Consider the following 57553-nt stretch of genomic DNA (forward strand, 5'->3'; position numbering starts at 1 on the left):
GGCCGGTACCGTGCGCTTCCACCCGGCCTGGGTGGAGTTCTGCCGGGACTGGGACGTCACCCCCAAGGCATGCGGGCCGTACCGCGCGCGCACCAAGGGCAAGACGGAGTCGGGCGTCAAATACGTCAAGCGCAACGCGCTGGCGGGCAGGGGCTTCGACTCCTTCGGCGCGATGGAGAGGCACCTGGAGGAGTGGATGGCCGAAGCGGATGCACGCGTGCACGGCACCACGCACGAGCGCCCCCTCGACAGGTTTGAGCGCGAGGAGAAGGCCGCGCTGCGCCCGCTGCCCTCGCGTCCGTTGCCACGCCGCCAGCAGAGGCTCAAGCGCAAGGTGGCCAATGACGCGCTCGTGGACGTAGACACGGTGCGCTACAGCGTGCCGCACCGGCTGGTGCGCGAGAGCGTCGAGGTGCAGGTGGGCGAGCAGCAGGTGCGCATCTTCCACGCCGGCAAGTTGGTGGCCACCCACGCACGCGGCAAGGAGCCGCACGCCCGTGTTGTCGACGAGGCGCACTGGGAGGGCCTGTGGCGGCCGCGCACTGTGGAGCCCGTTGAGGGGAGCTCCAAGCTGGCCGTGCACGGGCGCTCGTTGGAGGACTACGCCGCCGTGGTGGAGCATGCCGGGAAGCGAGGTGCTGCATGAGCCACGAGCTCATCCACGCGCGCGTGCTCGAGCACCTGGAGCGGCTGCGCCTTGGACACCTGGTCGAGCGGCTGGACGCGCTGCTGGCGGAGGCGGCGCGCACCGAGCCCACCTACCTGGACTTCCTCGACGCGCTGTTGCGCGAGGAGATGGGGGCCAAGCAGCGCAAGCGAATCAGCATGGGAATCACCATCGCGCACTTCCCGGCGGTGAAGACGCTGGAGGACTTCGACTTCAAGGCGCAACCCTCGGTGGACCAGCGGCTGGTGCGGGAGCTGGCCACGGGGCGTTTCATCGCCCAGGCGGAGAACGTGCTGCTCTTCGGCCCGCCGGGAGTGGGCAAGACGCACCTGGCGATTGGACTGGGCCGCGCGGCGGTGGAGACCGGGCACTCCGTCCTCTTCACCAACGCCACGGCGCTGCTGGCGGCGCTGGCCAAGGCCGAGAGCGAGGGGGCGCTCAAGGACAAGCTCAACTACTTCGCCAAGCCGAAGCTGCTGGTGGTGGACGAGCTGGGCTATCTGCCCTTCGAGAAGCGCAGCGCCCACCTCTTCTTCCAACTGGTGGCGCGTCGCTACGAGAAGGGCAGCATGCTGCTAACCACCAACCAGATGGTGGGCCAGTGGGGCAGCGTCTTTGGCGATGACGTGCTGGCCGCGGCCATCCTCGACCGGCTGCTGCACCACAGCCACACGCTGCTCATCCAGGGCGAGAGCTACCGGCTGCGGCAGAAGAAGAAGGCCGGACTGCTGAGCCGAGGCGTGCCGCAGGCCACCAACAGCACAGCTGAACCCGAGCGCTGAGCCTCGGCAGTCGCCTACGCTCGCCCTCGCTCAAGAAGCAGCGAGGGCGAGCTCCGGCGGACGCACGCAGCAGAACGACGTAGCATCTCGACGTAGGACACCGGGCCCTGGGAGGGGGTCAGTTTTAGTGACGTAAGGGGGTCAAAAATTCCTGTCGCCTGACAGGGCCCACCCGTCCACGAGCCCCCACACCGCGTCCAACCCGAGCCATGCAACCAGAAGCACCGTCAGGCTCGCAGCCAGTGCTTTCGTGAACGGCTCGGGCACCAGCCAAAGCGCGAGGTACAACCCGGCCGCCCACACCAGAGAGGAGAGCACCGCCTGGGGACTCAACTCCCGCCCCAGGGCCTCCCGCGTCTCGTCCAGCACGGTGCCAAATGCCAGGGCGAGCGCCAGCGTGCGCCGGTCGTCCGTGCGCAGATAGGGCCCGTCCCAGAAGAGCCCCAGACAGTCCCCACCACCGCGCCCCTCACACCAGCGCAGGTATTTCGCCCGCAGGGCCGCCTCCGCCTCGGGGACAAGAGGACTTTTGTCATCCAGGGGAACCAGGCTGAGAACGCGACCGCGATACACCTCGGCGAGCAGTTCCTCCTCCGGCATGGATTGGAAGAGCCGCTGTGCTGTCTCCTGAGGAGTCCCCTGCATCTGGAAGCCGCGGCCGAGTTACTGCACCGCCCGCTGGAACTCCGCTCTCGTGACGACCACCACGCGGGTGGAACCGCGAGGCTCGACCATCTCCACCTGGACAGCGAGCACGGGCTCGAACTGCGGTGGCGCCGGGCGAAACTCTTGCTGCACCATTGTCGTTCGAGAGTGGCGGCTCCCCGCGAGTTGACCGCCCACGGGCGTATGCGTGAGGCACGCCGCCTGAAGCATGAGAACCATCAGCGAGAAGGATCCAGACAGAGTCCACAGAGAGGAGCCCCGCGATATCTCTCGCCGAGCAGCACCTTGTGCATTCGTGTTATCCCGCTCGCCAGGACTGCGGTGCTTCTTCTCCATGTGAGACATTCACCCCTCCATCAGAACCGACTCAGGGCTGACGGGCGGCAGTGCGCTGGAGCTCCTCCAAGATGGCTGGAAGCTGCGCGTGATCGCTGTAGGGAATGACCCGGACGTTGTACTCGCGCTCGTAGCGGTCCCGGTCGTTGTCGCTCGGGTCCTTCAGGAGCGCGTAGTGCCGGCGGGCCGCGGACTTGAATGCCTCCGCGTTCCACTTCAGCACGAGATCCAGGTCGAGTGGGTCATTCATCCCGTAGCCGATGAACAAGAACGTGTAGCCCTGGAGCAGATAGCCCAGAACGGCTCGGTAGGATGGGTTGGAACGAACATCCCTGTACTCGCTCTCGGTCATGACCACGGTGTCGTGGCGCTCCGCCGTCCCGTGGACCTTGAGCAGGACATGGCGCCCAGACTCCAGGTCATTGAGCGCCAGCTCCGATTCCTTCCACGTGTAGGGCTGCCTGTGCTGCGCCTCCTGGAGCCGTTCGAGGAGCGGGTCGTAGTTCGTGGTCAGGATCGCGCGAACACCGAGCCGGGCCACGGCCTGATGCGCCGCGCCCGGGGCCGCGTCCGAGGGGCGGAAGACGTCATTGAGCGCCGTCTGGTAGTCGCGGTCGAGGGCTGCGCGCAGGGAACCAAGATCCGCGAGCATGACTTCGAGGCGCATGCGCCCCGTGAACAAACCGCGCCGGGCCTGGATGACCTGAGCGTCGAGCGAGCCAAGACGCTCACAGACATCGAGCAACCGGTGGGGAAGCTGCGACCACGTGGGGAAGTTGCCCTTGACGTCGCGGCCAAGAGAGAGGCCGGAGCCAATGAACAAGGCGAGCGCGTTGGAGCGGTAGGCCTCGAGAACGGGCTTCGGGAAGGGAATGCTCATGGTCGGTCCAGGTGCTGACGTATTGATGAGAGCCGGGCCCGCCCTGGCAACAGCCGGCTCCATTTCGAGAATCCAGACATTTCCAAGCACGTCGCCCGCACAAACGACATCGGATGTGGCCGCGACTGAGAGAAAGGCACCCGTTCCGAAAAGCGTGGAGAGGCACTGCCCCGAGCCGATATCCCACACCTTCAAGGTCTTATCGTAGGACGCCGACACCACGCGCCGCCCATCCGGCGTCACCGTGCAGCCGCTCACCCACCCCTCGTGTCCCCTCAGGGTTGCCAGCTCGCGCCATGTCTCCACATCCCACACCTTCAGGGACTTGTCCTCCGATGCGGACACCACGCGCCGCCCATCCGGCGTCACTACACAGCCCATCACCCATCCCCCATGCCCCTTCAAGGTAGAGACTTCCCGTCCCGTCTCCACGTCCCAGATCTTCAGCGTCTTGTCGTTCGACGCCGACACCACGTGCCGCCCATCTCGCGTCACCGCACAACTCCGAACCCCACCCTGATGGCCCTTCAGGGTTGCCAGTTTCCGACCCGATTCCACATCCCAGACCCGCAGCGTCCGATTTGCGGATGCAGCGACAACACGGTCTCCACGCGACCCCCCCGCGCAGCCCATCTGCCAATCCCCATCGCCCTCGAAGTTGAACAATTCGCGACCTGTTTCCACCTCCCAGATCTTCAGCGTCCCGTCATCGGACGCGGACACCACGCGCTGCCCGTCCGGCATCATCGCGCAGCAACTCACCACTCCACTGTGACCTTCCAGCGTCCTCAACGCCTGCCCCGTCTTCAGGTCCCATACCTTCAGCGTCTTGTCGTTGGAGGCGGACACCACACGCTGTCCATCCGGCATCATCGCGCAGCTATTCACCCACCCCGAATGACCCCTGGGGGTGGACAGCTCCTGGACTGACTCCACCTCCCAGATCTTCAGCGTCCCGTCATCGGACGCGGACACCACGCGCTGCCCATCCGGCGTCACCGTGCAGCCCCCAACCCCATCCCCATGACCTTTCAGGGTGGCCAGTTCTCGACGTGTCTCCACGTCCCAGATCTTCAGCGTCCCATCATCGGATGCTGACACCACCCGCTGCCCATCTGACAGCACCGAGCAGCACCGCACCCAGCCCTCGTGACCATTCAAGGTCGCCAGTTCCCGGCTCGTCTCCACGTCCCAGATTTTGAGCGTGCCATCGTTGGACGCCGACACCACACACCGCCCGTCCGGCAGCACAGCGCAACTGCGGACCCCGCCTCTGTGGCCCTCCCAGGAGGCCATTTCCTTCCCCGTTACCCAGTCCCACACCTTCAACGTCATATCGTAGGAAGAGGACACCACACGCCGCCCATCTGGCATCACCGCGCAGCCACTCACTCCTCCTCGGTGGCCCCGCAGAGTTACCAACTCCCTCCCCGTATCTACTTCCCAGACTTTCAGTGTCTCGTCGTCAGACGCAGACACCATGTGCCGCCCGTCTGGCGTCACCGCGCAGCCGTTGACCGCGGCCTCGTGCCCCGCCAGTGTCACCCACTCCTTCCCGGTCTCCGCGTCCCACACCTTCAGCGTCTTGTCGTCCGACGCCGACACCACGCGCCGCCCATCCGGCGTCACCGCGCAGCCCAACACCCACCCCTCGTGGCCTCTCAGGGTTGCCAGGTCCTGTCCCGTCTCCACATCCCAGATCTTCAGCGTCTTGTCGTTGGACGCCGACACCACGCGCCGCCCATCTGGCGTCACCGCGCACCCTCTCACCCAACCGTGGTGTCCGTCCAAGGTGCGTTCACTGCTCCCGGCCGCCACAGGATGCCGCAAACGAAGCGCAGGCAGCCCCTCTGGAAAGTGCAGCGTCTCTTCGACCCTCGCAGCCGTCCACCCGAAGGAGCGCAGCCGGTTGTAGACAACCAGTGCCAGTGCCTCCGGGACCTTCCTCAAACCATGGGACTCGGCCTGGATGGCCCGAAGAAGAGCCACCGGGCACTCCACCTCCTCAGGGCGTCCCCATTCCGCGCCACCGCGTAGGTCTTCCTCGACGGCGAATACACCCGCGAGCCGACACTTCGCCTCGAGATAGCCCAGGTCCGTGTAGAGCCTGCGTGCCCGCCCCCACTCCTCCGCCTTCAACCAGTGCGTCACGCCATGGCGCAAGGCATAGCGCCGACGGAAGCCCCGGTCAGCAGTCTCCACCGGCCACCGGCACAAGCGCTCCGCCAATCGCTGGTGCTCCGCCCGCTCCCGCTCGTGACCGAGCTTCGACAGGATGAAGCTCCGGAAGGACTCATGGAAGGGCCGCCAGACCTTCTCGCACCCCTCATGCCCCGGCTCCTCGAGGAGGAACGCGCGTGCCCCGCGCAGGAATCTCTCGCCGTCCTCCAACTCCTTCCAGGAGGCCACTGCCGCCAGGACCGACAACGGCAGCGCCTCACGGGCCACGGCCACCACGCCGAGCCCTTCGAGAACCACCTTACGAAGCTCCTGGGGCAACTCCTGGATTCGGTTCCAGTTCTCCTCGAGCAGCGCTTCCAGTCCGCGAGGTAGCGACTCAGCCCGCCGCTTCTCCACCGGCTGCCCGTGCAACCACTCCTCCAACTTCACCGCGTAGAGCACGTTGCCTTCGGCCCGCTGCACGACCTCTCTCACGAAGGCGGGGGTCAGCGGCGGCACGAACCGGGGTGCCACGTATTCCCAGTACTGACGCACCACGTTCCTGTTCGAGCCCGCCCACTGCACGCCATCCAGGTCGATGGCGCGAAAACCCTCCCGGGCCTCCAGCCAACTCAGGTACGGGTACGTAGGCCGCGAGGCACACAGCACCTTCACCCCGGGCGGCAGCACGTGCGGCAGGAAGCGCGGCAGCGGGTTGGAGCCGTCCGGCTCGCCCTCGACCTCGTCGAGGCCATCCACCACCAGCAACAGCCGCTCATTGCGCGGCTTCAACTCCTTGTCCGAGACCCGTTGCAACAGCTCGCGCAGGCGCGACTCGGGGCGTGCATTTGAATCCACCAGCTCGGGGTACAGCCGCTCCACCTGCGCCGCCAGGTTGCGCTTGACCGCCTCGGGCCGGTCCCAGTCCTCCACGCCGCGTCGCAGGAAATGGTGCGGCGGCACCGGCAGCCCCGCACCCTCGCGCCGCTTCAACCACTCGGTCAGCAGCGCGCTCTTGCCCATCCCCGGCCCGCCCTTGACCAGTACCCACCCGCGCGAGGGTCCGCCCAGCAGGAGAGCCTCCAGCTCGGCCATCACGTCCTCACGCCCGATTAGTTCCTCGTGGCGTCCCCGCTCCAACTGGAAGTCGATGATGTCGCTTGCCATGCTTGCCCGGCATGCTACCAGAGCGCCCCCCCTCAACTTCGTGGGATACCCTTGATGATGCCCCTCCACATGCGGGCAGGTGCCTGCATGCTCCTGCCCCTCCTCCTCCTGGCATGTAGTACTCCGCGTTCTGTCCCCTCCGAGCGTCTCGTACCTCCACAGGACCGGCTCCTGGTCATTCGCGATACCTCGGATGAGGCGCAGGCGGTGACTTGGCAGGAAGCATCAGATTTCGACCGGGCCCTGCTGGCTCAAGCGCTCGTCCGGGCAAGGGAGTCAGGGCCGATAGCGCTCACCGCGCGCCGCGCCAGGGACTGCGACAAAGAGCAGATCGAGTGCTTCCGACGCTGCTGGAAGAGGAAGCCTCCCGATCTCATCGAGCGTGGGAGCCCAGGCCATTATTCGTACTGCCAGAACACGTGCCGTGAGGCGTATGAGGACTGCCTCAAGCTGAAAGAGCTTCATGCCATGGAGTTCACCGCCATGGATGAAGCCATTGACTGGCTGAAGCGCCATCGCCAGGAGGTGCTGGTGGGCACCATCGTCACCGCGGCTGGAGCAACATTCATCGTCGTCTCCGCCGGTGCTGGAGTCCTGGTCCTCGCCCCGCTGGTACTGATGACTCAATCGGAAAGCACACCGGAAGGCGCCGTCTGTGGGGAACGGAAATGAACTCCAAGCTGGAAGACCTCCTGAAATCCCTCGGAGCGCTAGCAGGGCAGCACTCCAGTGAGCCGGAATCCGTGGCCACCATCGAAACCGCCGCCAAGGCGCTCCTCTTCCTGCAACACGTTGGCCGGCTGAGGGACTTCTGGGAGTACGCCAGGGTCTTCAACACAGAAGAGGCCTGGCCGAAGCCCCTGCGCTCCTTCGGCACCCGGGACGAGGCACTCGCATGGCTGCGAGCCCAGGCGACTGTTCCCTACGAGGCGGTCATCGAGGTGGCAGGCGCTCGCCATAACGTCACACGCATGCGCGACGGTGAGTGGGTCTTCATCCGCTTTCCCACGATCGAGGAACTGGAGGCGATGGACGAAGAATCCGAGGGGTGAGCCTGCCTCCGAGACATCAGGGCCCGGAGGCGGGCCTCGACCCGGGCGCCCAGAGCCGCCCCAGGTCCAGTGGCTCGGCGTCGAATGGCTCGGCGTGGACCACGTCCCCTCCTCCGTACCGGGCGAACCGCCAGCCTTGCGCTCCTCGCCGGTAGACCTCCAGCGTGCGCGCCCGCGGGTCCACCAACCACGCGTGGCTCACGCCCTCTTGATGGTAGAGCCGCAGCTTGTGTTCCCGGTCCAACGCCTCCGTGGATGGGGAGAGCACCTCGCAGACCCAATCGGGCGTCAGGTCGAAGAAGGGCGCATCCTGCTCGAACAACCTGGGAGCCCGTTCGTAACGCCAGCCCGCCAGATCCGGCACCAGCACCTGCCGGCCGAAGTGCCACTCCGGCTCCCTCACGAGCCACCAGCCTCCCCGCCCGCCCTGCCCAACACCAAAGGTGCGCCCCAGTCGTGCACCGAGCACCGACATCGCCCACAGGTTCCATGTCGATGGGCGGGGAAAGGCATACAGCTCGTCGTCGATGATCTCCCCCACCCAACCCGGTGGTAACGCCTCGATGTCCTCGTAGGTGGCTGGACGCTTTCCCTTCGCCATCGCTCCTCCCGCAGGCCTTCCCGCCTGACTGCTCACATCCTACAGGAAGGCCTGACGGGAGAGGTAGGGTCCCGCGCCCTTTCAGCGTGCCGCTCGGGCCAGTCCCGCCACGCCCAGCACCACGCCGCCCAGCAGCGCGGCGAGGCCCGCCGTCGCCGACAACCGCTTCCACAGCGGCGTCGGTGGCACCGGCCCGTACGGGCCCACGCCCTGCGCCATCGGCCGGAAGAGATTGCCCTCGGGCCGATGCAGGGGTTCATCCTTCATCTGCATCCGCGCGCCGAACCGGCCCATCAACGCCTTGCCCATCCTCGGGAAGAGCGCGTTCACCCACAACAGCAGCCGCCCGCCGAGGAACACCGGCACCACCGTCCTCCCCGGCCACGTCGCGCACCGCACCACCGCACGCGCCGCCACGTCCGGGTCATACGTCGGCGGCACCGGCTTCGGCGCCAGGCCGAACATCGTCGGCGCGTGCGCGAACATGTTCGTCGCCACCGAGGGCACCAGCACGTTCGACACCTGTATCCCCGTGCCCACCAACTCCATCTCCAGGCACTTCGCCCACCCCAATGTCGCGTGCTTGCTCGCGCTGTACGCCGCCAGCAGCGGCGCCGAGCCCTTCGACAGCATCGACTGCACGTTGAGGATGTGGCCGCTGCCCTGCGCCTTGAAATGCGGCAGCACCGCCCGCGCGAAGCGCATGAAGCCAAACACGTTGATGTCGAAGGTGCGCGTGAGGTGCTCCCACGGCAGCTCGTCGAAGAAGCCGTACGACTGCACCGCCGCGTCGTTCACCAGGAGGTCCACCCGGCCGTAGTGCGTCAGGCACTCGCGCACCACCTGCTCCACGTCCGCCTGCACCGTCACGTCTCCGGGCACTGAAATACATTCCACACCCTTCGACTCCAATTCGTGGCGCAGCTTCTCCAGCGCCTCCACCCGGCGCGCGGTGATGCACAGCTTCACCCCCGCCTCGCCCAGGCGCACCGCCGCCTGCCAGCCCACTCCGCTCGACGCCCCCGTCACGATGGCGACCTTGCCCTTCAGGTCCTGGCGAGCCATGTCCTCTCCCCTGTCTCCCGGGCCCCGCACCGGGCCTCGCTCGAGCCGCACTTCCACCCCGAAGGATGGGAATTCCCGCCCCCTCCGCGCACCTCGCGCCCCCTCGGCCCCCGCCTGCCCGCCCGGGTGCCGTGGTGCCGGACGACCTCGGACGTCCACTGGTGAACGCCATCCGGTGGCATTTCCTCCTGTCCCCATCAGGTCGGGTGAAGCTTCACAACCTATGAGCTCGATGCTCGATGCCGTCGTGGTGGGCGCCGGTCCCAACGGGCTCGCCGCCGCCATCTCCCTGGCGCGCGCGGGCCGCTCCGTGCGTGTCTTCGAGGCCGGCCCCACGCCCGGCGGTGGCGCCCGCTCGGCCGAGCTCACCCTCCCCGGCTTCGTCCACGACATCTGCTCCGCCATCCACCCGCTCGCCGCCGCCTCGCCCTTCTTCCGCCAGTTGCCCCTCGCCGCCCATGGCCTCGAATGGGTCCACCCCGAGGCCGCCCTCGCCCACCCGCTCGACAACGGCACCGCCGCCGTCCTCGAGCGCTCCCTCGAGGCCACCGCCCAGGGGCTCGGCCCCGACGCCGAGCGCTATGTGAAGTGGATGCGCCCCATGGTGCGTGCCTTCGACGACGTCATGGCCCAGCTCGGCGACCCGCTGCGCATCCCCCGCCGCCCCTTCCGCCTCGCCCGCTTCGGCCTGCGCGCCCTGCGCCCCGCGCACTCGCTCGCCTCGCATGCCTTCCACGGGCCTCTGGCGCGCGCCCTCTTCGCCGGCTCCGCCGCCCACTCCTTCTCCGCCCTGGAGAAGCCCTTCACCTCCGCCTTCGGGATTCTCCTGCTCGCCTCCGGCCACGCCGTGGGCTGGCCCTTTCCCCGCGGTGGCACGCAGAAGCTCGTGGACGCGCTCGTCAGCTACCTGCGCGCGCTCGGCGGCGAGGTGGAGACGGGCCACCGCGTGCTCAACGTGGACGAGCTGCCCCGCTCGCGCGCCGTGCTGCTCGACGTGACGCCCCGGCAGCTCGTGAAGCTCGCCGGCCACCGGCTGCCTCCGTCCTACGTGGAGAAGCTCCAGCGCTTCCGCTACGGGCCCGGTGTCTTCAAGGTGGACTGGGCCCTCTCCGGCCCCATTCCCTGGCGCGCCCCCGCGTGTGCCCGCGCCGGCACCGTGCACCTCGGCGGCACCCTGGAGGAGATCTCCGCCAGCGAGGCCGCCGTCTCTCGCGGGGAGATTCCCGAGCGCCCCTACGTGCTGCTCGCCCAGCACACGCTCTTCGACCCGAGCCGCGCCCCCTCGGGCCAGCACACCGGCTGGGCGTACTGCCACGTCCCCAACGGCTGCACCGAGGACATGACGGAGCGCATCGAAGCCCAGGTGGAGCGCAGCGCTCCCGGCTTCCGCGCACGCATCCTCGCCCGGCACACGCGCTCGCCCGCGCAGTACGAGGCCTACAACCCCAACTTCATCGGCGGTGACATCTCCGGCGGCGCCATGGAGGGCGCACAGCTCTTCGCCCGGCCCGTGGCCCGGCTCGTCCCCTACGCCACGCCGGATCCGCGCCTCTATCTGTGCTCGGCCTCCACGCCTCCGGGGCCCGGCGTGCACGGGCTGTGTGGCTTCCTCGCCGCCCGCGCGCTGCTCGCCAGCGAGGTGTGGCGCAAGGGCTGAGGGCCGACCGATTCGAGAGGGCCGACCGATTTGAAGGACGTCAGAACCAACCGCAGGCCGTACACCACCTCCGGCTCATTGCATGAGTCACGTGGTTAGCGCTCCGCCCTGTCTCGACCAGAAAGTCGTGTGACCGGAAAATTGACGGTCCTGCACACCTTGGTACATCGGACAGAGCATCAGCAGGCAACGAGCCTGTAGCACCAGAAGCGACGAGACAAAAAAGCTCGTGATTTCAGGTAGTTGGCTGAAAGCCATCATGAGCGCCACCGGCTTGACAATGTCGACTTGAAATCTGCTCGCCAGATCATTAGATCTGACTTTGTCGAAAGGGCTCGGTGGAGCCATATCCCTCAGGAGGGAGCCATGCCGGACCGGGACATCTTCACGACCCTGTCACCGCCCCTGCGCGGAGCGGCACAAAGCCTCGTGCGTACAGCGTGCGGCAAGGAGCCTGAACTCCTCCCCATTGCTGAAGGGCTCAACCACCTCCTTGACGGAGGTGTTGCATCCCTTCACATGACGCTGAGGTGTCTCGCATCCCAAGCTGGTGACGAGCGCCAAGCGTGGTTCGAGGACTTCGCCCACATCCACCGGTCCGCTTTGAGCCGCGTGCGCGAGCAATACGGCAAGGACTGGAAGGACGAACTCCTCTGCCAGGAAGCCATCCGTGCCTGTGGATTGGGGATCCGAGACGAGCAGTACGTCCTCCGTTGCTTCGTCATGAGCGCCATCAACTCCGCGATCATTGAAGCTCGGGGAGGAGTGGCTGAGCGGCTCAATAAGAGAGGCATCCAGCTTGACGTGCAGGAGCTTGAGAGTCACCTAGCGCAACTGATCGATACCACTGCGGCCCTGATGGTGCGGAATCCAAACTTCAAGCGGCTGGGCCTCGCCTCGAAGTTCCGGAGCGAAGTGGACCTGTACGGCGAAAATCTCCTGTGAGGTCCAGCATGAGCACCTTCCGATATACCGTAGGCAGCTTCGGCGAAGTCCTCATGCATCCATCGGAAGGAAAGCCTCGCCGGTTGGGACGGATACGGCTGGAGCATGAGCCGCTCACTTGGTTGGGACAGCTCCGCCCCATAGCGCGCGACCTTCTTCATGTAGCAACCGCCGTCCACCACGTCGATCGGATCGCTCCACGCAGCGTTGATGGAGACCAGGCGTCACAGCACCACGGCCGGCCTCGGAGAATCGAGCTGGAGGTGGGCGTTGCAGAACCAGGGCATTTGAACGGGGTACGTCCTGCCTTGGAGAAGTTCCTCCATTGGTTGACCGATGACCAGTGGACTCTGACGTTGACTCGCTCCCAGATATGCGCTCCGCAGCAACTCGACTGGAGCATTGAGCGCCTGGACGGAGCAGAAGAGGTCGCGCTGTTCAGCGGTGGATTGGACTCTGTCGCAGGCGCCTATACTCGCCTCCAGGAACGAGGCCGCCCGCTCTACTTGCTGTCTTCCCTCGGCACCTCTGTGCGCGAGCATTTCCTGAAGGAGACCCTTTCGGTTCTGAAGCTGCGGAATTTGCAGCATCGATGGATTGGCTTCCGTCACCAACTGCGCACCGGGCAAGGCCCGTTGAAGCTTGAAACTCCCAATCGGACCCGTGGCTTTCTGTTTCTGAGTGCCGCAGCAGTTGCTGCCGACGCGCTGGGGATCAACACAGTAGCTACATACGAGTGCGGCGTGGGGGCACTCAATCTTCCAATGAATGCGGCGCAAACTGGCGCCCAGAATACGCATGCGATGCATCCCTACACGCTGATACAACTTGAGAGCATCCTGGAGAGCTTGCTCGAGAAGCACCTAAGGTTGGAAGCACCCTTCCTCCTGAGTACCAAAGGTGCATTGTGTCGCCGGGTCGGCGCTGATCTGACGCGCCTGGCTCGCATATCGAACTCGTGCGATGAAACGGAGCGAAACAAGCGCGACCTCAACGAGCATTGCGGAGTATGCACTTCCTGCCTGTTGCGACGTGCATCGCTCTATTCCGTCTTGGGGCAATCAGACCCCACCTACTATCGGTGTCGATCTACGCGAAGAAGTGGGCAGTACCAGGTAAGTGCCTTCGAAGCGCAGGCACGGCGCTTCGCCAAGATGACCCGTTACGAGGACTTGGTCGGCAATGCGCGAACTGTCGACCACGCAGTGGAGTACCTCCGGCGAGAGACTCCGCAATTATCCCGCGAAGAGGCACAAGAACAGGTTCTATCCCTTTTCCAGCGCCACGCCGCCGAGGTGCTTTCGTTCTACGAGCAGCAGCGTCCGCGTAGCCTCCCCAGGCGACCACGCCAGCACATCACCAAGCAGGCCAACCATGATCTCTTCCGAGCTACTTGGTGAGCGAATCGCCCAGGCGCGCAAACGACTGAACCAGACGCAAGAGCAACTGGCGAAGAGCATCGGCGTTGCACGCACAACGTTGGTGGCCATGGAAAAGGGGGAGAGGCGTCCCACCAACGCGGAGCTACTCAAGCTCGCGCAGGAACTCTCCATTTCCGTGAACGAACTGCTCCGTGAGCACACGGTCGTTGCGGACGCATCCCCCAGGTTCAGGATGGCGCCGCGTCAAGCACGAAGCGACGCGGTGGAAGAAGCCGTCGAGCGCCTCAAAGCGCTCGGAAGGAAGTACGTTGAGTTGGAGCAGGTACTCTCCGTCACCCGAACCCCGGCACCTCTCGAGGCCATCACCGCATATCGCGCCTCCCAATCACCCACTGGGTTGGAGCCTCGTCTTGCAGCGCAGGATGCCGCTGCGTTCCTGCGCAGGCACCTTGATCTCGGTGATGGGCCCGTGCTCGCACTCGAGTCCCTCCTGGAGTTGGAAGCAGGTCTGCGCATCTTCCAGCTTCCGCTCCCCTCGGAAGTCGCCGCCATCTTCCTTTGGAGTGACACGCTGGGCGCTTGCGTCGCGCTCAACCGACTTCAACTCCGGGAGCGCAGACGGTGGTCCCTAGTCCATGAGTTGGGGCATTTCCTACGCGACCGCGAAGCTGGGGATGTGCTGCCCGCGAAGTTCGAGGGTCGGCTCGATCCTTCCGAAATATTCAGTGAGACCCTAGCCGCCGAGTTCCTCATGCCCGCTACTGGAGTGAGGCGCCGCTTCGCCGAGCATTTGAGGGACAAGGGAGCCCACTTCTCCGCCGCAGACCTCATCGCTATGGCCCGCTTCTACGCCGTGTCCTTTCAGGCCATGACACTGCGTTTGGAGGAACTGCAACTTCTGTCGGCAGGAACGTACCGGAAATTGGTTCAGCGAAATTTCCGCCCGCAGGCCGCTCAGAAACAAATGGGATTGAAGCCTGCCCGGGAGAACGCCGAGCGATGGCTTCCCCAACGTTACGAAAGGCTGGCCCTGGAGGCCTATGCGCAGGAGCTGCTCTCCGAAGGAGAACTCGCGAACTACCTGCATTGTGATCGGATCACGGCGCGCGAGCTGTACCTCGCACGCCAAGTGGAGGCTACCGAGGGCGGAGAGCTCGTTCTGGACCTCGGCGAAGACGTCCTCAACGCCCGGAACGCGGGGTAGGCGATGCCGACGAAACACGTCGTCATCGATGCGTGCTCGGCCATCAACCTGCTGGCAACGGGGCGAGCCATCGATTTCCTCCGCGCGATGGATTGGACGCTGTTCGTCCTCCCCGAGGTAAGGCAGGAGGCTCAGCGTCTCCGCGGTCCGCTGGACGAGGAGGGGCAGCCCACTTGGGTGCCCGCCGATTGGAGCCCACTAGAGCAGGCAGGGCTCTGCACCTTGCATCCCTCGGAACTCATGGGGGATGCGTTCGTTGATGCCTTTGTCGACGCGGCAGCCCACCTCACCGATGTTGATGCACGCGCCGTAGCCATGGCCGGAACACTCGGGCTACCGCTGCTTTCAGATGACGGGAAGGTGCGCAGGATCTTCCAAATGCTGTACCCGTCCCTTGAACTCCACGCCACGCTGGGAGTGATACGCTCGGCATCAGGCCAGCTCGGTCTGGACCCGGGAACGGTGAAGGACGTGCTACGTGCTCTCCGCTGGAAGGCAAGGTTCGCGCCCCCCAAGAGCGACACCGATCGAGAGTGGTACCTGTCATATCTGACCGACTGACTCGGGACCTCCTCCACGCCTCCGGGGCCCGGCGTGCACGGGCTGTGTGGCTTCCTCGCCGCCCGCGCGCTGCTCGCCAGCGAGGTGTGGCGCAAGGGCTGAGCGGCGTCTCCCTCACGCCTCCGAGCGCCGGGTGCCCTCCACCGTCGGCGCGCGCTTCAGCATGTAGAGCGCCGACAGCACGGGGTACAGGAACACGAGCGACCACAGCACCACGTCCATCGGGCCGAACTGGAAGCCCGCCCCCGTCAGCCGCACCCCCGCCGCCAGGGCCTTGAGGGGAAGCAGCAGGGCCGCGGCGATCAACCCCACTCCCGGGGCGCGCAGCGTGACGAGCCCGGCGAGCCCGATGGCCCCGCTCAGCACGAAGGGGAACACCCCCCGCTCCGCTCCCGTCTCCTCCGCCGCCACCCGCAGCAACACGTCATCCCGCAGCAGGTGGACGAAGCACGCCAGCAGCAGGCTGTAGGCCGCGCCCCTCACCCACGTCATGGGGTTCCCCTGCGAGCCCGGCACCGGCCGTCCCTCGTGCTCGACGAGCAGCAGCTGCAACCCGCCCTGGTGCAGCCTCACCCCGAGCCGGCTCCCATCCGGGAGGCCCCAGAGCTCACCGTGACGCAGGGCACTCTTCCCCAGGCTCTGGCCCACCTGCACGCCGTCCACCGTGGCCCGCAGCTCCTCGTAGTGGCCTCGCCAGGAGAGCTCGAGCCGCTTCGGTCCGCCCTCCTCCAGTCGGAAACGTCTCGTGTGCATGGGGCTCCTGAATTTCCCCTGAATTATCACGGCCCGCCCTTCCCCCTCCCCCTCTCCCCGGCGCGTAACCCCCTGGAATCCGGCCTCATTCACTTCCAGTGACTTCCGTTTTACCTGGATTTTTCACTTTTTTGGGATGCGCGAGGCTTCAGGGCCTCTTCCAGATAAGGACCCATGACTCCAGAATCCCCCCATCGCTCCGCGTCCCTCCCGGTGAATGACACGGCCCGCCGCGGCCCGAAGATCGCGATCGCGCTCGGTGCAGTGGCCCTGCTGGCGGCGGTGGCGCTCCTCTCCCGTGGCTCGTCCGCGGAGGGCGGCCAGCCCGAGTCCTCCCAGGCCGAGGCCCCCCCGCCCTCGTCCAACGGCCCCGCCGCCTCGAAGGCCGGGAACGCGCAGGGCGGACCCGCGCAGGCCGAGTCCAAGCCCAAGCAGTTCAACAGCACCGTCTGCTGGGAGGACCTGGAGCGCTTCAACGAGTCGGTGACGCTGGAGACGTTCCGCGACTGGGCCGGGCCGCTGCTGGCCGTGAAGGATCCGCTCGTCCTCGACTATCTCAAGGGCCGCCTGGCCGAGCTCATCGGCGATGACGCGGGCCGGGCCGGTGAAGTGCTCGACTGGGCGCTCGACGCCTCGCCCGCGGAGTTCAAGCTGTTCATGGGCGGCCTGCGGGGCTCCAAGGCCCTGCCCAAGATGGCCTCGCGGCTCACCGAGCTCGGGCTCGACGAGAAGCTGGACCTGGGGCGGCGCGCGGGCTTCCTGGACGAGCTGCAGCGCATGCCCCGGCTGGAGCCGGCGGCGCTCGACAAGCTGGCCACCTTCGCGCAGGACGCCGCCTCGGGCGAGGCCGGCTGGGTCACCACGCGCGCCATCGGCCGGGTGATGAAGGAGGACTACAAGAAGTCCGGCAACTTCAAGCCCTACCTCGACAAGCTCCTCACCATCAGCAGCCAGTCGGCGGACGAGCAGGTGCGCTACCTCGCGGCCGAGATGGGGATGGACGCCGATGCGCCGCTCGACACGAAGGCCACGGAGCGGCTCGGCAAGCTGCTGGCCACCGAGGGCAGCGAGGACGTCCGCATGATGGCCGCGCACGAGCTGTCCATGTCCGAGGACAAGGCCCAGGCGCTGGAGCTCTACGGCAAGAACTTCCAAATCGAGAAGGACCTCTGCGTGCGCTGGGCCCTGTTCCGCTTCGCGGCGCGCACCGCGGGCAAGGACGCGCTCCCGGTCATGGCGGACATGGCCATGACGGACCCGCGCTTCCAGGGCATCTACCAGGAGTTCGAGAAGCTCTACGCCAGCGGCATCGTCGACTTCGACCGCATCTGGTTCTCCCTGCCCACGGACGATCCCTTCGGCTGCCTGGACCGCCACGAGGAATGAGCTCCGGAGCCCACCCATGACACGCGCCTTCCTTCGTATGAACGTGCTCCCCACCCTGACGCTCACCGTGTGCCTGCTCGCGCCGGCCCTGGCTTCCGCGCAGCAGTCCGCCTCGAGCGAGGCCCCCGCCCTCCAGCCCACGACGTGCTCGGTCGAGGGGCTGATGGACTCCATCCGCCGCGGGATGAAGTCCAAGTCCGAGGCCTACAAGCTCTACCTGCGCACGCTGCTGCGCGAGTCCGCCGTCAACCTGCCGCGCGCCGAGCTCCAGGCCGCCTTCGAGCGCGAGTACGACCCCGTGATGGTGGAGCACCTGGCGGCGGCCCTGGTGGCGCGCACCGAGCGCGGCCTGGAGGACGATGCCTTCCAGGTGGTGGCGAAGCGGGCGCTGGAGGACCGGGACCCTGGCCTGCGCGCCGCCACGGTCCGCGCCATGCGCCGCACCGGCGCGCTGGGGCGCAGCGGGGAGATGTTCGAGCGCCTGGTGAGAGATCCCTCGCCCGAGGTGCGCATGGAAGCGGCGACCAACCTCGTCGAGGACACCCATTACGTCTACGGCGGGCACCATGGCCCGGCGGCGGATACCGCGGTGTCGGCGGCCGCGGCCTCGGACGACCCGAAGGTGACGGCGAAGGTGCTCGGCCAGCTCATGACGGGGGAGATCAGCTCCGACTCGGCGCGCAAGCTCGAGCGGCTGCTGGGCAGCGACTCCGCCGAGGTCCGCGCCGCGGCGTCCACCGCGCTCGGCGGCGTGCCCGTGGCGGAGATGGCCAACGCCCGTCAGTCGCTGACCGGCATGTACCGCGACGAGAAGGACCCCACCGTCCGCAAGGCCATCCTCCAGAGCATCGCCCGGCTCGGCTTCTCCGGCGCGGTGCCCGAGCTCCAGCGGTTGCGCGCTGTCGACCCGAGCATGACGTCGGAGATCGACAGCTGGATTCGAGTCCTCAACATGAACCACCAGGATTGGAGCCTGATCCTGAGGGAGAAGCAGCGGCAGCAACAGGCTCGGTAGCGAACACCCCCCCCCCACTGGGGCCGGTCCACCGGTCCAGAGGAACAACGATGCGTAAGACGATGAAGACGACGCTGGCAGTCCTGGCTTCCCTGGCGTTCATCCCCGCGGCCGCGACCGCCGACGTCCGGGTCGGCTCGCCCTTCCCGGGCACCGTGACGGCCACCACGTACTACTCCAGCGGCAGCTTCCACGGCGCGGTGGACATCTCCAGCGCCAACGCCTGCGGCTACTGGGGCGTGGAGACGGGCGCGTACGGCTCCTACTACTGGAACGTGACCATCCGCACCACCGGCACCGTGTGCTACGGCAACGGCAGCGGCAACCAGAACGAGGTGAAGCACACCTTCGCCAACGGCAAGATCCTCCGCCAGTGGCACTTCCTCAAGACCGGCGCCTCGGTGGACAAGACGTGCGACCGCTGCCAGATCGGCGACGAGGGCGGCACGGGCAACGTCACCGGCCCCCACACCCACATGCAGGTCGACCGCAACGGCAGCAACCTCACCGGCTGGTACGACGGCACCACCACCAGGGGTGAGTTCCTCAGCCGCGGCGAGACCGTCGGAAACATCGCCACGTAACCAGTAGTAACCAGGCCTGTCCGGGCCTCGTGTGCACTGGGAGGCGCGCCTGTCCGGGGCCTCCCAGCCCGTCTCCTCCCCCCTTCTTCACAGCCATGACCCGGGCGGCAGGCACGGCCCGGGAGGACCCCGCCATGCCTCGAACGATGAAGTCCCTGTGTGCGCTCGCCGCGCTGGCCGCGCTCGTCCCCGCCGCCTCCCCCGCCGCGCGCAACGTCGGCGCCCCGCTGGCCGGCACCGTGGCGGCCACCACCTACTCCTCGAGCGGCGCGTACCACGGCGCCGTGGACATCGACGGCGGCACGTGCGGTACCACGCCCATCACCACGGGTGTCGCCGGCTCGCTGGCGTGGAACGTGGTCATCAACACCCCCAGCACCCTCTGCAACACGGCCATGACCGGCCCGCAGAACGTGGCGAGACACACCTTCGCCGACGGCTTCACCTTCCGCCTGATGGACTTCAACAAGACGGGCCAGACGTATGACCGCACGTGCGACCGCTGCAACATCGGCGCGGCCGGAGACAAGGGCATTCCCGCCAACTCCCTGCACCTGCAGCGCGACAAGTCCGGCACCAAGGACACCTCCTGGTACGCTGGCTACTCCACCGTGGGCGAGGCCCTCTCGCTGGGCGAGCTCGTGGGCGTGCTGGACTGAGCACCTCCTTCAAAGCCAGACATCCCACGGCCCGCCTGTTTTCTGGGATGGCGGCGCGGCCAACCCCTCTTCTGAGTGCTGTCCCCCCACGCGAGCCGGTCCCCCGGCTCGAAAGGAAACACGATGCGTAACACGATGAAGATGACCCTGGCCGCCGCGCTGGCGTCCCTGGCGCTCGTTCCCGCGGCCGTGACGGCCCACACCGTCAAGTCGCCCTTCCCCGGCACCATCACCGCCCTCACGTACTACCCGAGCGGCGGCTACCACGGCGCCATCGACGTCTCCAGCGGCCGCTGCAACTACTGGGGCGCCGAGACGGCCGTGGTGGGCTCGGTCCACTGGAACGTGACCATCAACACCTCCGGCGTCGTCTGCAACGGCAACGGCTACGAGAACGCCAACATGGCGGTGCACACCTGGGCGGACGGCTGGAAGTTCCACCAGAAGCACTTCATCAAGACCAGCGACTCGTATGACCGCACGTGCGACCGCTGCCAGGTGGGCAATGAAGGCGGCACCGGCCAGGCCACCGGCCCCCACGCCCACCTCATGCAGGAGAAGAACGGCACCAAGGACACCTCCTGGTACTCCGGCTACACCACCCGCGGTGAGGCCGTGACCCGCACCGAGACCCTCGGCGTCCTCGACTGAGCCTCGCACGGGTATTCCCGTGTAATTCTCGTTTTAATTTTTTTTGTGAGATGGCGGTGAAGTCCGGGGTCTCTCTAGAGATGGAACCCCCGACCGGGCCCACCGCCATGACTCCCACTTCTCCGCCGCCTCCCTCGTCTTCCCCTCCAGGCCCCTCCGGCCGGCGCAAGCCGCTGCTCGCCGCTGGAGCTGGCCTCGCCGCCCTGCTTGCCGGTGTGGCGCTGATCGGCCGCGGAGGAGAGGCGAAGGAAGGGCCGGGGGAGACGGGCCCCGCCGCCGCGCAGGCGTCCGCGAAGCAGGGCCCGGCCCGGAAGACGGGCGCCCCCGGCCCCACGGGTATGCCCTCGCTCCCGGGTGAGGAGGCCAAGGCCCCGCGCTTCGAGACCACCACCTGCTGGAAGGATTTGGAGCGCTTCAACCAGGGGGTGACGCTCCACAACTTCCGCCAGTGGGCCGAGCCCCTGCTCAACTCACGGGATGGGCTCGTCCGGGACTTCCTGAAGGAGCGCCTCACGGAGCTCATCGGGAAGGACCCGGCGAATGCACTCGAGGTGCTGAGCTGGTCGCTGGACGCCCAGGGCAGGCCTTTCGGGGTGTACCTGATGGCGGTGCGGGACTCCGAGGCCGTCCACCAGCCCCAGGTGGCCACGAAGCTCCTGGACATGGGCCTGGACAACGCCATTCCCTCCGAGCGGCGCGCCGGCATCCTCTCCGCGCTGGACACGCAGAAGCGGCTGGCGCCGGCGGCGCTGGACAAGCTCACCACCTTCGCCAACGACCCCGTGTCCGGCGAGGCCGGCTGGGCCGCGGCGCGCACCATCGCGCGCGTCATGAAGCGCGAGTTCAAGCAGAACGCGGACATCGGCTCCTACATGGACAAGCTGCTCACCATCGGCGCCCAGTCGCCCGACGAGCAGATCCGCTACCTGGGACAGATGATGCCCATGCACGCCGCGCCGCTGCTCGGCCCGGAGGAGACCGAGCGCTTCGCGAAGATTCTGGTCGGCGAGGGCAACGTGGACGGCCGCGACGCGGCGGCACACAACCTCTCGCTGTCCCACGACAAGGCGAAGGTGTTGGACCTGTTCTCCAAGACCTTCGAGACCGAGCAGTCGCTGTGCGTGAAGTGGGCCCTCTTCCGCTTCTCCGCTCGTACCGCCGGCAAGCGCGCCCTGCCCGTCATGGCGAACATGGCCACGATGGATCCGCGCTTCCAGGGCATCTACCAGGACTTCGAGCGCATCTACGCGAGCGGCGCCCTGGACTTCGTGCGGGTCTACAACAGCCTGCCCAACCAGGATCCCTTCAACTGCCTCGACCGCCACGAGTGAGCCCGGGAACGCCCATGACACGCACCACCTCCATCACTTCCCGCCCCCTCCTGCTCGCCCTCACGCTCTGCGCGCTGATGCCTCGCGCGGCCGCCGCCCAGGTGGTGGCCCCGGGCCCCGAGCTCCAGGGTGAGCACTGCTCGGTCGAGGGCCTGCTGGACTCCATCCGCCAGGGGCTCAAGTCGAACTCCGAGGCGTACAAGAAGTACATGCGGACGCTGCTGCGCGAGTCCGCCGTCACCCTGCCCGACAGCGAGCTCCGGGCCGCGTTCGAGCGGGAGACGGACCCGGTCATGTCCGAGCACCTCGCGGCCGCCCTGGTGGCGCGCACCGAGCGCGGGGCGGACCCCGAGGCCATCAAGGCCGTGGCCAGGCGGGCCATGGAGGAGCGAGATCCGGCCCTGCGCGCCGCCGCCGTGCGCTCCATGCGCCGCACCAGCGCCCTGGAGAGCACGGACGGCGCGTACGAGAAGCTGGTGCGCGACGCCTCCCCCGAGGTGCGCCAGGAAGTGGCCACCAACATCGTCGAGGACATCCAGCAGGTCTACGCGGGCTACCACGGCCCGGCCTCGGACGCCGCGGTGTCGGCCGCCACCGCCGCCACGGACCCCAAGGTCACGGCCAGGATTCTCGGCAACATGGACACGCAGATGATCAGCGCGGGCTCGGCCGGGAAGATTCAATCCCTGCTGCGCAGCGAGGACGCCGAGGTGCGCAAGGCGGCGGCCCTCGCACTGGGCGGAGTGCCCGCGGAGCAGATGGCCAGTGCCCGGCAGTCCGTGCTCGCCATGTTCCGCGATGAGCCGGATGCCGGGGTGCGCAAGGCCCTGCTGCAGAGCATCGCCCAGCTGGGCTTCATCGGAGCGATTCCCGAGCTGCAACGGCTGCGGAGCACCGACCCCAGCCTGGCCCCGGAGATCGACGCGTGGATTCGAGTCCTCAGCCTGGACCTTCAGGAGTGGAGCCTGATCCTGAGGGAGAAGCAGCGGATGCAACAGGTTCCGTAGACGTCCACCCCCCCTCACGAGGGCCGTGACACGGCTCGAGAGGAAGAAACGATGCGTAACACGATGAAGCTGTCCCTGGCGGCCCTGGCCTCCCTTGCATTCGTTCCCGCGGCCGTGACGGCGCACACCGTCAAGGCGCCGTACCCCAGCACGGTCACCACCACCACGTACTATTCGAGCGGCTCGTTCCACGGAGCGATCGACGTCTCCAGCGGCACCTGCAACTACTGGGGCGTGGAGACGGGCGTGGTGGGCTCGGTCTACTGGAACGTGACCATCAACACCACCACCCACTACTGCAACTCGGGCAACGGCAGCGGCAACCAGAACGAGGCGAAGCACACCTGGGCGGACGGTTGGGTCTTCCGCATCTGGCACTTCAACAAGACGGCCGCCTCGGTGGACAAGACGTGCGACCGCTGCCAGGTCGGCGACGAGGGCTCCACGGGTAACTCCACCGGCGCCCACACGCACATGCAGCAGACCAAGAGCGGCACCTACGACACCTCCTGGTACTCCGGCTACACCACCAAGGGCGAGGCCGTGGACCGCACCGAGACGCTCGGCGTCCTCGACTGATTCGAGCGGGCCGTGTCGAGCCCGGTACCGGGCCAGGGAGTGGAGCCGTCCGGTTCCGCTCCCGGCCCGTGGCACGAAAGGAAAACACCATGCATCACTCCCTGAAGCGTTCCCTCGCGGCGCTGGCGTCCCTGGCGCTCATTCCCACGGCCACGGCGACGACCCGGGTGGGCTCGCCCATCGACGGCACGGTGACGGCCACCACGTACTACTCGAGCGGCTCGTTCCACGGCTCGGTGGATATCGCCGGCCAGTGCGACGATCCCGTCCGCGCGCCCTTCCCGGGCTACTGGAACGTCACCATCCAGACCACCAGCACCGTCTGCACCGGCAGCGGCAGCGGCCTCGTGAACGAGGCGAAGCACGGCTTCGGGGACGGCCTGGTCTTCCGCATCCGGCACTTCATCAAGAACGACAAGTCGTACGACCGCACCTGCGAAGGCAACTGCGTCCTCGGCCTCGTCGGCGGTGTCCATAGCAATGGCCCCGGCGTCCACCTCCAGTTGGACAAGCACGGCACCCACGTCACCTCCTGGTATTCGGGCTACACCACCCGGGGCGAGTTCCTCAGCTTCGACGAGACGGTTGGCCACATCTGACCCATGAGGGACACGACCATGAAGAAGACCCTGGCGGCACTGGCTTCCCTGGCGCTCATTCCCACGGCGGCGGTCGCGCTCGATGTGGTGGCGCCCCACCCCGGTACGGTGACGGCCACCACGTACTATTCGAGCGGCGCGTTCCACGGCGCGGTGGACCTCAGCGGGAACTGCGGCGTGGACACGCTCGAGGCACCGATCTCCGGAGTCAGGACCTGGAATTTCACCATCCGGACCACCGGCATCGTCTGCAACGGCAACGGCAGCGGCAACCACAACGCCGTGACGACCCCCCTCTCGGATGGCCGGGTGCTCCGGCTCTGGCACTTCATCAAGACCGCCGCCTCGTACGACAAGACGTGTGACCGGTGCCAGCTCGGCGACGTCGGCGGGACCGGCGCCGTCACCGGTCCCAACACCCACATCCAGGTGGACAAGAACGGCACCAACATCACCTCGTGGTACTCGGGCTACACCGTCAAGGGCGAGTTCCTCTCCCGCGGTGAGGTGGTGGGCGTTCTCTAGGAATCACGCCTGGCTGGTTGCCCGGGAGACGAGGGGAGATGGAGCCCTCAGGTTATTTGGCCTCCATCGCCGCGCGCCCGCACTCCTTCATGGCCAGTGCTTGCAACTGCTCCCGGGACACCAAGTGGCGTACGAAGGTGGCGTCATCTCCCACCCAAAGCAAGTACTCGAACAGTGGCTCGGAGGAGTCGAACTGATTGAACAGATATTTTTCCCAGCAATAGGAATCGACGGTTTTTGGAAGAACCGCTTGAGATTTCCTCAGCAGATCCACCCTCGCATGAATGAGCGCTGCCGTCAGTTCATCCAGTGAACCTGCCTTGGACAGTCTCGGATGGGTGAGATCAACGCCTATTCCCAAGGCTTCGATCTGGGATTCCGTACTCATCGTCATCTCCGGCCACGCCCTGTCCACCCATTCAGGCCGCGTTGAATCGTCCTGAGGAACATTCTCTGAAATGGCTGGAATCTCCACATGCTGGGGCAGGCTCCTCACGCTCGGAATGTCTTCTAGGCCGCCGAAGTAATTTTTCTCAACGAGCACATACAAGCGCTGAGAATAGCCATCGCGACTCTTATCGACGAGTTTTGCATCTGCCGCCAAGGCACCCGCCCCCAAGGCAGAAGAATCCCTCAATAAATTCTTGAGCAAGACGTCTCCATCTGGACCCGTCCTACCCCTATACCAGCGCAGCGCGAGCATGCTTCGCAGTGCCTGGGCAACCCAGTGTCTTGCTCTGGACTCGAATCGCCAGGTCATCCTCTCGTCGTCGATGCTTGCCACGCCTCGGATGATGATTTGTTTGTCTCGCTGGAACAGCCCCGACCCCAGTGCCGCCCAGGGCTGGATGTCTGTGAGGACGGGCCACGCCCGGGTATCAACCACAAACGTATCCGGCGAATGTTCAGAATAGGTATTCAGGTGGAGAGGATCCGCCCCGTGGTTTGGGAAAAACCATACCTTTCCGCGCCTTGTCGAACCAATAGACCCCAGCGACGGCCTCATAATGTCCGGGCGATTCAGCAACCACGGCGGCAGGTCACCGAGAAAGAGGAAGCCCTTCGGTAGCTTGATCTGATGCTGCCGGGACTCCGGAGTGACGATGAGGTCCATGACCTTCCACTCCAACGTGAGATCCTCCCCCTGCGATGGGACGCCAGCCCGCGTGAGCTGGACAGTGACCGGGTGAGTCCCACACTCCAGCCCGTCGAAGGACACGCTGGGGTTGTTCAGGTCGGACACCGTGTGCCGTTTTCCGCCCACAGTGACGCTGACGCGCTTCAGTGTCGTCCGTGCCGCTTGTGGAATATCGAGAGCTACCGTAACAGGAGCCGGCGCCAAGACCGGCGCGACAATCTCCCACCCCCTGCCTCCACCTGCGAGCGTCGTCGCCCTGAGCACCTCGGATTGATTGCTCTCGATGCGTCCCTCCGGCGTCACCTGGAATATGAAGGACCAAGAAGAGCCGCACCATCCCATCACCTGGAGTTGATTCCGGCCTTCAACAGGCTGGAACACCCCCGCGTCCAACGGGCTTCCATTCAACCGGGCGCTCTGACCCTTTTGGAGGGAGAGAGTCACGGAGACGCTCTGTGGTCGGCATGAGGCGCGAATCTCCGAGCCCTCACGAATGTCTTCCGTGAACAAGTTGGTAACCCCTTCACTGACACAGCTAGCCAACAAGTCCCATCTACCTTTCGCCAGATAGTGTGTGGTTGTCCCCTTGAAATCGATCAACTCCTCGTACTGCAAGGCGCCATCATGGCCTCCATCTGAATAACGCCCGAGGAGCTTGCACGTTGTCGGAACTCCGTCCGGCAGGGTGCAGGTGAGCGAAACCCTGGCCAGAGCTTGGCTCCGGGCGATGAAGTATTGCCTCAATTCTGGATGGGTCGCTGGCCAATAGGTCATGGACGCCCCCTCGGCACGAGGCGTCCGCGAGGAAATCAACTCCTTGAGCGTCAGCTCGGCAGGAGGAAGATCGAAGAGCTGCAGGGTGAGGGTCTCGCGCTCGTCCCAGTGCGACGTATAGCGCGAGTTCTGGAAGACCTCGGATTCCTCGTGGAACTTCCCTGACACGCGATCGGTGAAGGCGATGAGATTCTGAGACAACTTCAATCCCGCCCGCTCCACCGTTATTTCGTTATTGATTGGCGAGAGGGTTCCAAGGAACTCGCGTTCGAGTATTGAGCGAATGCCGGCGTCGCGCGTGCTGCTGTCCGTCAGGGAATGCACAAGCACCAAATCGACTGAGTAGGATGACAACAATCTCCGCGCCACTCGCCTCCCCACCTCGGTGCGAAGCTGCTCTTCCGTTGCCACAACGACACTGAGAGCCGGTTGTGGCTCCCCAGGCTGCCTGTATAATAACACCTGCCTGTGGCCGGGAATGGGCGGCGCGCAGCGGAGCACCGTGAAGCCCAGGTTCCTGTAGGTCTTGCTATCGACGCAGCTCGCCTTTCCTTGGGCCTCGGACAACGTCACGTACAGGGATTGACCAAGCCGGAGCTCAGGCATCCTGCCCAGGTCTGACACGCCGCTTTCGGTCCGGACAAACAGGTGCCTGCCATCCGCGCCATCGCGCCAGCCCGCGTCCCGCAGCGATATAAGGGGAATAGCTTTGAGGACAATGGAGGGAGGCTGGTGCAGTGGCGGAAAGAGCAAGAAGATCGGCGCGAACGATAACATCACGGGATAAACAACTTTGAGCATCACGGTGGTGACAGGGGTCCATGGATCGGGATCCGCTCCCGCCATCGCCGAGAGGACCCAGGGTCGCATCCGCCAAGGGATGTCCTTGTCCGCAGGCCGGGGCAGGCGCCCCCCTTGCATGAAAGAGTGTACCCAGGCGTGCAGCCGCGAGCGCTGGAGCGAGCGCAGCGTCAGGGAGGCATCCATCAACCTCAGGTCCGCCTGCCGCCGCCGAACCTTGTCGTCCCGGCCCGCCTCCCGGTAGTCCAGGACCGCAAGCTGCCACTGAATCATCGCGAGCACAGCTTGGCGCTCCAGCTCGGCCAGTGACATTGATGGCTGGGGAGCGCCCAGCAGCATCGTCTCGTGGAACTCCAGCGCCCGGCGATACAGACGCGGCCAACGGACGGCCATCACCTCTTGGACGAGGAAGCGCGCCAGGGACTCGGAGAAGCCGAGCCGCTCGCCCATGCTCTGCACGCCCGGAAGCGCACGGAGCCGATCGAGTGAGAGGTGGCTCAAGAGGCCGAGGCTGACACGGATGCCAGGGTTCGCCTCACCGCCAGGGCCCTCGGCCCAGGCCCGCAGCTCGCGGCGGAGCCGGTGCGCGTACCAGCCCGGCATCGCTAGGGGTTGAGCGGCCAACGCGCACGCCCAGGGCAGTAACGGACCGAGCGCGGCCTCCAACCGCCGCGCCTCTGCGGGCGTGAATGCGTCCCCGGCCACGCCCGGATCGCGGGCCTCAACACGAGCGTGCAAGGAGACCACTGGCAATGGCTCCGCGCCCCCGTCCTCCGCTCCGTCCAACACACGCTGGAGCCGAGCCCAGCCATTAGCGTCTGCCGAGATGAGTGGGACTCGCTGGGAGATCCGGCTCGCCTCCGAGCCCCAAACGGCTGGATCACGTGGATCGATCCAGACCTTATGGGGGAAGTCCACGAGCCGTTGCAGCTCGGACTCCAATGCGGTGACATGCCGTGCGTCGCTGACGACGAGCAGCACTATCTCCTTCCAGGAGGCCTCCTCTAAAACGGACCCGGGCAGAGAGCCCCTCCAGCGGATCAGCTCCACGGGGAGGCCCCGCCGTTCCAGGCCGGATGCCAGTTCCACCTCCAGACGCCGCTCGCGCAGCACCTCGGTGCCCGTGTCGGCGAGCACCAAGATCTTCCGCAGCCGCCGCTCCCTGCGCTGAACAATGGTGGGAAAGCCGCCCCGCCGCGCTGTGGCCTTCACGCTGGCCATCGCATCCAGAGTAGGGCGCAGGAGAGGGCCGAGCGTCCAGGAAAGCGCGCTGGCGAGCCGGTCCAATTCCGCCTCGGTCAGGTGAGGCTCGGGGCCATTTCCAGTGGCCGGGTGTTGAGTCGTGAAGGGCATGTGGGCAGCCACATCCCCGGAGAGTTTGAAGTCCTTCCGCGGAGGCCACCGACCGCGATAGACCCAGGCAAACAGCGCCAGCAACACGAGCACATTCCCAATTAGAAAGAAGAGGATGTGGTAGAGCACTTGGTGCTCCAGCCTGTACTCGCCCCGAAGGAGGGCTTCACGGGGCACAGCGTCCCGAGCCCATTCGTCCAGGACCTCCTCCAATGGCGGGGGCTGCCCCTCCTTTTCGATGGGCTTCGGCCGCACCGTCACCCCGTTCGTCGGCGTAGTCTCCGTTACGGGATCGGTTTTACGGGAGCCGGGCCACACCTCCGTAGGGGAGCCGGGCCACACCTCCGTAGGGGAGCCGGGCCACACCTCCGTAGGGGAGCCGGGCCACACCTCCGTAGGGGAGCCGGGCCACACCTCCGTAGGGGAGCCGGGCCACACCTCCGCCGCCACCACGACCACCACGACCACCACGACCACCACGAAGACGAAGGCGAGCACGGCGCACGGAACGAGCCACGTGCTGGGCGAACGCGGGTTCCGAATCCGGTCCAGGAGACGGGTACCTCGCCCTTCCTTCTCTGGCGGTGTCCTCCGTGGCTCACCGCCCGCGCGCGCCGGTGGACGAGCCAGTTCCTGAAGGAGCGCCTCGAGGGACATGGGCCCGTTGAACTCCTGGGCCAACTGCTCGGGAGTGAGCGAGCCGAAGCAGTCGATGAAGGCCTGCTCGAAGGCCCTATCCTGCGCGCGCGAGGTGACGAGGCAGGCTCGGAGCGCCTCGCGCAGACGGAACATCGACCAGGGCCCGTCCAGCCGCAAGGCGGCCTCGGTCCGCAGGCGCTCGACCATGCCAGCAGGAGCGCGTTCGCTTTCGGGCAGCCGGGCCCAGCGCGCCTCCAGCACCCCGAAGAAGGACTTCAGGAGGGCGGGTTGCCCACTCCCCATTGCCGTGGGCTTCGAGCCGGACGGAGCAACCATGGCCTAGCCCCTCCGCTTCAACAATTCGCGCTCTTCCTCTTCCTTCAGCAGGGCTTCGAGGTGGGGCAACTCCTCCAGTGCAGAATGGAGCTGCGCTTCCTCCACGCCGAACACGTGAAGCGTCCGCAGCCAGACCAGCGCTTCGGCCGTGCTCGGACGCTTTCGGACCACCACCTCGCGCACCTCCATGAAGCGCTTCAGCGCCAGCTCGACGAAGCTCTGGCTGGGCGAGCCCAACTCCTCGGCTCGCGCCGCCACCGCGCGCGCCAGCAACCTGGGGGTGAAGGGAATATGGCAGTGCAGGCAGCGGCGCAGGAACGCGGCGGGAAGCTTGTGCTCCTCATTGCTGGTGATGATGACCACCGGCCGCAGGTCCCACTTGTCCGATGGCAGCCGCTGGTGCTCGCCCGTCTCCAGGACAGTCCACTGGTACTCATCCAACGCCTGGAGCAGATCATTGGGGAAGTCACGAGGGGCTTTGTCGATCTCGTCGATGAGCACCACACGGGGCCGATCCGATTCGATGGCCTTCCAGAGGACGCCCTTCTCGCGGAAGTCCCTGGGGTCGAGCCCCGTGCCCACCTCCCCGCGGCCCGCGTGGAAGTAGCGCACCGCATCGAACTGATAGAGCACATCATTGGCCTGCGCGGTGGACTTCACCTGGAAGCGCAATACTGGGCCACAGTCCAGCTTCTCGGCGAGGTAGTAGGCCAGTTGTGTCTTGCCCGTCCCCGGCTCGCCCGTCACCAGCAGGGGCTCGCCCAGCGCGAGCGCCGTGTTCACCGCTACGCGCACAGAGTCATCGAGCTGATAGAAGCGCGCGCCCTGCTCCAGGTCCCGCGCGGAGGAGCGCGCCCCGCGCCCCTTGAACCAATCGGGAGCGACCGCGAGCCCGGTCTTGTTGGGCAATACCTCGTTCATCACTGTGTCTCCTTCTTCTGCCGCCTGCGCCAAGCATCGCGCACGGCGGACCAGTCGTAATCCAGGTGCTCCAGCTCACGGATGACTTCCTCGTACACCCCCTTCGTCCGCTCCATGATCTCCAGAGCCACCGCCTTCACGTCGTCCGGGTGGGTGAGCTTGTGGGGCATCTTGTTCTCCAGGAAGTCGGCCACATCGCCCTCCTCGACGTTGCCCAGGGAATGAAGGGATATGAGTCGGGTGCCTGGCGACAGGTTGAAGCGCACATCCTTCAGCACGCCCAGGAGTGACGCCACCCAGTCCGCACCGGCGGGCGTGGTGATCGCCAGTGACAGGAGCAGGATGGAATGAGCGGGCCGGGCCGGGGCGAAGGTCCGGCTCCACCATTGGAGATAGCTCTGGAGGACCACGGCATCCAACCGCGCCGGGTACAGGCTGGCGCTGAGCACGCCGTGATGCATGTAGAGCACCGGGGTGAAGCCCTGGTTGCTCCGCTCGGGCAGCCGCTGATCGAGCGAGGCGTTCACCTCGCGTGGCTCCAGCAGCGACTGCACCCCGAGCGCGGCCATGTAGGCGCCGGCGAAGTCGTCGTCCCGGGGAGAGCTGGCATGGAACCACTCCAGGAACAGCTCCTTGTGCACGAGCAATTGCTCGTTGAAAGCCTTGAAGAAGCGTCCATGAAGGCGCTCTATGCCGGCGGAGGTCGGCCCATGCCACACCAGCAAGAGGCAACCGCCTCCCCGCTTCTGCAGCTTCCGGATCTCCTCCAAGACGTGGCCCACCTGGGAGGTGCGATCCAGCTCGACCTCCCAGCCATCATCCCAGCTGGGCTTGCCGCCCTCCCATAGCGGAGGATGCTCCCCACTGATGCAAAGGGGGGCACATGCGGAAGCACGCTCACGAGCGAGCCGGTTGCAGGTTCGCGCGGCGGTACCACCATCCTGGACCAGACGGCTCACGAATTGGCGAGCCCCCGCGCCCGTGCCCTGGTCGCCATCATCCTTGGAGTCGGGCACCACCACCAAGCACGGTACGCGCGCGGCCAGCCACCCCAGCCATCCCGAGAAGCGCAGGGCATGGACGCCGGGCCCGCCCAGCACGAGGATCTGGGGTGGACCGCGCTGCAACGCCTGCTCAAGAGCCTGCGCGGGAAGGGTGTACTCCGCCAACGACAGGGACGTCTTCGTCTGGGATGGGGCACTCACGGGGAAATAGGCGAGGTCCATCCGGTTGCCCAGCAAGTGGAGCAGCTCCTGCTCCGTTTCCGCGTAGTGAAAGCGCGCGTTGTCCAATATGGGGGACTCATGGAATGCCATCCATGCCCCGGACTCGGGCGTAGCGGCTTTCGACTCCAGCGGCGGCAGCGCGATCAACAACGCAGGCCGCTTCACGAGGTGACGTTCGCGAACCGAGGATGGGTGCTTGCACCGGACCACCACCTCCCGGTCGATGAGCCGCTGCTCGTCCTCACGCAGTATGTTCCAAGGCAACGAAAGCACGTCGTCATCATCGCTGACGATCACCAGCTCATCCCTCACTGGTGAGGAAAGCCCGAGCTGGGACCACAAGTGCGCGCCCACCGCGCGCAGGCGCGCCTCATGCTCCTCGTGCGCCATGGGGTCGGACTCCAGCAGCGTCGCGAGCATGGCCTGCCCGGAGCCGCAATCCACCATGGCCGAGGGATGCAGGCCTCGCACCAATCGCTGCTGGCCCCCGTGGGAGACACGGTGATAGCCCACGTTGATGCAGTGGATGGTGATCTCGGTGGCCATGCGCATCCCCCAGCGGGCTCAAGCCCGCAGCAGGTCGAACTCCTGCACCAGTTCCCGCACTAGTCCGGGCTGCTGCTGGTTCAGCGCCCAGAGGAGGGCATGCCAATCCCCCTGCCTGGCACTCTCCAGGAGGAGCTTCGGCGGCGGCGGATTCAAGCCCTTCGCGCGATCGAGGAACTCCGCCTGACGCTCGGGAGCGCTGGCGCAGAGGGCCTTCAAGTTCTCCGCGAGCTTTTGGATGACGGACGCATTGAGCTTCTCGGGAGGACGCGGCGGAACATGCGGGGTCCGCAGGACGGGCCCCAGCAGGTGTTCCGCATACTCCATGCGAGGCGGCACGCTGTTGCGATCCAGCTTGAAGTCATTCTCGGCCGCCACGTAGGTCCAGGGCCACACCCTCAAGCGCAGTGCGTCTTCGCCCTGCGCGAGAATCACCGCTCCGAAGCTGAAACCGAAAGCAACGGCGCCTCCTCCATCGCTCGCATGGACGGAACCGGCGACGATGCGCACGGACTCGCCGCCGTGGCCGGAGCGCAGCAACACGTTGTCCGCCTCATGGACATGCCCGTATAGGTGCACATGCGCACGATTGGAGATGCGCCGGGCATTGTCCGCATCCTTCATGTACCCGGGGGGATGGTGCGATAGCGCGAGCACCAGCTGACGGGCCCGGTCCGTGGTGTTGAGCTTCTGGAGTTGCCGACTCCCCAGTTGGAGCCGCCCCTCATCTCTTTCATCATTGGCCAGGATCGCCGTATTCAAGCCGACCAGCACCACTTGAAGCCCGTGCTGCTCTCGGGTATGGCTCCAATCTAGATGGCCCTTCGACAGGGCGGCCTCGGAAGGGGCGGCGTCCGGCGCGAACCCGCGAGCGAATTCCAGGAAGTGCCTCATCCGGGAGAGCAGCGGTTCCCGCGAGGAGTCCTGGGTGAAAGCGTTGTCGAGCCGCACCCTGCCTTTGCGGATCTTCTCCACCTGGGCCTTCAACTCCCCCGTTGCACGCTGGATGTCATGGTTGCCGGGAACGAGGAATACCTCGCGGGAGGTCAGCCCCAAGGCTTCAGCCACCCGCTCCAGCCACTCTCCTGCCTCCTCGTACTCGGTCTCCTTCAGCGCCGCGCCGCTAAAGGCGATGTCCCCCGTCACCAGGATGACGTCCGGCCGTGGCATGCCCTCCTCAATGGCTCGCGGAAGGGACCTCACGAGGTCTCCCATGATGAGCGACTTGTCGGCTTGCGTCGCCGAACCCGGCTCACCGAAATGGAGATCCGACAAGTGCAGCCAGGAGAAAAGCGTCTCGTCCATGCGTTCTGATTGGGCCCAGGGTGAGAGGACCGCCATTCTACTCTGGCCCTGAATCGTTTGTGCGTGCCGGGCTCTGATTCCACGCGAATGCATACTGCCTCGTACACTGCGATCCGTGCCCATTGGCGACAGCCCAGTGGTACGCAGGGAGGCAGCAAGCCGGCCGGCACAACCCGGGTACTCCCGGCCCCCTCACCCCGTCCCTCTCCCGGAGGGCGAGGGGAAATCGAGCTTGGCTGGTTGCCCGGGAGACGAGGGGAGATGGGCCCGCGGTACAGGGGCGCTCCCCCTCGCTTCCCGGCCCCTGAAGTCCCACCTTGCTTTCGGAGTCACGTCTGCTCCGGAGGCATGTCTTGGGACTCTTCGATCTGTTCTCCCGCTGGCCACTCCTGCGTCAGCTCCGGAACAAGGACGCCACCGCGCTCGGTGAGACGGCCATGTCCACGCGCAGCCAGCAGCTCGCGCCGCGCACCGTCCAGGCCGACAAGACCGTCCGCTCCATCTGCCCCTACTGCGCCGTGGGCTGTGGCCAGAAGGTCTACGTCAAGGACGGCAGGATTCTCGACATCGAGGGCGATGAGGACTCGCCCATCTCCCGTGGCCGGCTCTGCCCCAAGGGCGCCGCCACCTTCCAGCTCGTCACCGGCAGCCACCGTGTAACGGATGTCCTCTACCGGCGCCCCCGCTCCATGCAGTGGGAACGCATTCCCCTGCACAAGGCGCTCGACATGATCGCCGAGCGCGTGAAGCAGGCGCGTGACTCCACCTGGGAGTCGACCAACGACAAGGGGGAGACGCTCAACCGCACCCTGGGGATTGCCCACCTGGGCGGTGCCACGCTCGACAACGAGGAGAACTACCTCATCAAGAAGCTCTTCACCGGCGGGCTCGGCATCGTCCAGGTGGAGAACCAGGCCCGAATATGACACTCGTCCACGGTGCCCGGTCTGGGCATCTCGTTCGGCCGGGGCGGTGCCACCACGTTCCAGCAGGATCTGGCGAACGCGGACTGCATCGTCATCATGGGCAGCAACATGGCCGAGTGTCACCCGGTGGGCTTCCAGTGGGTGATGGAGGCCCGTGAGCGCGGCGCCACGCTCATCCATGTGGATCCGCGCTTCACGCGCACCAGCGCCATGGCGGACACGTACGTGCCGCTGCGCGCGGGCTCGGACATCGCGTTCCTGGGCGGCCTCATCCACTACATCCTGGAGAACGAGCGCTACTTCCACGACTACGTCGTCCACTACACCAACGCGCCCGCCATCCTCCGCGAGGACTTCCAGGACACCGAGGACCTCGGCGGGCTCTTCAGCGGCTATGACCCGGAGACGGGCAAGTACGGGCCGCACACCTGGCAGTACGAGGGCATGGATGGCGTCGTGCCCGCCGCGGGCCACAAGGAGGTCTTCGCCGAGCCGGGCGCCGGTGGTCACGGCAAGGTGCGCGGCAAACACATCACCGAGGTGCCCCGGGACAAGACGCTCCAGCACCCGCGCTGTGTCTTCCAGGTGCTCAAGCGCCACTACGCGCGCTACACGCCGGACGTCGTCTCGCGCATCTGCGGCGTGCCGAAGGAGCTGTTCCTGAAGGTGGCGAAGACGCTCTGCGACAACTCGGGGCGCGAGCGCACCAGCGCCTTCTGCTACGCGGTGGGCTGGACGCAACACTCGGTGGGCGTGCAGTACATCCGCGCCGCCGCCATCGTCCAGTTGCTGCTCGGCAACATCGGCCGGCCCGGCGGCGGCATCATGGCCCTGCGCGGCCACGCCTCCATCCAGGGCTCCAGCGACATCCCCACTCTCTACAACCTGCTGCCCGGCTACATCCCCATGCCGCACGCGCCGGATGCGCAGCGGCTCGGCCAGTACATCCACAACAACGAGTCCGCCAGCGGCTGGTGGAGCCAGTTCCCCAAGTACATCGTCTCGCTCCTCAAGGCGTACTACGGCGGCGCCGCGACGAAGAAGAACGAGTGGGGCTTCCACTGGATACCGAAGCTCACGGGTGATCACTCGCACATGTCGACGGTGGCCAACATGGCCGACGGCCAGGTGAAGGGCTACTTCGTCATGGGCGAGAACCCCGTGGTGGGCTCGATGAACGGCGCCCTCCAGCGCAAGGGATTGCAGAAGCTGGAGTGGCTGGTGGTGAGCGACCTCACCCTCACCGAGACGGCTGAGTTCTGGCGCTCCGCTCCCGAGGTGCTCCGCGGCGGCGTGCGCCCCCAGGACATTCAAACCGAGGTCTTCTTCATCCCGGCCGCCGCGCACACGGAGAAGGACGGCACCTTCACCAACACCCAGCGCCTGCTGCAATGGCACCACAAGGCCGTGGAGGCTCCCGGCGAAGCGCGCAGTGACTTGTCCTTCATCTACGAGCTCGGGCGGCGGCTCAAGAAGCTCTACGCGGACTCGAGGGAGGAGAAGGACCGGGCCATCCAGGCCCTGACGTGGGACTACCCGGCGAAGGGCCCGCGCGAGGAGCCCGATGCCGAGGCCGTGCTGAGGGAGATCAACGGCTGCACCGTATCGGACGGCAAGCGGGTGTCTGGCTTCACGGAGCTGAAGGACGATGGCTCCACGGCATGCGGCTGCTGGCTGTACTCGGGGTGCTACGCGGGCGAGGTGAACCAGACGGCGCGCCGCAAGCCGGGCCACGAGCAGACGTGGGTGGCTTCCGAGTGGGGTTGGGCGTGGCCGGCCAACCGGCGCATCCTCTACAACCGGGCCTCGGCGGACCTCGAGGGCCGGCCCTGGAGCGAGCGCAAGAAGTACGTCTGGTGGGACGCGCGACAGGGCAGGTGGACGGGCGAGGACGTGCCGGACTTCATCGCGGACCGTCCGCCCTCGTACCGGGCGGACAAGGGCGACCGGGGACTGGATGTCATCTCCGGGGATGATCCGTTCCTCATGCAGGCGGACGGGAAGGGCTGGCTGTTCGCACCGAGCGGGATGATGGACGGCCCGCTGCCCACGCACTACGAGCCGCTGGAGTCACCGGTCCCCAACTTCCTCTACGAGCAGCAGTGCAACCCGGCGCGGCACGAGTGGCGGCGCAAGGACAATCCCATGCACCGGGCGTGGGGAGATCCACGCTACCCGTACGTGGTCACCACGTACCGGCTCACCGAGCACCACACGGCGGGCGGCATGTCGCGCTGGCTGTCCTGGCTGAGCGAGTTGCAGCCGGAGATGTTCGTCGAGGTGTCTCCGGAGCTGGCCGAGGAAGCCGAGCTGGAGAACGGAGGGTGGTGCACGGTGTACACGGCACGCGGGGAAATCGAATGCCGGGTGCTGGTGACGGAGCGCATGCGGCCGCTGCAGCTCGGCGGCAAGCGGGTGCACCAGGTGGGCCTGCCGTACCACTGGGGCTACACGGGACGTGTGCACGGTGACAGCACGAATGACCTGATTGGCTTCACGGCGGACCCGAACGTCTCCATCCAGGAGTCCAAGGCCTTCACGTGCAACATCCTGCCCGGGAAGAGGAGCCACGACCGGCGCGCGGCGTTCGGCTGGGAGCCCTGGCCGCTGCCCCCGGGCGTGGTGGAAGTGCCGAGGGACCTGGAGGGCGTCGGCCCGCCCGAGCAACCGCCGCAGGACAAGGAGTAACGCCCCATGGGACAGAAGGGCTTCTTCACCGACACCACGCTGTGCATCGGCTGCAAGGCGTGTGAGGTGGCCTGCAAACAGTGGAACCAGTTGCCGGACGATGGCTTCCAGCTCACCGGCATGTCGTACGACAACACGGGGCACCTGGGCTCGTCGACGTGGAGGCACGTGGCCTTCGTCGAGCGGCCGGTGCCGCTGCCCACGCAGACGGTGGGGCTGCTGGACTTCTCGTGGTTGATGGCGTCGGACGTGTGCAAGCACTGCCAGCGGGCCGGGTGCCTGGAGGCATGCCCCACGGGCGCCATCATCCGCACGGAGTTCGACACCGTGTACGTGCAGCCGGACGTATGCAATGGCTGCGGCTACTGCGTGGCGGCGTGCCCCTTCGGAGTGGTGGACCGGCGCGAGGATGATGGGCGCGCGTGGAAGTGCACGCTCTGCTACGACCGGCTGGGCGAGGACATGACGCCCGCGTGTGCCAAGGCGTGTCCCACGGCGTCCATCCAGTTCGGCGACGTGGACGAGCTGCGCGAGCGGGCCCAACACCGGGTGGAGCAGCTGCATGAGAAGGGATTGCAGCAGGCGTATCTGTATGGTGCGGACGAGGAGAACCAGCCGGGCACGGGCGGGCTGAATGCCTTCTTCCTGCTGGTGGACAAGCCCGAGGTCTACAACCTGCCGCCGGATCCAGTGGTGCCGACGATGAAGGGCCGGGAGGCGTGGGTGTCCGCGGGATGGGGAGCGCTGGGGATGGCGGTGATGGCGCTCGGGGCGGTGCTGCTGGGACGGGAGGTGGTGCGTGGGTGACATCCGGCCCGAGGATCTGGAGAGGCGACAGGACGGCCGCAACATCGACTCGCGGTTGGGCGAGTTGTCCGGCGAGGGCGCGCAACAGCGGGTGAAGGACACGGATGAGGCCAATCCCTCTCGCGCGCTGTTGCGGACGAGGCCTTCGCTGTCGGGGGTGAACGCGGACTCGCCGAGCTACTATGGACAGCCGGCCATCAAGGAGCCGGTGTGGATCTGGAGCATCCCGCTGTACTTCTACGTGGGCGGCGTGGCGGGCGCGGCGAGCGTGCTGGGCGTGGCGGCGGAGGCGGTGGGTGGAGAGGGATTGAGGAAGCTGGGGTACCGGTGCCGGTGGGTGGGGGCGGTGGGAGATATCGTGAGCTCGGGGCTGCTCATCCATGACCTGGGGCGGCCCGAGCGCTTCCTGAACATGCTGCGGGTGTTCCGTCCCACGTCGCCGATGAGCATGGGCTCATGGGTGATGGTGGGCTCGGGGGCGATGAACTCGGCGGCCGTGCTGTTCGCGGGCCGGCGCGGGTGGCTGGGTCGCGTGGGGGATGGAGCGGCGGTGGCGGCGGGGCTGCTCGGGCTGCCGCTCGCGGGATACACGGCGGTGCTGCTCGCGAACACGGCGGTGCCGGTCTGGCAGGCCACGCGCAAGTCATTGCCGTTGTTGTTCATGTCCTCGGCGGTGGCGGGCGCGGGGAGCCTGCTGGAGTTGCTGCCGCACTCGAGCCACGAGGAGAAGGTGCTCCACCTGTTCAGCACGATGGGCAAGGTGGGCGAGCTGATGGCGGGCGTCGCGGTGCAGCACGAGGCCTCAAGCCTGGAGGTGCTGGAGCGGCCGCTGAAGCAGGGGGTCTCGGGGAGGCTGTGGAAGGCGGCCCGGGTGTGCGCCGCGGCGTCACTGGCGCTGGGCCTGTGGCCGGGACGGACCCGGTGGATGAAGGTGGCGGGGGCACTGCTCGGCACGGCGGGAGCGATCGCGACACGGTTCGCGATGTTCCACGCGGGCAAGGCGTCGGCGAGGGACCCGCAGGCCACGTTCCAGCCGCAGCGTGAGGGAATGGGCGCCGCGGAGGTGACGGGGCATACGTACGCGTCGGACGGGAAGCCCTTGAAGTTCCCGCTGCCCGTGCTGCGCGAGGCGCCAAGGAGACCTGAGCGGCCCGAGGCGGCAAGCGGGGCCTGGGAGCCGGAGACCCCCGTGCCCTGAATCACCGTGCGCGTGGAGCACCGGCGGAATTACGGTGAGAGAAGCCCGTCGAGGGCCGCGTACTCCCTCGTCGTGTGCACCTCGAGCATGAGGGGCGTGTAGTCCGGGAACATCTTCTCCGCCAGCTCACCAAGCTTCAGTGCCTTCTCCAGTGTCTCTTTCGTGCGCGCGTCGTTCCAGTATCGAATCAATCCGCGCCAGGAATCCCGGACCGTCTCCAGGGCCTTGGCGCCGGCCTCCTCGTAGAGGCGGGCGGCCTCGTGAGGAGCATTGCGGTAGGTGTCCAGGAAGTAGCCGAGTTCCACGACGGCCGGAGCACTCCGGTACGACCCCTGGACGGCCCTCTCCAAGAGACGTTGGATTTCAGCGAGCCGGTCCTCGAGCTGCTCCTCGGGCCCGTTGGCCCTCAACAGCCGCCAGGCCAGGAAGAGAAGGTTCTGGGTGAACGCGGGGCAAGCCTCGGCCAGTTGCCGGTGCACCTCCAGTTGCTCCGGGTTGCCCGGGTCGGTCTCGGCTTCCCGCCGGGCCTCTCGGAATCTCTCCACCAGTTCTTCCAGCCCAGGGTGCGCCATGCCTCACCTCACCGTGCCCATCTTCTCCAGGACCCGCTCCGGGTCCTCGAGCAGCTTCTTCACCATCTTCAACTGCGCCTCTGTCGCGAGGCTGAAGTCCTTGTTCTGCAACATCTGCTTGATCTCGAACAGGGTGTAGTCCTTGAGCTGCGAAGGGAAGTCCTTCGCGCGTTGAAGGGATGCCGAAAGCTGCCCAGCCTTCGTGCTCAGCTGCGCGATCTTCTGCAGCTTCTCCGCGGCCTGCGGTTGGGAAATCGCCTCGGCGAACTGCCCCTTCGCGATCAGCATATTGATGCGTGCGCCCACTGTACTGCACCCGGTTCGACCTCCATCCGCGGGTGCATCGTACGGGAGGCGCTCCACGCGCCGGCTCCCGAATGGGTCACCCGTAGGCTCGGTGGAGTGGGCACGTCCACCGACGAACAACACAGTCACCACTGCGATGACTCGCCGGACCCGCATGAGCCCTCCACCGCAGCCAGCGTCAAGCATCTGGATTCATCGTACTTGGGGAAGGTTGCCCGGTCCCCTCCACGTACCTGGGCATGACGAGCTGTGAACATCCCTGCTGAGCCGCTACGCTCGCGTGCCATGAGCAATCGCGCGACGAGCATCTGGGGCTGGGGTTATGCGGACAAGTTCCCCGACACCGAGACACGCCGGTCCCTCGCCGAACACGTCTCCCCGCTCCTCGGCGGGCCCTCCCTGGAGCCCCACGAGCCCGCTACCGCCCTGCGGCTCCCGAGCCCCCGTGTCGCTCCGCCCGAATCCCTCTCGGCCCTGTGCTCGGTGGATGAGGCGGACCGCGCCGCGCATACCTATGGCAAGGGGTATGGGGACCTCGTGCGCGGCTTCCACGGAGACTTCTCCTCCGCGCCCGACTTCGTCGCCCGCCCCCGCTCCGAGGAGGATGTGCGCGCCCTCATGGACTGGTGCGGAGACCACCACGTGGCCCTCATCCCCTTCGGCGGAGGCACCAGCGTCGTGCGCGGTGTCGAGGCCGCCATCGGCAATGGCTTCCGTGGCGCCGTGTCCATGGACCTGCGCCGCCTGGACCGTGTCGTCGAGGTAGACCCCATCTCGCGCTCGGCCCGTATCCAGGCCGGTGCCACCGGGCCCATGCTCGAGTCCCAGCTCGCCCCGCATGGATTCACCCTGCGCCACTTCCCCCAGTCCTTCGAGTTCTCCACGCTCGGCGGGTGGATCGCCACACGCGCCGGTGGCCACTTCGCCACGCTCTACACGCACATCGACGACCTGGTGCAGTCCACTCGCATGCTCACCCCGCGCGGGCTCCATGAAACGCGCCGCCTTCCCGCCTCGGGCGCCGGCCCCTCTCCGGACAGGCTCGTGCTCGGCTCCGAGGGCACGCTCGGCGTCATCACCGAGGCCTGGGTGCGGCTCCAGTCCCGCCCCCGCTTCCGCGCCAGCGCCAGCGTCCACTTCCCCGAGTTCGATGCCGCCGTGCGCGCCGTCCGTGAGCTCTCACAGTCCGGGCTTCATCCCTCCAATTGCAGGCTCCTCGACGCGCAGGAGTCCTTCCTCAATGGTGTCGCCGGGGATGGCTCCAGCGTGCTCGTGCTCGCCTTCGAGTCCGCAGACCATCCGCTGAACGCCTGGATGGAGAGAGCGCTCGCCATCACCGCCTCCCACGGTGGAGAGTGCCGCGAAGGTGCCCGCTACCGCTCCGATGAGCCGGGGGGACAGCATCGCGCCGCAGGCGCCGCCGAGAGCTGGCGCTCGGCATTCATCGAGGCTCCGTATCTGCAGAACGTCATGGTGAGCCTCGGCGTCATCGCGGATACCTTCGAGACCGCTTGTACCTGGGACAGGTTCGACTCGCTCCATGGCGCAATCCTCGACGCCGTACGAGGAGCCCTCGAGCGCTTCTGCGGCGGCGGGACCGTGAGCTGCCGCTTCACCCACGTCTATCCGGACGGCCCTGCGCCCTATTACACGTTCCTCGGTCCCGCGAAGCGTGGCGGCGAGCTGGAGCAGTGGATGGCCCTCAAGCAGGCCGCCAGCGAGGCCATCTCCGCGCACGGCGGCACCATCACCCACCACCACGCCGTGGGCCGGCTCCACCGCCCCTGGTACGACCGCGAGCGCCCCGAGCCCTTCGCCCTCGCCTTGAAGGCCGTGAAGGGCGCGTTGGATCCCCAGGGCATTCTCAATCCGGGGGTTCTCATTGGGCCGTGATGGACACCACGCTATTCACCCTCGAGCGGCTTGGGTTAGACTCGTATGCTGCTGGGGCAGCGTGTCACAAGGGGAGGCAAAGCCATGGCGGTCCACGTCGGCGTCAACAAGATGTCGGTGGTGACAGAAGACAGCAATGGCACCACGGTGGCCTTCCCGGACGTGTGCAAGACACCCAGCCCGGGCGGTCCCATCCCCATACCGTACCCCAACATCGCGCGCTCGTCGGACACGGCGAAAGGCACCAAGACGGTTTCCGTCAAGGACAAGCCCGTGTGCGTGAAGGACTCCAATTTCAGCACCAGCACGGGAGACGAGGCGGGAACAGCGGGTGGCGGAGTGGCTTCGAGCAAGACCAAGGGCAAGGCCGAGTTCGTCAACTACTCCTTTGACGTGAAGTTCGAGGGGAAGAACGTCGCCCGGGCCTTCGACCTGATGCTCCACAACGACAAGAACACGCCGCCTTTCCCCGTCATGCAGGGACCTGTCGTCGCGCTAGGGAAGAGCAACGACAAGCCCCAGTGCCTCGTGTGCGAGCATGATGTCTGACCCGGAGGCACGCCCAGGCGGCACCCACATGCCTGGCACGGTCCGTCGCCGCGACGCTCCCACGTACCAGGTCTGGCCGCTCTGTCAGAGAGGTTCCCATGGGCAAGAAGAGGAAACGCTCAGACCAGCACCTGACCGATATCGAGGACTTTCCGGACAAGCACAAGCCGGCCTGCCTCAATGCCCATCATGGCGCCTACACGGATGGGCACACCTGCAGCTACCGCTGGCAAGGCTACCTCAAGGCTCAATCGGACTCGGGGCTCTACACCTGGCCAAAGGACTTCGGGCTTCAACCGCCCACCGGTCAGAACTGGAACATCGGGCATCCAGGCAACTTCCAGGACAAGAGCACCGTGCCGTATTGGCACGAGTCCCACCACATCATCCCCCATGCGGAATTGAAGAACGCCATCGCGTGGGTGGGAGGAGACGCCCCCAAGGCGAATGAGATCAAGCTGACGGTCCGCGGCGGGCTGCTGGATGAGGCCTACAACCTCAATGACAAGATCAACATGATCATCCTGCCGATGCTGGCGCTCCACGCACGTGCAGTGGGGCTCCCCAAGCACCGAATGACCCCCTCCACCTTCCACCATGCCGCGTACAGCAAGGTCGTCTTGGAGGAGGTCAAGGATGCCTTCCGGGCGATGCAGGAGAAGGCGAGCAAGCATGAACTGCCCGACTATGTCCAGTCGAAGAAGAAGCTCGAGCAACTCTCCATCAGACTCTACGGGCAGATCAAATCAGCCGGTCAGTTGATGAAGAAGGGCAACATGGCAGGTGACTCCCTCGATGACATCGAGCAGGAACACCTGCTCGCGGAGCCGGCCGAAACCTCCATCAATGCCCCCCTGACATGATGTACACGGTGGAGAACACGAGATGAGTTTCCGGAAGCTCAATACCAAGGGAGACATCAACAACCTGGATCTCTGCTACCTCGATGACTTCGTCGAGGGCATCAAGATCCAATCCTGGCGCGTCGGAACAGGAGTGCGCGTGGGGGAACTGTACCCGGAGGATGCGAAGATCCTCATGCGTCCCGAGAATCCGGGGGTCCAGCTCTCCTCGCTCCTAGGCAACAGCGAGCGCATGTTGATCGCCTCCAGAGACTTCAAGGAGGCGATCGAGAAGCTCTGCGCCAACCTGGACATCGAATATCTGCCCTTCACGCTCTACGACCACCACAAACGTCCCTACAGCCGCGACTACTGCATCATCAATCCGATCGGCACGTTCGACTGTCTCGACCTCAAGGCCAGCAACATCGTCTGGGACACGGAGAAGCCGGACAACATCCTCCGCATCGAGGAGCCCGTGCTGGATCGTGAGAAGACCCGGGCAGCGCCCCAACTCTTCCGTCTGCACCAGAGCCCGCATACGTATGTGGTGGGACTGGAGCTCGCGAAGGAGATGCAGCAGCGGAAGCTGACCAACGTCTTCTGGACCCGCCTGCGATTCAGCGACGAGCTGTGAGCGGCGGCGCCCATGAACACAGAGTTCCTTCCAGCCATCGTCGAGGACGCTCTCGAGGAGAACCGCTCCCTGCTTCCCGCCCTCCAGCGGGGACGGGCGTCCATGGGGCAAGTGCTTGCCTTCTGCCACAACTTCCGGATCGCCGGCATCGGGAAGCTGTTCCTCACGGATGACCCCGAGCCCCTCCGCTGGCACCTGCACCAGAGCGGCGCGGCCTTCGCACACTTTCTCGGCGGACCCGGCCAGGAGCCGCCGCCAGGCAGCAAGCTCCACCCCTTCCTCGATGCCATCGCCGCCAAGGACTTCTCCTCCGCGGAGAAGGTGGCCCGTCATGCGAGGCGCACCTGGGCTCACGGATTCGAGTACGAAGAGGACTTTCTCTTCGTCGAGTTCCTGATGCAGCACTTCTTCCTGGGGGGCACCCCCGAGGCATGTCAGAACCTTCTCCTCCGGTATGAAGAAGCACTGCAGGGCGCCGAAGACATGCGACTGCCGGTGTGCAGGGCCTTGTTGAACTCGGACCCACCCGCCTTCGATGAGGCCCTTTGCCTCTACCTCGACGAGCGCAGCCTCCGCTTCGAGCTGGTGGCCTCACGGCAGACCCAGCCACCTGCCCTGCTGCTGACCGAGCGTCATTTCTCGGTGGCAGGTCTCGCGCTGCTCCAACTGGCGGAGCGCAAGCACCTGGAGAGCGCCCCGGACCATCTCCACGTGCCGTCCACGGCGCGTGCGATGACGGGAGCGCAACCCTTCCGTCCGGACTCCTGGGCCCACATCGACAGAGAGTGGCCACTGACGCCACGAACCTGAACATCCCAGCCAGACGTCCCTCTCTCCATGCGACTCAGCATCAATAGCCTGGGCATGATTTCCTCTGTCGGGTTCAGTGCGGTTGCTTCGTGTGCCGCCATCCGGGCCGGTATTTCCCGGCCTCGGGAATGCCCATCCTTCATGGTGTTGGATCCCACGGTGCAAGAGCTCGTCCCCGTGATTGGCCGCCCCATCCGAGGCTACACGGAAGGATTCAGCCACACCGGTCTCTGGATGCGGCTGGCACGGGGATGCATCCTGGACCTGCTTCAACAGGAAGGGATTGCGAACGCCCCGGACACGGGTTTCTGGCGAAAGACAGGGCTGGTGGCGGTCCTGCCCTCGTTCGAGAGCGAGCGCTTCCCGAACGAGAACTCCGCATCACCTGAGGAAACCCACGACGCATTCCTTCAGCGGCTGCTCGCGGTGCTGAAGCTTCCATTGCGGCGAGAGCATGCCGACGTCCTGCGTCAGGGCCATGCGGGGGTCATCACCGCCGTACAGCAGGCGCCACGCCGGATGGCCACCACGGGACTCGAGCGGCTCCTCGTCCTGGCCGTGGATTCATACCTTGATGGACCGACGCTCCAATGGCTGTCCAGTGCCAGGAGACTCAAGGCTGGAGATATACCCTGCGGACTGATTCCGGGCGAAGCGGGTGCCTGTTTCATGCTGGAGACCGAAGCCAGCCTGCGAAGGAGGCAACTCTCCCCGCAGGTGTTCGTCGAAAGCACCGCGCTCGGCGTCGAGAAGCGGCACCGATTCCAGCATGAGCCCAACAACGGAATGGGTCTCTCCCAGGTCCTGCAGGAAGTTCTGGAGACAGCCTCACCCGGCAAGCCCTTCCGGGGAGACATCATCTGCGACCTCAATGGAGAGAACTGGAGAGCCCGTGAGCTGGGGAGCGCCTGGGTCCGAGTTCGCGGTCAGTTGGGGGATGACGTTCGCATCATCGCGCCCGCCGAGTCACTGGGGGACACCGGGGCCGCGAGCGGAGCAGTAGGAGTCTGCGTCGCCGTCCGCTCATTCAGTCGAAGGTACTCCCGTACCGGGCAGGCCGTGCTGTTGTCGAGCGCCGAGGCAGGGCAGGTGGGCGCCATGGTGCTCAGGCGCGTGGACGAGGCCTGATCCGCCTCCTTCAATCGGGACTCGAATCGGGCTCCTGCTCTCAACCTGGGATGCCCGATACCCTCACCCCGTCCCTCTCCCGAGGGGAGAGGGGTGGTTCGCTCACAGCCCCGCCATGATTCCGCCGTCCACCGTCATCACACAGCCATTCACGTACGAGGCGTCCTCCGACAACAGCCACGCAATGGCTCTCCCGCACTCCTCCGGCTCGCCAATTCGCCCCATCGGAATCCTCGGCAGGTAGTACTGCTCCTCCGCCTTCCTCGGCTCCCCCGGCGTCATCTTCTCGAACATCGCCTCCAGCATCGGCGTGCGGTGCGCTCCAGGGCACACCACGTTCACCCGCACTCCCTGCCTCCCGAACTCCAGCGCCGCCGTCTTGCTCAGCCCGTGCATCCCGTGCTTCGCCGCCGCGTACGCCCCTCCCATCGGCGTCCCCGCCAGCCCGTTGATCGACGACACGTTCACGATCGCCCCCCTCCCCGCCTTCAACATCGCCGGTATCTCGTACTTCATGCACAGCCACACACCCTTCAGGTCCACCCCCAACACCCGATCGAACTCCTCCTCCGGCAGCTCCGTCAGCGGCGCCAGCATCATGTCCCCCAACGCCGCGTTGTTCACCGCTACGTCCAGCCGGCCCCACTTCCCCACCACCTCCTCCACCATCCGCTTCACGTCCTCCCCCCTCCCCATGTCCGCCTGCACGTAGTGCGCCTCCACGCCCCCCTCCTTCAACGCCCGCGCCGCCGCCTCGCCCCGCTCCTTCCCCCGGCCCACCAACGCCACCTTCGCCCCAGCCCTCCCCAGCTCCCTCGCCGCCGCCAGTCCAATCCCCGAGCTCCCCCCCGTCACCAGCGCCACCTTTCCCTCGAGTCCCTTCATCGCGTTCCCCCTTCTTCGTTCGGTGAGTGCTCACCACCCTACTGCTCCTCCCTCCTCCTCTTCCGTCCACTGTCTGCTAGCGAGCACAAGTCCGCACCCGGAGTGAATCATTACAGCCCGGCTCAATGCGCCTACACCGGCGGGTGGGAGACAATGGCTTCCGAGTTCCAAACCCAGGCAGTTGGGGGATGTCCCGGGGGGGACATTTCGTGGGACCATCCCTTCACGCCATCCGCGTCGTCCGACCCATGTCCAGCGAAGCAGGCCCAGACAAGTCCGCCGATCTGCGCACGACCCTCGAGCCCTCGGCTCAACGCCGGGAGGCGGGGCCGGAGTCGCTGCTGGGGTTGACCATCGGCAGCTTCCAGCTCACCCGCCTGCTGGGCCGCGGCGGCATGGGCGCGGTGTACCTCGGCGAGCACGTGGACATCGGCAGCCGCGTGGCCATCAAGTTGCTGCACGGACGCCTGGCCAACTCGCCCCAGGTGCTGCGCCGCTTCCACATGGAGGCGCGCGCCGTCAACCTCATCGGCCACGAGAACATCGTCAACATCATCGACATCAACCCCGCGCCGCCCCGGCCCTACCTCGTCATGGAGTACCTCGAGGGCGAGCCGCTCTCCGCGCTCCTCGGCCGCGGGCCCGTGCCCGCCGAGGTCGCCGTGGCCCTGCTCGCCCAGGTGTGTGACGCCCTGCAGGCCACGCACGCGCGAGGCATCGTCCACAGGGACCTCAAGCCCGAGAACCTCTTCCTGCTCCAGCGCGGCCACGGCCCCGCCTTCGTCAAGGTGCTCGACTTCGGCATCGCCAAGCTGCTCGACAGCGACGAGCGCGGCACCGACACCCAGGAGGGCGCCATCATCGGCTCGGCCGACTACATGGCCCCGGAGCAGTCGCGCGGCGAGGCCCTGGATGGCCGCGCAGACATCTACGCCCTGGGCGTCATCGCCTACCAGCTCGTCACCGGGCGGCTGCCCTTCGTCGAGCGCTCCCTCACCGCGCTGCTGCTCGCCCACCAGACGAAGCAGCCCATTCCTCCCACCTCGCTGTGCCCCGACGTGCCGCCCGCGCTCTCCAGCGTCATCCTCCGCGCGCTCGCCAAGGAGCCCGGGGACCGCTTCCAGAGCGCCTCGACGATGCGCGGGGCGCTCCAGGTGGCACTCGACATGGTGCGCTCGCCGGCCGGCCCCACGCGCACGCCGCCGCCCATGGGCCCCTTCTCCGTGCGCCCCGCTCTGGCCCTGCCCGTGCTGATGACGGCGCACCCCGGTGCCGCGGCCGAGCAACTCACGTGCACGGACCTGACGCGCGGGGGCATGTTCCTGTGCATGGACCAGTTGCTGCCGCCGCTGCTCTCACGCGTGGTGGTGGCGCTGGAGCACCCGGATGGGGAGCTCACGTGCGAGTGCGAGGTGGTGCGGCACGTGCAGCCCGAGGAGGCACGGGCCTGGGGCATGGCCGCCGGTTTCGGCGTGCAATTCGTGGAGCCCTCCGTCTCCTTCAAGGCGGCGGTGGCGCACCTGATGCTGGGGCAGCCGCTCCACACGCTGCGTCCACCGATGGACCCGGCCGCCGAGGCCGAGGTGGAGCAGGTGCTCGCCCCCTACCGCGAGCGCGGGACGGAGGACCTCTACGTGTTCCTCGCGCTGCCGCCGGACTCGGGGTGCGAGGAGCTGCGGGTGCGCGCGCGCCGGGCCTGCAGTGCGCTGGAGCGGCTGCGCGAGCGCCCCATCTCGCCCGCGCTGCGCGCCAAGGCGGAGACGGTGCTGGACCGGGTGCGCAAGGCAGCTGAAACGCTCAGCCATCCGCGGCGCCGGGCCGCCTACGACGCCGAACGGGGCAATTTCCAGGGCGTGGCGCGTTGCCTGGCCGCGGGGCTCACCGCCACCCAGTTGGAGGAGCTGCGCCGGGACTTCCTCGCCCGGCGTCCGCATGCGCAGGGGCCGTTGCGCGTGCACCTCGCCACCGCCCAGGCGCACCAGCAGGCCGGGCTGCTCTCCCACGCGCGCGAGGCCTATGAGCGGGCCCTCATCCTGGATCCGCTGTCGCTCGAGTTGCACAAGCAGTACCTCGCCGTGTGCCGGGCCCTGGGCACCTCGGGACGTCCGGGCCCCGGCTCCGGTGGCAAGGTGAATCTCATCTGACAGGTGAGCGGCCCCCGCCACGCGGTGGGCCTCACGGCGCGCGCCCGTCCGTGCTAATTCCCCGCTGACTCCTCTATGTCCTCCCCGACATCCGGCTCAGAGCCGCAGCCCTCCTCCGTGTCCCCGCAGGTGCAGCGTGTGGCTCTGTACGCCGTGGCCTCCGGCCTCACCCCCCTCATCCCCGTCCCATTCCTCGACGAGTACGCCCTGCGCCGCGTCCGCGAGGGCATGGTCCGCTCCATCCTCCGCGAGCGCTCCTTCTCCCCTCCCGATCGCACCATCACCGTGCTCGCCGGCCTCCACCCCCGCGAGGGCAGCCGCCTCCAGCAGTTCGCCAGCAAGACCGCCCTCTTCTCCCTGCGCCTCACCTGGCGCAAGGCCTACAAGCGTCTGGCCACCGCCATCTGGGTGAAGGACTGCGTGGACATGGCCTCCGTCTCCCTCCACCACGGCTACCTCCTCCAGCACGCCCTCGAGCGCGGAGATCTCGACGCCAACTCCCTCGCCTCCGAGGAGGTCCCCCGCCGCGTCCACGCCGCCATCGACGCCGCCTGCAAGGAGCTGGACGCCCGCCCCGTCAACCAGGCCCTCCGCCGTCTCTTCGCCGGCAGCCGCCTCCTCCTCTCCGAGCTCACCAAGGCCCTCGAGTCGTGGAACGGCGCTCCCCGCACTCCCCTCGAGGGCGAGGAGCAGGAAGTCGCCTCCCTCGCCGAACGGCTCGCCGCCTCCATGTGGGAAGAGCGCGGCTACTTCCAGTCCCTCGAGTCCCTCTACGCCAGGCACCTCCAGGCCCGCTGACCGCCTCCCCCTCCGTGACGGCCACCTCGCGCGCCCGTCACGGAACGGTCATTTGCCAGACAAAACATCCTGTAACATTCCAGCGTATTGACTTGAACGTGGAACTCCGGAAACTACCGGATAAGGTCCGGACGTCCCCCCTCCGGAAGGAATTCCATGCTCCCCCGTCCGCGAAGCGCCGCGGTCCGCGCGCCCTCGCCCTCGGCGCCAACCGCTCTGGTACTCGTACCGCAACCACACGGATGGCTCGGGCAACTCCGGCCTCACGCACTGCCCCTCCAAGTGGGAGCCGTGGCACGAGTTCCAAAAGCTTTCCAAGGGCCTCACCACCCGCACCGGTGACAGCCCCGACGCCTGCTGGCTGTAGCAGTCCGTGGTACCGGGGCGGAGGCGGTGCCGCTCGTGTCACCGCCTTCGCCCTACTGCCCGGAAGGGAGAGGGAGCTCAGTGCAACAGATTGCCGGCTCCGCCCTCGTTGGCGTCGGAGCGGCCCTCGATGCGCACCACCGCTTCCTTGAAGCTCTCCACGTACCGGCGCAGCCTCTCACCCAATTGCACCGACGGGCTGTCGTAGCGCGCCAGGCACAACGTCACCGCCCGCCCCCGCACCGGATCGTCCCCAGGCACCAGCGTCGTCTCGCGCGCCTCGCCGAACACCAGCCAGTCCAGCTTCCACAGCGCGTCCAACAGCCCCGCGAAGTGCTCCTCCATCTCCTCGCGCAACGAGTCCGGCAGCCCACGCACGTCGCTGTACTCCGAGCAGTCCCTCAGGAAGCGCTCCACCACCGCGCTCTCCTCCGCCCGCTCCGGCACCTCGTGCGAGAAGGAGCACGCCATCGCCCCCTCCAGCAGCCGCGCCAGCTCCTCTCCTCGTGTCACCAGCGCGAGCCTCGGCCCGTCCTCCTGGCGCACCACCCCATCCTCCAGCCGGAGGAACGTCTCCCCCGCCATCGTGTCGAGTCTCATCCTCATCGCCACGTTCCCCTCCCGGAACCCGCGTCCCTCCAGAGTACCGGCCCCCGGCCCCAGGTGGCAGCGCTTTCCTCCATTCCCGTGGATCATCAACAATCGTCAGGTGTCAGGAAACTTCTTCCTGCCACCTACGAAAATAGGAGCACGTTTCCCGCTTCGTCCCCCCCGAGGCCCCCGCCATGGTCGCCATCGCCCGCTCCTCCGCCGCCCTCGCCCCCCGCAGCGCGGCCGCCGCCGCCCCCCCCACGCTCCGCCTGAACGCGAAGGGCGCCGCGGTGACCACCCTCCAGAACAAGCTCAAGGCCGCCGGCTTCAACCCCGGCGCCGTCGACGGGCAGTTCGGCCCCAAGACGCTCGCCGCCGTGAAGGCCTTCCAGAAGGCCCGGGGCCTCGAGGCCGATGGGATCGTGGGCCCCAAGACGTGGAGCGCCCTCAACAAGGCCCCCGCCTCCTCCGGCGGCTCCGGCCCCACCCTGCGCGAGGGCGCCCGCGGTGAGCCCGTCCGCGCCCTGCAGAACCGCCTCAACCAGCTCGGCTTCAACGCCGGCACCGCCGATGGCGCCTTCGGCCCCAAGACCGAGGCCGCCGTGAAGGCCTTCCAGCGCGCCAAGGGCCTCACCGCCGATGGGATTGTGGGCCCCAAGACGTGGGACAAGCTCGGCATCAAGGTGTCCGGCTCCGTCACCAACCCGTCCGGCGGCGGGGGCGGACGCACCGTCACCGGCTACGTCAACGGCTCGCCCCGTCAAATCACCCTCTCCTCCATCCCCAACGGCAAGGAGATGCGCTCGGACGCCGCCGCCGCCTTCAACCGCATGCACGCCGCCGCCAGGGCCGCCGGCATCAACCTCCACGTCAACAGCGGCTTCCGCTCCATGGCCGAGCAGCAGGAGCTCTACCGCAAGTACCTCAACGGCACCGGCAACCTCGCCGCCAAGCCCGGCTACTCCAACCACCAGGGCGGCATCGCCGTGGACATCAACGTGGGCGGCACCGGCACCTCCACCTATAAGTGGCTGGCCAACAACGCGAGCCGCTTCGGCTTCGTCCGCACCGTCCCCTCCGAGCCCTGGCACTGGGAGTACCGGCCGTGATTCCGGCCGCCGCCCACTGACCGCAGCCCCCCCACCGCAGTCCCCCCCACGGACCCCCGCCCCTCTCCCCGAGGCGCGGGGGTTTTCGTTTTCCCACCCCTCCCCTCCGGGCCCCTCGCTCCCTTGTCCGAAACCACGTCATCTACTGTCCTCAATCAGGACAGTTGGTGGGGCTTCGGTGTAACCCCCGGAGACTCCAGGATTCTTGGCCTCCGAGAGCCCCCTGGCGTGCTCGGGGCACGTGGTTGACTGGAGCATCAATGCTCCACTTCTCCTACACGACGCAACGCGTCATCCCCGAACCGATGACGCAATGGGTCTGGCGCGAGGATTGCTGCGGGTTGCTCCGCCATACCCCCACTGCCCTGACCGGGCTCCCGGCAGGGACACCCCAGGAGTTCCCCATGAAGAAGCTGCACACCCTCTTGATGGCGCTGTGCGCGCTCGGGCTCACCACCCAGGCGCACGCCGGCGCCGCGAAGACGACCTACCCCGTGGTGTTCGCCCACGGCATGGCCGGCTTCGACGACATCCTCGGCTACGACTACTGGGGCGACGACTACGGCATGTTCGTCGGCGACACCTGCAGCCTCTTCGAGGTGCCCTGCAACGAGGACATCGACGGCGGCCAGAAGAGCTTCGTGGGCCAGGTGCAGCCCTTCCACAACTCCGAGGTGCGTGGCCTGGACCTGGCCAACGACATCGAGGGGTACATGGCGAGCTCGGGCTCCACGCGCGTGAATCTGATCGGCCACTCGCAGGGCGGCCTGGACGCGCGCAAGGCGGCCAAGGTGCTCTACACCCGCAAGGGCTACACCGTGGTGAGCGTGCTCGTCAGCGTGTCCTCGCCCCACCGCGGCTCGCCCGTGGCCAAGTACATCCTCGACCTGAAGCCCGGCGTCTCCAGCGTCATCGCCGCCCTGGCGGAGATCTACGGCAACGTCATCTACAAGTCGGGCAATGACGCCTTCGGCGCCGCCAAGCAGCTCGTCTACAACGACTACAGCGCCACCGACGGCCTCACCACCGGCGCCAAGAACTTCAACGTCAACAACCCCATCGACTCGCGCTACGCCTCCCGCTACGTGTCGCTCATCACCGCGCAGAACGGCGCCAGCGTGAACCCCGCGCTCTACCTGGTGAGCGAGTTCTTCTACGACATCGACGGCGACGGCTACTGCGTGGACGACTGCGACAACGACGGCGCCGCGGGCAAGGGCGACGGCTACGCCAACGAGGCCGATGACGACGGCCTGGTGGGCATCAACTCGCAGCAGATGGGCTACCGGCTGCGCTACTCCGAGTCCACCTTCGGCTTCGACTCCGTCACCAACGACACCGCCGTGCCCTACCTGGGCAACATCAACGCGCCCACCTCGGCGCAGATGACCTCCACCTCGAGCGTCATCAACCAGGACCACATCGACGTGATCGGCGTGGGCCCGGACACCTTCGACGAGCCCGAGTTCTACGCCGCCATCTTCCAGTACATCGCCACCTACGACTGACGCACCCGCCTCACCCCCCGGAGGGCCCCCCATCGCGCGCGAGGGCCTTCCGGGGGTAGCCTTGCCCTGCTTCCGCCCCCCTCCCCGAGATGATGCCGCCCATGAACCGTCGGAAGGCCCCCCTCCTGGTGGCGCTCGCCCTGCTGTTGGCCGGCTCCGCCCTGCTCGTCTTCAAGGTGCGTCCCGGCGGCGACGCCGCGCCCGAATCGGACCCGGCGCGCGCCCAGGCCGCGGCCTCTCCCCAGGCCCAGGCCCTCGCGGCCAGGAACCGGGCGGCCCCCACCGCCGGGAACCCCGAGGGCGCGGAGGCCGTGGAACCGCCCACCGGGGATCTCGTCTCCTACCTGCGCTCGCGCTACGGCTCGCGCATCCGGGAGCCCCATACGCAGATGCGCATGCTCGAGCAGCTCATGCGCCACTTCCAGAAGCTCAACCCCACCGGCTGGGAGGCGGACCTGCTCGACCTGCTCAAGCAGGCCTTCCCCGAGCTGTATGACGAGCTCGCCCAGCGGCTGCGCCAGCGCCTGGACTACGAGTCGTGGATGAAGGAGCACCGCGCCGAGCTCAAGGACAAGCCGGAGGCCGAGCGCCGCGCCGCCATCTGGGAGGAGCGCAACCGGCTGTTCGGCAAGGAGGTGGCGGAGAAGCTCTGGGCGGCCGAGCTGCGCAACACCGCCGTGACCGATGCGCTCAAGAGCATCGACGCGCACCCCAACGCCACCGTGGGTGAACGGATGGCGCAGTACAAACAGAGCCTGCAGAAGACGTACGGAGAGCACTCGCAGGCCTACGTGCAGGCCCACCAGCAGGAGCTGATGAACCGCTTCCTGGACCTGGGCTCGGTGCAGAAGGACCTGATGGCGATGGCGCCCGAGCAGCGCGCGCAGAACCTGCGCACCATCCGCCAGGAGATGGGCCTGGACCCGGAAGCCCTGAACCGCTGGGACGAGCTGGACCGGGTGCGGGACGCGCGCTGGGAGCTGGGCTCGCAGTACATGTCCGAGCGCGAGGCGCTGGCCCAGCAGTACGCGGGGCCGGAGCTGGAGGCGCGGCTGACGGAGCTGCGCGCGCGCTACTTCTCCGACGAGGCCCAAACCATCGCCGAGGAGGAGCAGAGCGGCTTCTACCGCTTCACCCGCCCCCGGCAGTGGGGCCGCAACTAGCGGGCGGTGTAGCCGCCGTCCACCACGAGCTCGGCGCCGGTGACGTAGCGCGAGGCGTCCGAGGCCAGGTAGAGGATGGACTCGGCGATGTCCTCGGGCTCGCCCATGCGGCCCAGCGGCGAGGCCCCCTCGAGCTTGTTCCACGCCTCGTCCTCGCTGCCCACCTGCTGGACGAAGCCCTCCCACCAGTCCGCGTTCTGCCAGATGGGCGTGCGCACCCCGCCCGGGAACACCGAGTTGACGCGGATGCCGTCCGGCGCGCACTCCATGGCCACCGCCTTGCTCAACATGCGCACCCCGCCCTTGCTCGCCGAGTAGGCCGCCGTCCCCGGGCTGCCCACGAGCCCGGACACCGAGGCCACGTTGATGATGGAGCCCCCGCGCTTGCCCAGCCGCATGGTGCGCACCGCGTACTTGGTGCCCAGGAAGACGGCGTCCAGGTTCACCGCCATCTGCTCGCGCCACTCGGCCATGCTCATCTCCGCCACCGAGCGCGAAATGGCGATGCCCGCGTTGTTCACCAGCACGTCCAGCCGGCCATACACATCCAGCGTGCGCGCCATCACCTTCTGCCAGGTGACTTCATCCGTGACGTCGTGCACCACGAAGAAGGCCAGCCCGCCGGCCGCCCGTATCTCGTGCGCCACCTGCTCGCCCGCGGGCGAGATGTCCGTCACCACCACCCGCGCGCCCTCCCTGCCGAACAGGAGCGCCGTGGCACGACCGATTCCCGAAGCCGCCCCCGTCACGAGGGCCACCTTGTCCTTCAATCGACTCATAGAGGCCGCACCACCTGCCCTCTCCACCCCGAGGGATGTCTGGGTGGAAATGCACGTTACCTGACTTGCGGACCTTTCTGACTGTGTAATTTTCGAGAGGGACTGGAGTTTTAATGGATTTGAACCTGCTGGGCCTCTTCATCGCCGTCGCGGAGACGGGCAGCTTCTCGGAGGCGGCCCGCAGGCTCGGGCTGCCCAAGTCCTCCGTGAGCCGGGGCGTGGCGAGCCTCGAGGCCGCCGTGGGCGCCCAGTTGCTCCACCGCACCACCCGGCACGTGTCGCTGAGCACCGCCGGCACCGCGCTGTACGAGCGCGCCGCGCCCCTGCTCGCCTCCCTGAAGGAAGCCGTCGGCACCCTCCCCGAGCGCGAGGAGGCTCCCTCGGGCGAGCTGCGCCTCACCGCCCCCCATGACATGGGCGCCACCTTCCTGCCCGAGGTCGTCGCCCGCTTCACCGCCCGCTACCCCGCGGTGCGCGTCGACTGCCGCCTCACCAACCGCAACGTGGACCTGGTCGCCGAGGGGTTCGATCTCGCGCTGCGCGCCTCGGGCACGAAGCTGGCGGATTCCTCGTTGATGGTCCGGCGGCTCGGCACGCTCGACGTGCAGCTCTTCGCCTCGCCGATGTACCTCGCCCGCCGGGGGACACCGCGCTCCCCCGAGGAACTGGCTCAGCATGAGCTCGTCGTGTTCCGCGGGCTCAAGTACCTGCGCGAGCTGGAGAAACATGCGCGCGTGCTCGGCGATGACATGCTCTTCCTGCGCGAGGCGGCCAAGGCCGGCGCGGGCATCGCCGTCCTCCCCACCTTCCTCGCCCAGGCGGATGTGACCTCCGGACAGCTCGTCCGCGTGCTGCCCCGCTACGCGCAGCCGTCCACGTCCCTCGTGATGCTGTACCCGCGCACCCAGCACGTCCCCCGGAAGGTGTCCGCCTTCCGCGACTTCCTGCTCGAGTTCCTCAAGGGACGGCCCCTCTCGGCGTCTCCGCCCTCCGGCGGCTGAGTCAGCTGTAGAGGACCGAGCGCATCGACAGCGAGCCGAGATCGAATCCGCTTACGGGGAAGCGCACCGTGCCGCCGTCTCCTGCGGCTCCCGCCGCGTACAGCAGCGGGAGGTAGTGGTCGATGCTCGGGTGCGACATCCGGCCCGCGTCCGTCTCGATGACGCGCGCCAGGAAGGCCCCGTCACGCTGCTCGAGTGCACGGGCCACGTCCTGGTCGAAGCGCTCGGCCCACGCCGGGGTGGTGGTGTCCCCCGAGCGCATGCTCGTGAAGGCGTGACGCAGGTTGTGCGTCACGTTGCCACTGCCCATCACCAGCACGCCCTCGTCGCGCAGTCCGGAGAGCGCCCGGCCCAGCGCGAAGTGCTCGGAGGGGGCGAGCCGCGCGTCGATGCTCAGTTGCACCACCGGGACATCCGCCTCGGGCCGCAGGTGGTGGAGCACCGTCCACGTGCCGTGGTCCAGGCCCCAATCGTGCTGCACGGATGCCCGTGAGGCTCCCAGGAGCTGCACCACTCGATTCGCGAGCTCCACGCTGCCCCGCGCCGGGTACTGCATCTCGTAGAGGGCTCGAGGGAACCCGCCGAAGTCGTGGATGGTGGGCGGGTGCTCGTTCCCCGTGACATGCGTGCCAGCCAGGAACCAGTGCGCGGAGATGGAGAGGATCGCCTTGGGTCTGGGCAGCTGCCGGGCGAGCGAGCGGAAGCCCTGTGTCCAGGTGTTCTCCTCGATGGCGTTCATCGGCGAGCCGTGCCCGATGAAGAGCACCGGCATGCGGGGCTCGGTGGAAGCAGTGGTCATGGTGGAGGTTCCCTCCTGGGATGGACGCGCGGGACGGGCTGAATCGCGGCAGCCCACCAGCGGCAGGGTCGAGGCCACACCGAGCGCAGCGGCCTTCAGGAGTGTGCGCCGGTCTGGTCGGGACGAAGACATGGGGAAAACATGCTCCGCACCCCTGTGTTCCACTAGAGGCTCGTAGGGCAAATCACTGTTCCTGAGGTGGAACAGTGGAGGGGCTCAACCCGGGACCCGGGCACCCTCACCCCGTCCCTCTCCCGGGGGGAGAGGGGAGATTACCCGGGGGACGTGCGACCCCGTGGCGCTCGAGGTCTTCTGGCGTGTTCACGCTCACCACGGCTCGTAGCTCCGCGTCCACCGCTCTCAGTGCCTCCTCTGGGAGTAGCTTCGTCCGGCAACGGGAGAGCAGGGCTCGCAGCGAGGGCTCTTCCTTCTTCAGCGCCTCTCCCCATTCGTCCGACAGGGTCCTCCGATAGAGGGCCAGCAATGGCTCCACCCGGCCTCCCACCGTGAAACACACCGCGTCCACCTCGGGCCCTCGCGCGTCCAACAGCACTCGCACCGCGGCCTCCGATACGAACGGCATGTCGCATGCCACCGCCAGCACCCACTCCGTCCTCGCCCCCACCAGCGCCGCGTGCACCCCTCCTGGTGCACCTCGCCCCTTCACCGCGTCCTCCACCGTCCGCAGATGGAAGCGCGCGTAGGGCCCCGGCTCGTTCGTCACCAGCAGCACGTCTCCGCATCGCCGCCCCAGCTCCAGCACCCGCTCCAACACCGTCCGGCCCTCGACCTCCAGCAGGC

Annotated in this window: 51 protein-coding genes and 1 pseudogene (1 of these 52 cut by a window edge); 35 read left to right on the forward strand and 17 right to left on the reverse strand. The window is 67.0% G+C overall.

The genetic code is table 11. The features are described from left to right. Together BO221_RS45780 and istB are read left to right on the forward strand one after the other, a co-directional pair. A pseudogene (locus BO221_RS45780) lies at positions 1-646 on the forward strand (IS21 family transposase); the annotation flags it as partial. Next, positions 643-1449, forward strand: a complete 807-nt coding sequence (istB, locus tag BO221_RS45785; RefSeq protein ID WP_073567249.1) for an IS21-like element helper ATPase IstB — start codon at positions 643-645, stop codon at positions 1447-1449. The pseudogene BO221_RS45780 and the gene istB, both read left to right, overlap by 4 nt. A 141-nt stretch (positions 1450-1590) precedes the next feature. Here the strand turns inward: istB and BO221_RS45790 are convergent, their stop codons facing one another. From BO221_RS45790 to BO221_RS45800, 3 genes are all read right to left on the reverse strand, one after another. Beyond that, complete coding sequence (locus tag BO221_RS45790; RefSeq protein WP_143196069.1) at positions 1591-2094, reverse strand: hypothetical protein; 504 nt, start codon at positions 2092-2094, stop codon at positions 1591-1593. Between the two features lie 18 nt (positions 2095-2112). Further along, positions 2113-2250 (reverse strand): hypothetical protein, encoded by a 138-nt coding sequence (locus tag BO221_RS55190; RefSeq protein ID WP_158080030.1) that lies wholly within the window; start codon positions 2248-2250, stop codon positions 2113-2115. Between the two features lie 232 nt (positions 2251-2482). Further along, positions 2483-6658 (reverse strand): SIR2 family protein, encoded by a 4176-nt coding sequence (locus tag BO221_RS45800; RefSeq protein WP_073567252.1) that lies wholly within the window; start codon positions 6656-6658, stop codon positions 2483-2485. 87 nt (positions 6659-6745) lie between these two features. Here BO221_RS45800 and BO221_RS56800 point away from each other — a divergent pair, with 87 nt between their 5' ends. Beyond that, positions 6746-7330: a hypothetical protein gene (locus BO221_RS56800; protein WP_233166560.1), complete on the forward strand. Its 585-nt coding sequence runs from the start codon at positions 6746-6748 to the stop codon at positions 7328-7330. A gap of 71 nt (positions 7331-7401) precedes the next feature. Next, positions 7402-7710: a hypothetical protein gene (locus BO221_RS45810; protein ID WP_233166561.1), complete on the forward strand. Its 309-nt coding sequence runs from the start codon at positions 7402-7404 to the stop codon at positions 7708-7710. A 16-nt stretch (positions 7711-7726) separates the two neighbouring features. Here the strand turns inward: BO221_RS45810 and BO221_RS45815 are convergent, their stop codons facing one another. Both BO221_RS45815 and BO221_RS45820 read right to left on the reverse strand, forming a co-directional pair. Then, positions 7727-8311, reverse strand: a complete 585-nt coding sequence (locus tag BO221_RS45815; protein ID WP_073567254.1) for a Uma2 family endonuclease — start codon at positions 8309-8311, stop codon at positions 7727-7729. Positions 8312-8392: 81 nt separating this feature from the next. After that, positions 8393-9376, reverse strand: a complete 984-nt coding sequence (locus BO221_RS45820) for an SDR family oxidoreductase (protein ID WP_073567255.1) — start codon at positions 9374-9376, stop codon at positions 8393-8395. A 223-nt stretch (positions 9377-9599) separates the two neighbouring features. Between BO221_RS45820 and BO221_RS45825 the strand changes: the two genes are divergently transcribed. The 5 genes from BO221_RS45825 (at position 9600) to BO221_RS45845 (ending at position 15125) form a co-directional block, all read left to right on the forward strand. Continuing rightward, complete coding sequence (locus tag BO221_RS45825) at positions 9600-11033, forward strand: NAD(P)/FAD-dependent oxidoreductase (RefSeq protein ID WP_073567256.1); 1434 nt, start codon at positions 9600-9602, stop codon at positions 11031-11033. 366 nt (positions 11034-11399) lie between these two features. After that, complete coding sequence (locus BO221_RS45830; protein ID WP_073567257.1) at positions 11400-11978, forward strand: hypothetical protein; 579 nt, start codon at positions 11400-11402, stop codon at positions 11976-11978. An 8-nt stretch (positions 11979-11986) separates the two neighbouring features. Next, a complete protein-coding gene (locus tag BO221_RS45835; RefSeq protein ID WP_083682538.1) occupies positions 11987-13378 on the forward strand; it encodes a 7-cyano-7-deazaguanine synthase in 1392 nt (463 codons plus the stop codon). After that, entirely contained in the window at positions 13353-14564 is a 1212-nt protein-coding gene (locus BO221_RS45840) for an XRE family transcriptional regulator (RefSeq protein ID WP_073567259.1), read from the forward strand. The genes BO221_RS45835 and BO221_RS45840 overlap by 26 nt, the downstream gene beginning before the upstream one ends. Positions 14565-14567: 3 nt before the next feature. Beyond that, positions 14568-15125: a hypothetical protein gene (locus BO221_RS45845; RefSeq protein ID WP_073567260.1), complete on the forward strand. Its 558-nt coding sequence runs from the start codon at positions 14568-14570 to the stop codon at positions 15123-15125. A gap of 114 nt (positions 15126-15239) precedes the next feature. Here BO221_RS45845 and BO221_RS45850 read toward each other — a convergent pair whose 3' ends face one another. After that, on the reverse strand, positions 15240-15878 hold the full coding sequence (locus BO221_RS45850; protein WP_073567261.1) for a hypothetical protein: 639 nt from the start codon (positions 15876-15878) through the stop codon (positions 15240-15242). A 174-nt stretch (positions 15879-16052) separates the two neighbouring features. Here BO221_RS45850 and BO221_RS45855 point away from each other — a divergent pair, with 174 nt between their 5' ends. The 10 genes from BO221_RS45855 (at position 16053) to BO221_RS45900 (ending at position 24214) form a co-directional block, all read left to right on the forward strand. Then, the gene (locus BO221_RS45855; protein WP_073567262.1) at positions 16053-17264 is read left to right on the forward strand and encodes a hypothetical protein; all 1212 of its coding nucleotides are present in this window, start codon (positions 16053-16055) and stop codon (positions 17262-17264) included. Positions 17265-17280: 16 nt separating this feature from the next. Next, complete coding sequence (locus BO221_RS45860) at positions 17281-18279, forward strand: HEAT repeat domain-containing protein (RefSeq protein ID WP_073567263.1); 999 nt, start codon at positions 17281-17283, stop codon at positions 18277-18279. Between the two features lie 50 nt (positions 18280-18329). After that, positions 18330-18863 (forward strand): hypothetical protein, encoded by a 534-nt coding sequence (locus tag BO221_RS45865; protein WP_073567264.1) that lies wholly within the window; start codon positions 18330-18332, stop codon positions 18861-18863. A 134-nt stretch (positions 18864-18997) separates the two neighbouring features. Beyond that, the gene (locus tag BO221_RS54475; RefSeq protein ID WP_073567265.1) at positions 18998-19522 is read left to right on the forward strand and encodes a hypothetical protein; all 525 of its coding nucleotides are present in this window, start codon (positions 18998-19000) and stop codon (positions 19520-19522) included. A gap of 123 nt (positions 19523-19645) precedes the next feature. Then, positions 19646-20173, forward strand: coding sequence for a hypothetical protein (locus tag BO221_RS45875; RefSeq protein ID WP_073567266.1), 528 nt, complete (start codon positions 19646-19648; stop codon positions 20171-20173). Between the two features lie 107 nt (positions 20174-20280). Beyond that, on the forward strand, positions 20281-21504 hold the full coding sequence (locus tag BO221_RS45880; protein ID WP_233166562.1) for a hypothetical protein: 1224 nt from the start codon (positions 20281-20283) through the stop codon (positions 21502-21504). 14 nt (positions 21505-21518) lie between these two features. After that, complete coding sequence (locus BO221_RS45885) at positions 21519-22511, forward strand: HEAT repeat domain-containing protein (protein WP_073567268.1); 993 nt, start codon at positions 21519-21521, stop codon at positions 22509-22511. A 51-nt stretch (positions 22512-22562) separates the two neighbouring features. Further along, positions 22563-23090 carry a hypothetical protein gene (locus BO221_RS45890; protein WP_073567269.1) on the forward strand — a complete coding sequence of 176 codons (528 nt, stop codon included), beginning with the start codon at positions 22563-22565 and terminating at the stop codon, positions 23088-23090. 89 nt (positions 23091-23179) lie between these two features. Next, positions 23180-23689, forward strand: coding sequence for a hypothetical protein (locus BO221_RS45895; RefSeq protein ID WP_073567270.1), 510 nt, complete (start codon positions 23180-23182; stop codon positions 23687-23689). An 18-nt stretch (positions 23690-23707) separates the two neighbouring features. Next, positions 23708-24214 (forward strand): hypothetical protein, encoded by a 507-nt coding sequence (locus tag BO221_RS45900; protein WP_233166563.1) that lies wholly within the window; start codon positions 23708-23710, stop codon positions 24212-24214. Between the two features lie 52 nt (positions 24215-24266). Here the strand turns inward: BO221_RS45900 and BO221_RS45905 are convergent, their stop codons facing one another. After that, positions 24267-28409: a hypothetical protein gene (locus BO221_RS45905; protein ID WP_143196070.1), complete on the reverse strand. Its 4143-nt coding sequence runs from the start codon at positions 28407-28409 to the stop codon at positions 24267-24269. Positions 28410-28935: 526 nt separating this feature from the next. On the opposite strand from BO221_RS45905, the gene BO221_RS45915 reads away from it, so the two are divergent. Continuing rightward, complete coding sequence (locus BO221_RS45915) at positions 28936-29262, forward strand: hypothetical protein (RefSeq protein ID WP_073567274.1); 327 nt, start codon at positions 28936-28938, stop codon at positions 29260-29262. Here BO221_RS45915 and BO221_RS45920 read toward each other — a convergent pair. The 3 genes from BO221_RS45920 to BO221_RS45930 are packed head-to-tail and all read right to left on the reverse strand — an operon-like array spanning position 29259 to position 33253. Beyond that, entirely contained in the window at positions 29259-30176 is a 918-nt protein-coding gene (locus BO221_RS45920) for a MoxR family ATPase (protein ID WP_083682483.1), read from the reverse strand. The two genes, BO221_RS45915 and BO221_RS45920, sit on opposite strands and share 4 nt — an antisense overlap. Beyond that, positions 30176-31948 (reverse strand): hypothetical protein, encoded by a 1773-nt coding sequence (locus tag BO221_RS45925; RefSeq protein WP_143196071.1) that lies wholly within the window; start codon positions 31946-31948, stop codon positions 30176-30178. Before BO221_RS45925 ends, BO221_RS45920 begins: the two co-directional genes overlap by 1 nt. Before the next feature lie 18 nt (positions 31949-31966). Further along, positions 31967-33253, reverse strand: a complete 1287-nt coding sequence (locus tag BO221_RS45930) for a metallophosphoesterase (protein ID WP_073567276.1) — start codon at positions 33251-33253, stop codon at positions 31967-31969. A 353-nt stretch (positions 33254-33606) separates the two neighbouring features. Between BO221_RS45930 and fdh the strand changes: the two genes are divergently transcribed. Genes fdh through nrfD form a run of 3 tightly spaced genes read left to right on the forward strand, consistent with a single transcriptional unit; the run spans position 33607 to position 38872 of the window. Continuing rightward, complete coding sequence (gene fdh, locus BO221_RS45940; protein WP_369866141.1) at positions 33607-36867, forward strand: formate dehydrogenase; 3261 nt, start codon at positions 33607-33609, stop codon at positions 36865-36867. Positions 36868-36873: 6 nt separating this feature from the next. After that, positions 36874-37674, forward strand: coding sequence for a 4Fe-4S dicluster domain-containing protein (locus tag BO221_RS45945; RefSeq protein WP_073567279.1), 801 nt, complete (start codon positions 36874-36876; stop codon positions 37672-37674). Next, complete coding sequence (gene nrfD, locus BO221_RS45950) at positions 37667-38872, forward strand: NrfD/PsrC family molybdoenzyme membrane anchor subunit (RefSeq protein WP_073567280.1); 1206 nt, start codon at positions 37667-37669, stop codon at positions 38870-38872. Before BO221_RS45945 ends, nrfD begins: the two co-directional genes overlap by 8 nt. 29 nt (positions 38873-38901) lie before the next feature. On the opposite strand, the gene BO221_RS45955 is transcribed toward nrfD, so the two are convergent. Further along, on the reverse strand, positions 38902-39417 hold the full coding sequence (locus tag BO221_RS45955; RefSeq protein WP_143196072.1) for a hypothetical protein: 516 nt from the start codon (positions 39415-39417) through the stop codon (positions 38902-38904). Between the two features lie 30 nt (positions 39418-39447). Beyond that, complete coding sequence (locus tag BO221_RS45960; RefSeq protein ID WP_143196073.1) at positions 39448-39732, reverse strand: hypothetical protein; 285 nt, start codon at positions 39730-39732, stop codon at positions 39448-39450. Positions 39733-40035: 303 nt separating this feature from the next. On the opposite strand from BO221_RS45960, the gene BO221_RS45965 reads away from it, so the two are divergent. The 6 genes from BO221_RS45965 (at position 40036) to BO221_RS45990 (ending at position 45609) form a co-directional block, all read left to right on the forward strand. Continuing rightward, positions 40036-41643: an FAD-binding oxidoreductase gene (locus tag BO221_RS45965; protein WP_073567283.1), complete on the forward strand. Its 1608-nt coding sequence runs from the start codon at positions 40036-40038 to the stop codon at positions 41641-41643. 84 nt (positions 41644-41727) lie between these two features. Next, on the forward strand, positions 41728-42192 hold the full coding sequence (locus BO221_RS45970; RefSeq protein WP_073567284.1) for a DUF4150 domain-containing protein: 465 nt from the start codon (positions 41728-41730) through the stop codon (positions 42190-42192). 98 nt (positions 42193-42290) lie between these two features. Next, a complete protein-coding gene (locus BO221_RS45975; RefSeq protein ID WP_073567285.1) occupies positions 42291-43055 on the forward strand; it encodes an AHH domain-containing protein in 765 nt (254 codons plus the stop codon). A gap of 22 nt (positions 43056-43077) precedes the next feature. Continuing rightward, positions 43078-43671, forward strand: a complete 594-nt coding sequence (locus BO221_RS45980; RefSeq protein WP_073567286.1) for a hypothetical protein — start codon at positions 43078-43080, stop codon at positions 43669-43671. A gap of 12 nt (positions 43672-43683) precedes the next feature. Further along, on the forward strand, positions 43684-44481 hold the full coding sequence (locus tag BO221_RS45985) for an Imm49 family immunity protein (RefSeq protein ID WP_073567287.1): 798 nt from the start codon (positions 43684-43686) through the stop codon (positions 44479-44481). A gap of 159 nt (positions 44482-44640) precedes the next feature. Further along, complete coding sequence (locus BO221_RS45990) at positions 44641-45609, forward strand: hypothetical protein (RefSeq protein ID WP_143196074.1); 969 nt, start codon at positions 44641-44643, stop codon at positions 45607-45609. A 102-nt stretch (positions 45610-45711) separates the two neighbouring features. Here the strand turns inward: BO221_RS45990 and BO221_RS45995 are convergent, their stop codons facing one another. Further along, a complete protein-coding gene (locus BO221_RS45995; protein ID WP_073567289.1) occupies positions 45712-46494 on the reverse strand; it encodes an SDR family NAD(P)-dependent oxidoreductase in 783 nt (260 codons plus the stop codon). A gap of 248 nt (positions 46495-46742) precedes the next feature. Here BO221_RS45995 and BO221_RS46000 point away from each other — a divergent pair, with 248 nt between their 5' ends. Together BO221_RS46000 and BO221_RS46005 are read left to right on the forward strand one after the other, a co-directional pair. Further along, positions 46743-48638, forward strand: coding sequence for a serine/threonine-protein kinase (locus BO221_RS46000; protein ID WP_083682487.1), 1896 nt, complete (start codon positions 46743-46745; stop codon positions 48636-48638). 138 nt (positions 48639-48776) lie between these two features. Continuing rightward, positions 48777-49436 carry a hypothetical protein gene (locus BO221_RS46005; RefSeq protein ID WP_233166564.1) on the forward strand — a complete coding sequence of 220 codons (660 nt, stop codon included), beginning with the start codon at positions 48777-48779 and terminating at the stop codon, positions 49434-49436. Positions 49437-49880: 444 nt separating this feature from the next. Here BO221_RS46005 and BO221_RS46010 read toward each other — a convergent pair whose 3' ends face one another. Continuing rightward, positions 49881-50402, reverse strand: a complete 522-nt coding sequence (locus BO221_RS46010; RefSeq protein WP_143196075.1) for a hypothetical protein — start codon at positions 50400-50402, stop codon at positions 49881-49883. A gap of 185 nt (positions 50403-50587) precedes the next feature. Between BO221_RS46010 and BO221_RS57515 the strand changes: the two genes are divergently transcribed. The 3 genes from BO221_RS57515 (at position 50588) to BO221_RS46025 (ending at position 54173) form a co-directional block, all read left to right on the forward strand. Further along, on the forward strand, positions 50588-51502 hold the full coding sequence (locus BO221_RS57515; protein WP_073567292.1) for a peptidoglycan-binding protein: 915 nt from the start codon (positions 50588-50590) through the stop codon (positions 51500-51502). Positions 51503-51906: 404 nt separating this feature from the next. Further along, positions 51907-53010: a triacylglycerol lipase gene (locus BO221_RS46020; protein ID WP_073567293.1), complete on the forward strand. Its 1104-nt coding sequence runs from the start codon at positions 51907-51909 to the stop codon at positions 53008-53010. A gap of 101 nt (positions 53011-53111) precedes the next feature. Further along, complete coding sequence (locus BO221_RS46025; RefSeq protein WP_073567294.1) at positions 53112-54173, forward strand: hypothetical protein; 1062 nt, start codon at positions 53112-53114, stop codon at positions 54171-54173. On the opposite strand, the gene BO221_RS46030 is transcribed toward BO221_RS46025, so the two are convergent. After that, a complete protein-coding gene (locus BO221_RS46030; RefSeq protein ID WP_073567295.1) occupies positions 54170-54952 on the reverse strand; it encodes an SDR family NAD(P)-dependent oxidoreductase in 783 nt (260 codons plus the stop codon). The genes BO221_RS46025 and BO221_RS46030 overlap by 4 nt on opposite strands. Before the next feature lie 113 nt (positions 54953-55065). Here BO221_RS46030 and BO221_RS46035 point away from each other — a divergent pair, with 113 nt between their 5' ends. Further along, a complete protein-coding gene (locus BO221_RS46035) occupies positions 55066-55953 on the forward strand; it encodes a LysR family transcriptional regulator (RefSeq protein ID WP_073567296.1) in 888 nt (295 codons plus the stop codon). Between the two features lies 1 nt (position 55954). On the opposite strand, the gene ygiD is transcribed toward BO221_RS46035, so the two are convergent. Together ygiD and BO221_RS46045 are read right to left on the reverse strand one after the other, a co-directional pair. Then, positions 55955-56752, reverse strand: coding sequence for a 4,5-DOPA dioxygenase extradiol (gene ygiD, locus BO221_RS46040; RefSeq protein WP_073567297.1), 798 nt, complete (start codon positions 56750-56752; stop codon positions 55955-55957). Positions 56753-56990: 238 nt separating this feature from the next. Continuing rightward, a protein-coding gene (locus BO221_RS46045; RefSeq protein WP_073567298.1) for a molybdenum cofactor guanylyltransferase crosses the window boundary here: on the reverse strand, positions 56991-57553 show its 3' portion. The gene runs 97 nt beyond the window's last position; only the last 563 of its 660 coding nucleotides appear in the window; the start codon falls outside the window, past its right edge; the stop codon is at positions 56991-56993.

The sequence above is a fragment of the Archangium sp. Cb G35 genome, from assembly GCF_001896145.1.
Lineage (GTDB): Bacteria > Myxococcota > Myxococcia > Myxococcales > Myxococcaceae > Archangium > Archangium violaceum.

Bases quoted from the DNA above. Each gene is read 5' to 3' on its own strand.
- BO221_RS45985 (WP_073567287.1), top strand. From the start codon at position 43,684: ATGAACACAGAGTTCCTTCCAGCCATCGTCGAGGACGCTCTCGAGGAG.
- BO221_RS46030 (WP_073567295.1), bottom strand. From the start codon at position 54,952: ATGAGTCGATTGAAGGACAAGGTGGCCCTCGTGACGGGGGCGGCTTCG.
- BO221_RS54475 (WP_073567265.1), top strand. From the start codon at position 18,998: ATGCCTCGAACGATGAAGTCCCTGTGTGCGCTCGCCGCGCTGGCCGCG.
- BO221_RS46025 (WP_073567294.1), top strand. From the start codon at position 53,112: ATGAACCGTCGGAAGGCCCCCCTCCTGGTGGCGCTCGCCCTGCTGTTG.
- BO221_RS45865 (WP_073567264.1), top strand. From the start codon at position 18,330: ATGCGTAAGACGATGAAGACGACGCTGGCAGTCCTGGCTTCCCTGGCG.
- BO221_RS56800 (WP_233166560.1), top strand. From the start codon at position 6,746: ATGCTCCTGCCCCTCCTCCTCCTGGCATGTAGTACTCCGCGTTCTGTC.
- BO221_RS45845 (WP_073567260.1), top strand. From the start codon at position 14,568: ATGCCGACGAAACACGTCGTCATCGATGCGTGCTCGGCCATCAACCTG.
- BO221_RS45965 (WP_073567283.1), top strand. From the start codon at position 40,036: ATGAGCAATCGCGCGACGAGCATCTGGGGCTGGGGTTATGCGGACAAG.
- BO221_RS45855 (WP_073567262.1), top strand. From the start codon at position 16,053: ATGACTCCAGAATCCCCCCATCGCTCCGCGTCCCTCCCGGTGAATGAC.
- BO221_RS45800 (WP_073567252.1), bottom strand. From the start codon at position 6,658: ATGGCAAGCGACATCATCGACTTCCAGTTGGAGCGGGGACGCCACGAG.
- BO221_RS45890 (WP_073567269.1), top strand. From the start codon at position 22,563: ATGCGTAACACGATGAAGCTGTCCCTGGCGGCCCTGGCCTCCCTTGCA.
- BO221_RS45840 (WP_073567259.1), top strand. From the start codon at position 13,353: ATGATCTCTTCCGAGCTACTTGGTGAGCGAATCGCCCAGGCGCGCAAA.
- BO221_RS45815 (WP_073567254.1), bottom strand. From the start codon at position 8,311: ATGGCGAAGGGAAAGCGTCCAGCCACCTACGAGGACATCGAGGCGTTA.
- BO221_RS46020 (WP_073567293.1), top strand. From the start codon at position 51,907: ATGAAGAAGCTGCACACCCTCTTGATGGCGCTGTGCGCGCTCGGGCTC.
- BO221_RS45860 (WP_073567263.1), top strand. From the start codon at position 17,281: ATGACACGCGCCTTCCTTCGTATGAACGTGCTCCCCACCCTGACGCTC.
- BO221_RS45895 (WP_073567270.1), top strand. From the start codon at position 23,180: ATGCATCACTCCCTGAAGCGTTCCCTCGCGGCGCTGGCGTCCCTGGCG.
- BO221_RS55190 (WP_158080030.1), bottom strand. From the start codon at position 2,250: ATGGTGCAGCAAGAGTTTCGCCCGGCGCCACCGCAGTTCGAGCCCGTG.
- BO221_RS45830 (WP_073567257.1), top strand. From the start codon at position 11,400: ATGCCGGACCGGGACATCTTCACGACCCTGTCACCGCCCCTGCGCGGA.
- BO221_RS57515 (WP_073567292.1), top strand. From the start codon at position 50,588: ATGGTCGCCATCGCCCGCTCCTCCGCCGCCCTCGCCCCCCGCAGCGCG.
- BO221_RS45875 (WP_073567266.1), top strand. From the start codon at position 19,646: ATGCGTAACACGATGAAGATGACCCTGGCCGCCGCGCTGGCGTCCCTG.
- BO221_RS45970 (WP_073567284.1), top strand. From the start codon at position 41,728: ATGGCGGTCCACGTCGGCGTCAACAAGATGTCGGTGGTGACAGAAGAC.
- BO221_RS45835 (WP_083682538.1), top strand. From the start codon at position 11,987: ATGAGCACCTTCCGATATACCGTAGGCAGCTTCGGCGAAGTCCTCATG.
- BO221_RS45885 (WP_073567268.1), top strand. From the start codon at position 21,519: ATGACACGCACCACCTCCATCACTTCCCGCCCCCTCCTGCTCGCCCTC.
- BO221_RS45925 (WP_143196071.1), bottom strand. From the start codon at position 31,948: ATGGCCACCGAGATCACCATCCACTGCATCAACGTGGGCTATCACCGT.
- BO221_RS45945 (WP_073567279.1), top strand. From the start codon at position 36,874: ATGGGACAGAAGGGCTTCTTCACCGACACCACGCTGTGCATCGGCTGC.
- BO221_RS46010 (WP_143196075.1), bottom strand. From the start codon at position 50,402: ATGAGACTCGACACGATGGCGGGGGAGACGTTCCTCCGGCTGGAGGAT.
- ygiD (WP_073567297.1), bottom strand. From the start codon at position 56,752: ATGACCACTGCTTCCACCGAGCCCCGCATGCCGGTGCTCTTCATCGGG.
- BO221_RS45850 (WP_073567261.1), bottom strand. From the start codon at position 15,878: ATGCACACGAGACGTTTCCGACTGGAGGAGGGCGGACCGAAGCGGCTC.
- BO221_RS45980 (WP_073567286.1), top strand. From the start codon at position 43,078: ATGAGTTTCCGGAAGCTCAATACCAAGGGAGACATCAACAACCTGGAT.
- BO221_RS45790 (WP_143196069.1), bottom strand. From the start codon at position 2,094: ATGCAGGGGACTCCTCAGGAGACAGCACAGCGGCTCTTCCAATCCATG.
- BO221_RS46035 (WP_073567296.1), top strand. From the start codon at position 55,066: ATGGATTTGAACCTGCTGGGCCTCTTCATCGCCGTCGCGGAGACGGGC.
- BO221_RS45880 (WP_233166562.1), top strand. From the start codon at position 20,281: ATGACTCCCACTTCTCCGCCGCCTCCCTCGTCTTCCCCTCCAGGCCCC.
- istB (WP_073567249.1), top strand. From the start codon at position 643: ATGAGCCACGAGCTCATCCACGCGCGCGTGCTCGAGCACCTGGAGCGG.
- BO221_RS45820 (WP_073567255.1), bottom strand. From the start codon at position 9,376: ATGGCTCGCCAGGACCTGAAGGGCAAGGTCGCCATCGTGACGGGGGCG.
- BO221_RS45930 (WP_073567276.1), bottom strand. From the start codon at position 33,253: ATGGACGAGACGCTTTTCTCCTGGCTGCACTTGTCGGATCTCCATTTC.
- BO221_RS45995 (WP_073567289.1), bottom strand. From the start codon at position 46,494: ATGAAGGGACTCGAGGGAAAGGTGGCGCTGGTGACGGGGGGGAGCTCG.
- BO221_RS45900 (WP_233166563.1), top strand. From the start codon at position 23,708: ATGAAGAAGACCCTGGCGGCACTGGCTTCCCTGGCGCTCATTCCCACG.
- BO221_RS45825 (WP_073567256.1), top strand. From the start codon at position 9,600: ATGAGCTCGATGCTCGATGCCGTCGTGGTGGGCGCCGGTCCCAACGGG.
- BO221_RS45975 (WP_073567285.1), top strand. From the start codon at position 42,291: ATGGGCAAGAAGAGGAAACGCTCAGACCAGCACCTGACCGATATCGAG.
- BO221_RS45915 (WP_073567274.1), top strand. From the start codon at position 28,936: ATGGGCCCGTTGAACTCCTGGGCCAACTGCTCGGGAGTGAGCGAGCCG.
- BO221_RS46000 (WP_083682487.1), top strand. From the start codon at position 46,743: ATGTCCAGCGAAGCAGGCCCAGACAAGTCCGCCGATCTGCGCACGACC.
- BO221_RS45960 (WP_143196073.1), bottom strand. From the start codon at position 39,732: ATGCTGATCGCGAAGGGGCAGTTCGCCGAGGCGATTTCCCAACCGCAG.
- BO221_RS45920 (WP_083682483.1), bottom strand. From the start codon at position 30,176: ATGAACGAGGTATTGCCCAACAAGACCGGGCTCGCGGTCGCTCCCGAT.